Origin of the sequence: Bacteroides intestinalis (assembly GCF_003464595.1) — a bacterium.
GTDB classification, from domain to species: Bacteria; Bacteroidota; Bacteroidia; order Bacteroidales; family Bacteroidaceae; genus Bacteroides; species Bacteroides intestinalis_A.
This window is the reverse complement of sequence record NZ_QRZF01000004.1, coordinates 230,685-288,355: the sequence shown is the minus strand read 5'-3', so window position 1 is coordinate 288,355 and position 57,671 is coordinate 230,685. Positions and strand designations below refer to the sequence as shown.

General features: G+C 42.5%; 49 protein-coding genes, 1 tRNA gene and 1 pseudogene (2 of these 51 cut by a window edge). 23 read left to right on the top strand and 28 right to left on the bottom strand.

The annotated features are described in order from the left end of the window. Window positions 1-419, top strand: partial view of a sensor histidine kinase gene (locus tag DWW10_RS07940; RefSeq protein WP_007660040.1) — the 3' portion only. Its footprint begins 1,123 nt before the window's first position; the window shows 419 of its 1,542 coding nt (coding positions 1,124-1,542); its start codon lies beyond the left edge, outside the window; the stop codon is at window positions 417-419. Between the two features lie 4 nt (window positions 420-423). Continuing rightward, window positions 424-1,125: a response regulator transcription factor RprY gene (rprY, locus tag DWW10_RS07935; protein ID WP_007660039.1), complete on the top strand. Its 702-nt coding sequence runs from the start codon at window positions 424-426 to the stop codon at window positions 1,123-1,125. Between the two features lie 77 nt (window positions 1,126-1,202). Here the strand turns inward: rprY and DWW10_RS26015 are convergent, their stop codons facing one another. Together DWW10_RS26015 and DWW10_RS07930 are read right to left on the bottom strand one after the other, a co-directional pair. Further along, a complete protein-coding gene (locus DWW10_RS26015; RefSeq protein ID WP_007660038.1) occupies window positions 1,203-1,379 on the bottom strand; it encodes a hypothetical protein in 177 nt (58 codons plus the stop codon). 162 nt (window positions 1,380-1,541) lie between these two features. Continuing rightward, a complete protein-coding gene (locus tag DWW10_RS07930; protein WP_022391350.1) occupies window positions 1,542-1,988 on the bottom strand; it encodes a MarR family winged helix-turn-helix transcriptional regulator in 447 nt (148 codons plus the stop codon). A gap of 160 nt (window positions 1,989-2,148) precedes the next feature. Between DWW10_RS07930 and rpsF the strand changes: the two genes are divergently transcribed. The 3 genes from rpsF to rplI are packed head-to-tail and all read left to right on the top strand — an operon-like array spanning window position 2,149 to window position 3,230. Then, a complete protein-coding gene (gene rpsF / locus DWW10_RS07925; RefSeq protein ID WP_118421221.1) occupies window positions 2,149-2,493 on the top strand; it encodes a 30S ribosomal protein S6 in 345 nt (114 codons plus the stop codon). Between the two features lie 2 nt (window positions 2,494-2,495). After that, window positions 2,496-2,765, top strand: coding sequence for a 30S ribosomal protein S18 (rpsR, locus tag DWW10_RS07920; protein WP_007210278.1), 270 nt, complete (start codon window positions 2,496-2,498; stop codon window positions 2,763-2,765). A 15-nt stretch (window positions 2,766-2,780) separates the two neighbouring features. Next, window positions 2,781-3,230, top strand: a complete 450-nt coding sequence (rplI, locus tag DWW10_RS07915) for a 50S ribosomal protein L9 (protein ID WP_007210279.1) — start codon at window positions 2,781-2,783, stop codon at window positions 3,228-3,230. Window positions 3,231-3,305: 75 nt separating this feature from the next. On the opposite strand, the gene DWW10_RS07910 is transcribed toward rplI, so the two are convergent. From DWW10_RS07910 to DWW10_RS07900, 3 genes are all read right to left on the bottom strand, one after another. Then, on the bottom strand, window positions 3,306-4,016 hold the full coding sequence (locus tag DWW10_RS07910; protein ID WP_118421222.1) for a hypothetical protein: 711 nt from the start codon (window positions 4,014-4,016) through the stop codon (window positions 3,306-3,308). 170 nt (window positions 4,017-4,186) lie between these two features. Then, the gene (locus DWW10_RS07905; protein WP_022392222.1) at window positions 4,187-4,402 is read right to left on the bottom strand and encodes a PG1828 family lipoprotein; all 216 of its coding nucleotides are present in this window, start codon (window positions 4,400-4,402) and stop codon (window positions 4,187-4,189) included. Window positions 4,403-4,562: 160 nt separating this feature from the next. Next, window positions 4,563-6,236, bottom strand: a complete 1,674-nt coding sequence (locus DWW10_RS07900) for a long-chain fatty acid--CoA ligase (RefSeq protein ID WP_118221247.1) — start codon at window positions 6,234-6,236, stop codon at window positions 4,563-4,565. 86 nt (window positions 6,237-6,322) lie between these two features. On the opposite strand from DWW10_RS07900, the gene mtaB reads away from it, so the two are divergent. Genes mtaB through DWW10_RS07880 form a run of 4 tightly spaced genes read left to right on the top strand, consistent with a single transcriptional unit; the run spans window position 6,323 to window position 10,134 of the window. Continuing rightward, a complete protein-coding gene (mtaB, locus tag DWW10_RS07895; RefSeq protein WP_118421223.1) occupies window positions 6,323-7,642 on the top strand; it encodes a tRNA (N(6)-L-threonylcarbamoyladenosine(37)-C(2))-methylthiotransferase MtaB in 1,320 nt (439 codons plus the stop codon). 17 nt (window positions 7,643-7,659) lie between these two features. After that, window positions 7,660-8,562, top strand: a complete 903-nt coding sequence (locus DWW10_RS07890) for a lysophospholipid acyltransferase family protein (RefSeq protein ID WP_007660024.1) — start codon at window positions 7,660-7,662, stop codon at window positions 8,560-8,562. After that, the gene (locus DWW10_RS07885) at window positions 8,555-9,571 is read left to right on the top strand and encodes a glycosyltransferase family 2 protein (protein WP_022392218.1); all 1,017 of its coding nucleotides are present in this window, start codon (window positions 8,555-8,557) and stop codon (window positions 9,569-9,571) included. The genes DWW10_RS07890 and DWW10_RS07885 overlap by 8 nt, the downstream gene beginning before the upstream one ends. Before the next feature lie 44 nt (window positions 9,572-9,615). Further along, window positions 9,616-10,134 carry a methylglyoxal synthase gene (locus DWW10_RS07880; RefSeq protein WP_022392217.1) on the top strand — a complete coding sequence of 173 codons (519 nt, stop codon included), beginning with the start codon at window positions 9,616-9,618 and terminating at the stop codon, window positions 10,132-10,134. A 98-nt stretch (window positions 10,135-10,232) separates the two neighbouring features. Here the strand turns inward: DWW10_RS07880 and DWW10_RS07875 are convergent, their stop codons facing one another. From DWW10_RS07875 to folB, 5 genes are all read right to left on the bottom strand, one after another. Next, window positions 10,233-10,931 carry an outer membrane beta-barrel protein gene (locus tag DWW10_RS07875; protein ID WP_118421224.1) on the bottom strand — a complete coding sequence of 233 codons (699 nt, stop codon included), beginning with the start codon at window positions 10,929-10,931 and terminating at the stop codon, window positions 10,233-10,235. Window positions 10,932-10,933: 2 nt separating this feature from the next. Further along, the gene (locus DWW10_RS07870) at window positions 10,934-12,013 is read right to left on the bottom strand and encodes a DUF4848 domain-containing protein (RefSeq protein ID WP_118421225.1); all 1,080 of its coding nucleotides are present in this window, start codon (window positions 12,011-12,013) and stop codon (window positions 10,934-10,936) included. A gap of 36 nt (window positions 12,014-12,049) precedes the next feature. Further along, on the bottom strand, window positions 12,050-12,433 hold the full coding sequence (locus tag DWW10_RS07865) for a hypothetical protein (protein ID WP_118421226.1): 384 nt from the start codon (window positions 12,431-12,433) through the stop codon (window positions 12,050-12,052). Window positions 12,434-12,557: 124 nt separating this feature from the next. After that, window positions 12,558-14,261: a tetratricopeptide repeat protein gene (locus tag DWW10_RS07860; RefSeq protein ID WP_022391758.1), complete on the bottom strand. Its 1,704-nt coding sequence runs from the start codon at window positions 14,259-14,261 to the stop codon at window positions 12,558-12,560. A gap of 314 nt (window positions 14,262-14,575) precedes the next feature. After that, window positions 14,576-14,938, bottom strand: a complete 363-nt coding sequence (gene folB / locus DWW10_RS07855; RefSeq protein ID WP_117692202.1) for a dihydroneopterin aldolase — start codon at window positions 14,936-14,938, stop codon at window positions 14,576-14,578. A gap of 146 nt (window positions 14,939-15,084) precedes the next feature. Between folB and DWW10_RS07850 the strand changes: the two genes are divergently transcribed. Then, window positions 15,085-15,522: a DUF6078 family protein gene (locus DWW10_RS07850; RefSeq protein ID WP_118421227.1), complete on the top strand. Its 438-nt coding sequence runs from the start codon at window positions 15,085-15,087 to the stop codon at window positions 15,520-15,522. A 309-nt stretch (window positions 15,523-15,831) separates the two neighbouring features. On the opposite strand, the gene DWW10_RS07845 is transcribed toward DWW10_RS07850, so the two are convergent. Further along, window positions 15,832-18,531 (bottom strand): 4-alpha-glucanotransferase, encoded by a 2,700-nt coding sequence (locus DWW10_RS07845; protein WP_118421228.1) that lies wholly within the window; start codon window positions 18,529-18,531, stop codon window positions 15,832-15,834. Window positions 18,532-18,666: 135 nt separating this feature from the next. Beyond that, a complete protein-coding gene (locus tag DWW10_RS07840) occupies window positions 18,667-21,204 on the bottom strand; it encodes an adenosylcobalamin-dependent ribonucleoside-diphosphate reductase (RefSeq protein ID WP_118421229.1) in 2,538 nt (845 codons plus the stop codon). Between the two features lie 340 nt (window positions 21,205-21,544). On the opposite strand from DWW10_RS07840, the gene DWW10_RS07835 reads away from it, so the two are divergent. Then, a complete protein-coding gene (locus DWW10_RS07835; protein ID WP_022391636.1) occupies window positions 21,545-22,279 on the top strand; it encodes an NADPH-dependent oxidoreductase in 735 nt (244 codons plus the stop codon). Here the strand turns inward: DWW10_RS07835 and dnaA are convergent. From dnaA to DWW10_RS07820, 3 genes are all read right to left on the bottom strand, one after another. Next, window positions 22,276-23,664 (bottom strand): chromosomal replication initiator protein DnaA, encoded by a 1,389-nt coding sequence (gene dnaA, locus DWW10_RS07830; RefSeq protein WP_022391635.1) that lies wholly within the window; start codon window positions 23,662-23,664, stop codon window positions 22,276-22,278. The genes DWW10_RS07835 and dnaA overlap by 4 nt on opposite strands. A 350-nt stretch (window positions 23,665-24,014) precedes the next feature. Further along, entirely contained in the window at window positions 24,015-24,908 is an 894-nt protein-coding gene (locus DWW10_RS07825) for an MlaD family protein (RefSeq protein WP_118421283.1), read from the bottom strand. Window positions 24,909-24,930: 22 nt separating this feature from the next. Further along, window positions 24,931-26,175 carry an N-acetylmuramoyl-L-alanine amidase family protein gene (locus DWW10_RS07820; protein ID WP_022391633.1) on the bottom strand — a complete coding sequence of 415 codons (1,245 nt, stop codon included), beginning with the start codon at window positions 26,173-26,175 and terminating at the stop codon, window positions 24,931-24,933. A 140-nt stretch (window positions 26,176-26,315) separates the two neighbouring features. On the opposite strand from DWW10_RS07820, the gene DWW10_RS07815 reads away from it, so the two are divergent. After that, the gene (locus tag DWW10_RS07815) at window positions 26,316-27,284 is read left to right on the top strand and encodes a hypothetical protein (RefSeq protein ID WP_022391632.1); all 969 of its coding nucleotides are present in this window, start codon (window positions 26,316-26,318) and stop codon (window positions 27,282-27,284) included. A gap of 512 nt (window positions 27,285-27,796) precedes the next feature. After that, window positions 27,797-28,648, top strand: coding sequence for a helix-turn-helix domain-containing protein (locus tag DWW10_RS07810; protein WP_182021368.1), 852 nt, complete (start codon window positions 27,797-27,799; stop codon window positions 28,646-28,648). Window positions 28,649-28,660: 12 nt separating this feature from the next. Here DWW10_RS07810 and DWW10_RS07805 read toward each other — a convergent pair whose 3' ends face one another. Both DWW10_RS07805 and DWW10_RS07800 read right to left on the bottom strand, forming a co-directional pair. Further along, window positions 28,661-29,614 carry a glycosyltransferase family 2 protein gene (locus DWW10_RS07805; protein ID WP_022391630.1) on the bottom strand — a complete coding sequence of 318 codons (954 nt, stop codon included), beginning with the start codon at window positions 29,612-29,614 and terminating at the stop codon, window positions 28,661-28,663. Between the two features lie 50 nt (window positions 29,615-29,664). Beyond that, window positions 29,665-30,045 carry a GtrA family protein gene (locus DWW10_RS07800; RefSeq protein WP_118216614.1) on the bottom strand — a complete coding sequence of 127 codons (381 nt, stop codon included), beginning with the start codon at window positions 30,043-30,045 and terminating at the stop codon, window positions 29,665-29,667. 86 nt (window positions 30,046-30,131) lie between these two features. Here DWW10_RS07800 and DWW10_RS07795 point away from each other — a divergent pair, with 86 nt between their 5' ends. The 3 genes from DWW10_RS07795 to DWW10_RS07785 all read left to right on the top strand — a co-directional run bounded on the left by DWW10_RS07795 (window position 30,132) and on the right by DWW10_RS07785 (window position 35,243). Then, the gene (locus tag DWW10_RS07795) at window positions 30,132-31,853 is read left to right on the top strand and encodes an ArnT family glycosyltransferase (protein ID WP_022391628.1); all 1,722 of its coding nucleotides are present in this window, start codon (window positions 30,132-30,134) and stop codon (window positions 31,851-31,853) included. After that, the gene (locus DWW10_RS07790) at window positions 31,850-32,386 is read left to right on the top strand and encodes an HD domain-containing protein (protein ID WP_022391627.1); all 537 of its coding nucleotides are present in this window, start codon (window positions 31,850-31,852) and stop codon (window positions 32,384-32,386) included. Before DWW10_RS07795 ends, DWW10_RS07790 begins: the two co-directional genes overlap by 4 nt. Window positions 32,387-32,465: 79 nt before the next feature. Beyond that, entirely contained in the window at window positions 32,466-35,243 is a 2,778-nt protein-coding gene (locus DWW10_RS07785) for a putative LPS assembly protein LptD (RefSeq protein ID WP_118421284.1), read from the top strand. Between the two features lie 19 nt (window positions 35,244-35,262). On the opposite strand, the gene ung is transcribed toward DWW10_RS07785, so the two are convergent. Beyond that, on the bottom strand, window positions 35,263-35,925 hold the full coding sequence (gene ung, locus DWW10_RS07780) for a uracil-DNA glycosylase (RefSeq protein WP_022391625.1): 663 nt from the start codon (window positions 35,923-35,925) through the stop codon (window positions 35,263-35,265). Window positions 35,926-36,061: 136 nt separating this feature from the next. Next, a complete protein-coding gene (asnA, locus tag DWW10_RS07775) occupies window positions 36,062-37,099 on the bottom strand; it encodes an aspartate--ammonia ligase (protein ID WP_007659981.1) in 1,038 nt (345 codons plus the stop codon). 204 nt (window positions 37,100-37,303) lie between these two features. Between asnA and DWW10_RS07770 the strand changes: the two genes are divergently transcribed. Continuing rightward, window positions 37,304-37,376, top strand: a tRNA-Arg gene (locus DWW10_RS07770). Window positions 37,377-37,432: 56 nt separating this feature from the next. Here DWW10_RS07770 and DWW10_RS07765 read toward each other — a convergent pair. Both DWW10_RS07765 and DWW10_RS07760 read right to left on the bottom strand, forming a co-directional pair. Next, window positions 37,433-37,720, bottom strand: coding sequence for a UpxY family transcription antiterminator (locus DWW10_RS07765; protein ID WP_022391624.1), 288 nt, complete (start codon window positions 37,718-37,720; stop codon window positions 37,433-37,435). A gap of 2 nt (window positions 37,721-37,722) precedes the next feature. Then, window positions 37,723-38,316: a hypothetical protein gene (locus tag DWW10_RS07760; RefSeq protein ID WP_022391623.1), complete on the bottom strand. Its 594-nt coding sequence runs from the start codon at window positions 38,314-38,316 to the stop codon at window positions 37,723-37,725. 149 nt (window positions 38,317-38,465) lie between these two features. On the opposite strand from DWW10_RS07760, the gene DWW10_RS07755 reads away from it, so the two are divergent. Beyond that, a complete protein-coding gene (locus DWW10_RS07755; protein ID WP_118421230.1) occupies window positions 38,466-38,810 on the top strand; it encodes a helix-turn-helix domain-containing protein in 345 nt (114 codons plus the stop codon). A 21-nt stretch (window positions 38,811-38,831) separates the two neighbouring features. Here DWW10_RS07755 and DWW10_RS07750 read toward each other — a convergent pair whose 3' ends face one another. The 4 genes from DWW10_RS07750 to lysS all read right to left on the bottom strand — a co-directional run bounded on the left by DWW10_RS07750 (window position 38,832) and on the right by lysS (window position 43,954). After that, window positions 38,832-39,578: an inorganic diphosphatase gene (locus DWW10_RS07750; protein WP_022391621.1), complete on the bottom strand. Its 747-nt coding sequence runs from the start codon at window positions 39,576-39,578 to the stop codon at window positions 38,832-38,834. Window positions 39,579-39,679: 101 nt separating this feature from the next. Then, window positions 39,680-41,017, bottom strand: a complete 1,338-nt coding sequence (locus DWW10_RS07745; RefSeq protein ID WP_022391620.1) for a glucose-6-phosphate isomerase — start codon at window positions 41,015-41,017, stop codon at window positions 39,680-39,682. Window positions 41,018-41,126: 109 nt separating this feature from the next. Further along, entirely contained in the window at window positions 41,127-42,122 is a 996-nt protein-coding gene (locus tag DWW10_RS07740) for an NAD(P)H-dependent glycerol-3-phosphate dehydrogenase (protein WP_007210337.1), read from the bottom strand. A 101-nt stretch (window positions 42,123-42,223) separates the two neighbouring features. Beyond that, window positions 42,224-43,954, bottom strand: a complete 1,731-nt coding sequence (gene lysS, locus DWW10_RS07735) for a lysine--tRNA ligase (protein WP_022391619.1) — start codon at window positions 43,952-43,954, stop codon at window positions 42,224-42,226. Between the two features lie 223 nt (window positions 43,955-44,177). Between lysS and DWW10_RS07730 the strand changes: the two genes are divergently transcribed. Both DWW10_RS07730 and DWW10_RS07725 read left to right on the top strand, forming a co-directional pair. Then, window positions 44,178-45,530 (top strand): MATE family efflux transporter, encoded by a 1,353-nt coding sequence (locus tag DWW10_RS07730; protein ID WP_118421285.1) that lies wholly within the window; start codon window positions 44,178-44,180, stop codon window positions 45,528-45,530. A gap of 125 nt (window positions 45,531-45,655) precedes the next feature. After that, window positions 45,656-46,282 carry a cytidylate kinase-like family protein gene (locus DWW10_RS07725; protein ID WP_022391617.1) on the top strand — a complete coding sequence of 209 codons (627 nt, stop codon included), beginning with the start codon at window positions 45,656-45,658 and terminating at the stop codon, window positions 46,280-46,282. 193 nt (window positions 46,283-46,475) lie between these two features. Here the strand turns inward: DWW10_RS07725 and DWW10_RS07720 are convergent, their stop codons facing one another. Next, window positions 46,476-48,137, bottom strand: coding sequence for a putative transporter (locus DWW10_RS07720; RefSeq protein ID WP_022391616.1), 1,662 nt, complete (start codon window positions 48,135-48,137; stop codon window positions 46,476-46,478). A gap of 353 nt (window positions 48,138-48,490) precedes the next feature. Here DWW10_RS07720 and mutA point away from each other — a divergent pair, with 353 nt between their 5' ends. The 3 genes from mutA (at window position 48,491) to DWW10_RS07705 (ending at window position 56,128) form a co-directional block, all read left to right on the top strand. Continuing rightward, window positions 48,491-50,350: a methylmalonyl-CoA mutase small subunit gene (mutA, locus tag DWW10_RS07715; protein ID WP_022391615.1), complete on the top strand. Its 1,860-nt coding sequence runs from the start codon at window positions 48,491-48,493 to the stop codon at window positions 50,348-50,350. A 78-nt stretch (window positions 50,351-50,428) separates the two neighbouring features. Further along, on the top strand, window positions 50,429-52,576 hold the full coding sequence (gene scpA, locus DWW10_RS07710) for a methylmalonyl-CoA mutase (RefSeq protein WP_118421231.1): 2,148 nt from the start codon (window positions 50,429-50,431) through the stop codon (window positions 52,574-52,576). Window positions 52,577-52,759: 183 nt separating this feature from the next. After that, complete coding sequence (locus DWW10_RS07705; RefSeq protein WP_022393743.1) at window positions 52,760-56,128, top strand: glycosyl hydrolase family 28-related protein; 3,369 nt, start codon at window positions 52,760-52,762, stop codon at window positions 56,126-56,128. 356 nt (window positions 56,129-56,484) lie between these two features. Here DWW10_RS07705 and DWW10_RS26235 read toward each other — a convergent pair. Together DWW10_RS26235 and DWW10_RS07695 are read right to left on the bottom strand one after the other, a co-directional pair. Beyond that, window positions 56,485-56,723, bottom strand: a pseudogene (locus DWW10_RS26235) (DUF6078 family protein); the annotation flags it as partial. A gap of 122 nt (window positions 56,724-56,845) precedes the next feature. Then, window positions 56,846-57,671, bottom strand: the 3' portion of a protein-coding gene (locus DWW10_RS07695) for a DUF4995 domain-containing protein (RefSeq protein ID WP_118421232.1). It continues 437 nt past the right edge of the window; 826 of the gene's 1,263 nt are visible here — the last part of the coding sequence; its start codon lies off the right edge, out of view — the gene reads right to left on this strand; its stop codon occupies window positions 56,846-56,848.

The following is a 57,671-nucleotide window of genomic DNA, read 5'->3' as shown; positions in this document are numbered from 1 at the left end:
CCTTAAAGGTGGAGCGTTATAACGGTAATATAGAGTCGGAACTGAACGCAACAGACCCGGATATATTTGCAGATGAAATGCATCTTACGAATGTGATTTTCAATCTGATGGATAATGCGGTGAAGTATAAGAGACCGGATGCGGATTTGGAATTGAAAGTGAAGACCTGGAATGAACCGGGTAAGCTGATGATTTCTATCCAGGATAACGGTATAGGTATTAAAAAAGAGAATTTGAAAAAGATATTTGAAAAGTTCTACCGCGTGCATACAGGTAATCTGCACGATGTGAAGGGCTTCGGATTAGGACTTTCTTATGTGAAGAAGATCATAACAGATCACAAGGGAACCATCCGGGCAGAGAGTGAACTAAACGTTGGAACTAAATTTATTATTGCATTACCTTTACTTAAAAATTAATGATATGGACGAGAAACTGCGTATTTTATTGTGCGAAGATGATGAAAATCTTGGCATGCTTTTAAGAGAATATTTACAGGCGAAAGGTTATTCTGCCGAGTTATATCCCGACGGCGAAGCTGGATACAAAGCTTTTCTGAAGAATAAATATGACTTGTGTGTGTTTGACGTAATGATGCCAAAGAAAGATGGTTTCACACTGGCTCAGGAAGTACGTGCTGCAAATGCCGAAATTCCTATCATCTTCCTGACTGCAAAGACACTGAAAGAAGATATTCTGGAAGGCTTTAAGATCGGTGCGGATGATTATATCACCAAGCCATTCAGTATGGAAGAGTTGACATTCAGAATTGAAGCTATCCTGAGACGTGTACGTGGAAAGAAGAACAAAGAGAGCAATATCTACAAGATTGGTATGTTCACTTTCGATACACAGAAACAGATTTTGTCTACACCTGAAAAGCAAACGAAGCTGACTACGAAAGAGTCTGAACTATTGGGATTGCTCTGCGCTCATGCTAATGAAATCCTGCAGCGTGACTTTGCTTTGAAGACTATCTGGATTGATGACAACTATTTCAATGCCCGTAGTATGGACGTGTACATCACGAAGTTGCGTAAGCATTTGAAAGAAGATCCTTCTATTGAAATCATCAATATCCACGGAAAAGGATACAAACTGATTACACCGGAGCCGGAAGCTTAATAGCTTCTTGCTCTTCACAAAACAAAAAGGGCGGGTACTTTATAAAAGTAACCGCCCTTTTTATTCTTTTCCGATGATTAGTCTGCCAATTTCTTATTGATAATAATGTATGAAATCAATCCCAGTACCATCAAAACAGCTGAAGTACCTAAAAGGGTATTGTTGTTAACATTACCGGTAAAGGAGCATGAAACCAAAATTACAGCTCCTACCAAGACTAATATCAAGCCCAGATTTTTTAATAAACCTTTCATGTGTGTGTATTTTAATAGATTATTATATTCTTGTCACAAAGAAAAGCATAATTCTTTAACAAGCGAAATTATTTTTGCAAAAAAACTATTATTGAGGGTAAATAGTTGGTTTTGCAGGCTTTCCATAAGCCGTTTATACTAATTCTTTCGCTGTATTTTGCACTAATCTTTCGTATTAAAAAATATTTTTCTTAATACTTCCTGACTTATGCGCAGTTCTTCCACGGTGATGCCATGTAATGCCTCTTTTAGGGTTTGGTTGGCAATCACCCGTGCTTGTTCTTCCAGTTCCTTTCCGTCTTTGGTGAGGTGAATCAGATTGGTGCGGCGATCTTTCTTATCAGAGATACGAACCACTAAATGTTGGCGCTCCATATTATCTATCAGGCGCGTCATACTGGGTTTGTCCTTAAAAGTTGCATTACACAACTCTTGTTGCGTCACTCCATCTTTTTCCCACAAAAAGATAAGGACGGTCCACTGCTCCGGAGTAATCTCCAAACCGTTCTGGCGGAAGTTACGGGACAGTTTTCGGTTGATTGCGGCGGAAACTTTACCATTCAGTATGGCAAAGATAAGCCGGATGTCAAAGTTAAATTGCTCGATCATGAAATTATTGTTTAAACAACTTTGCAAAGGTAAGTCACTTCCATGATAAATCCTATCCTCGCGGCACAAAAAAACATTAAATGTTTGTAGATCAAAATAAAATCCCTACCTTTGCACCGCAAATTTTTAAACGAATTATTAATTCATTAATTAAACAAGTATGAATCAATACGAAACCGTTTTCATTTTAACTCCCGTTTTGTCTGATGTTCAGATGAAGGAAGCGGTAGAAAAATTCAAAGGCATCCTTACTGCTGAAGGTGCTGAGATCGTAAATGAGGAAAACTGGGGACTGAAAAAACTGGCATATCCTATCCAGAAGAAGTCAACTGGTTTCTATCAGCTGATTGAGTTCAATGCAGAACCTACTGTAATTGACAAGTTAGAGCTTAACTTCCGTCGTGATGAGCGCGTTATCCGTTTCTTGACTTTCAGACAAGACAAGTACGCTGCTGAATACGCTGCGAAGAGAAGAAGTGTTAAATCAACTAAAAAGGAGGATTAATCATGGCACAAGTTCAATCAGAAATCAGATATTTAACTCCGCCGTCAGTGGACGTTAAGAAGAAAAAATACTGCCGTTTCAAAAAGAGTGGTATTAAGTATATCGACTATAAGGATCCCGAATTCTTGAAGAAATTCTTGAATGAGCAAGGTAAGATCCTTCCGCGTCGCATCACCGGTACTTCTTTGAAGTTCCAACGTCGTGTAGCTCAAGCTGTAAAGAGAGCCCGTCACTTGGCATTGCTGCCTTATGTAACTGACATGATGAAATAATAGGAGGAGGAAAGTATGGAAATTATATTGAAAGAAGACATTGTAAACTTGGGTTATAAGAACGATATCGTAACTGTTAAGTCTGGTTATGGTCGTAACTACCTCATCCCGACAGGTAAAGCTGTGATTGCTTCTCCTGCTGCAAAGAAAATGTTGGCTGAAGATTTGAAGCAACGTGCTCACAAATTGGAAAAAATCAAGAAGGATGCTGAAGCATTGGCAGCTAAATTGGAAGGCGTATCTTTGAAGATCGCTACTAAAGTTAGCTCAACCGGTACTATCTTCGGTTCTGTTGGTAACATCCAGATTGCAGAAGAATTGGCTAAGTTAGGTCATGAAATTGACCGTAAGATCATCGTTGTAAAAGACGCTGTGAAAGAAGTTGGCCAGTACAAAGCTATCGTTAAGCTGCACAAGGAAGTTTCTGTAGAGATTCCTTTCGAAGTTGTTGCTGAAGAAGCATAATTTAAAAACTTCCTATATAAAAGAAGCCTGGTTTCCGAAAGGAGGCCGGGCTTTTTTATTTATTACTGGTTAGTTCTAATTGTATTCTTTATCAATAAAAGTAATTGTTTTATCAATTAGTTCCATGTAGTGGCTGTATGTGAGATGCGGGTCATCATGTACAAAAGAGATTTGCCGCATGGCAGCAAACCCTTCTGGGAGGTGGATGGTGAATTCCAAGATTTCTCTTAGTGACTTATTCTCATTAGAAATTTTTCTAAATTCTTGCTGACTGACGCATTTCTCTACCGCTGTCTCTTTTGCTTTGGAGAATCCTTCATAAAAAAGATGTGCATTTTTTATTACGGCATAGGCCTGGATGATTTCGACAGCAAGCTCTTTGTTTTTAATATTTTGCATGACAGAAGAAGCTCTGAGCATTTCCATAGCATCGGTGACCGGAAGAAAATCTTTTGATTGGAATGGGAAATAGCCGTAGTAATTCAGAGAGTCGGAGGATGCTTCATTCATTTTGTCTTTGTATTGAAGCAGGTAGCATGCACCTTCTTTGTTGAATATTTCCATTTTCATCATCTCTTCTATTGTTTCCCGGTTGATAAGTAATTCACTTTTGACCAACTGCAGGGCCTGTGCCACCTCTTTTTTCTTATTGTGCTCCTGAATCATATCACTTCCCACGAAAGTGATTGCAATACCCAGTACGACTGCGATGAAATTGCAGATGAAATCACCTAATCTTCCTTTGATAGCTGATCGCTTAATTTTTTCTATCAGTTTCTTTTTCATAATATTAGTATAATATGGAGATTAGCAAAGATAAGGATTTTCTGAAATAATCAAATAAGAAATGTGGTGAATCACTGAGTATCTTTAGAGTGGTGCAAATGGGCATAAAAAAAGTCTGTTCGTGCTTTCGCACGTCAGACTTTCAATTCTCTCAGTGTGTTGTTCTGAAATTATTCAGCTACAACTGCTGCGCTATCTACTGCTACAGTATCTGCTGCTGCGGCTGCTGCCTCAGCTGCTGCTGCAGCTGCTTCTTCTACTGCTGCGATTGAGTCAGCAATACGGATAGAATCTGCTGTTGCTTTTTCAGCGTCAGCTTGTTTGTTACCACAAGATGCGAAAGATACTGCTACGATAGCTACAGCCATCAAAACTAATTTTTTCATTTTCTTTGCTTTTTAAAAAACGTAATACAATCAATTGCTTTATTAAAACGTTGCAAAGGTATGTACTTTTTTGATAGGTTGTTCTCCAAATCCCAACTTTTTTTATGTTTTTTTTGGAGGTTAGCCTCTTTTGACGACTTTTTGTATGTTTAATAACATACTAATCTTCTGCAATACTGTTATATAAGTAGCGCTTGATACTCCTTTTGGGAGTTTTCTCAAATTCGTTAGGATATAGCTGTATCTGGCTTACTTTTTCGTAACTGGCCACACTGTTATTCAGGTTTTTCAGATTCTCATCCATAATGGTTTTGATATTTTCCGTTTGGTTCAGACCAAGGGAATCCAGCGCTTCATAATCTGCATAAACCAAAGCGACCAGCTTCTTATTACGCTCGATGATCAGACTTTCCAGAACGAATGGCAGATTGTTGAGACGTGCTTCGATTTCCTCGGGGAAAATATTCTGTCCGCTGGAACTGAGAATCATGGTCTTGCTGCGGCCACGGATATAGAGATTATTATTTTCGTCCAGCTTTCCCAGATCGCCGGTACGCAACCAGCCGTCTTCGGTGAAAACTTCCTTCGTTGCTTCCGGATTTTTATAGTACCCCGCCATTACATTTTCGCCTCGCACTTGTATTTCACCAATTTCAGCTTCCGGATTTTCTTTATAAATCCGGGCTTCCATGATGTCGAGTACACGACCGGAAGAAGTCGGGACGAATTCGTTCCAGGGAGCGTAGCTGATCAATGGTGCACATTCTGTCATACCGTAACCGATAGTGAATGGAAACTTGATGCGGTGGAAAAACTCTTCCACTTCCGGGTTCATGGCAGCCCCGCCGATAATGATTTCTTTGAAGCGTCCGCCCAGGGCATCTACCAGTTTTTTACGGATTTGCCCGTAGATTTGTCCGTCGAGCAAAGGAATGCTGAGCGCCCACCTCATAGTTCTCTTATTGATGGCGGGTTGGATAACATTTTTGTAGATTTTCTCGATAACAAGCGGTACGGTAATGATAAGATTGGGTTTTACCTCCTCGAAAGCTTTCATCAGGATCTTGGGGGAGGGGACTTTTCCCAGAAGTGTGACATGGGTTCCCACAGCGGTGGCCGTGAGGAAGTCGAAGGCACAACCGTAGGCATGGGCTAAAGGTAAGAAAGATAATACTTTATCTCCTTTCTTTAATAGCTCGGTGCGTATACCGAAAGTGACATTTCCTGCCAGATTGTTTCCTGTCAGCATAACACCTTTGCTGAAACCGGTGGTGCCCGAAGTATAGTTCAGCAGCATCACCTTATCATTAGAGAGGGTTGTATATTGCACGTCTTCCCGGCGGAAACCTTTCGGATAAGTTTCATGCATTTCGTCGTCCAGATGTTTGAGGAAACGGTTGATTGTTTCACCGTCACGCTGGTGGAGGCAGCGGAAATCAGAAAGGGAGAACACGGCACGCAGTCCGGTCAGGCGTTCTTCTTCCAGATGATCCCAAATGGAATCGCTGGTAAAGAGAAAAACAGATTCGGAGTGGGTGACGATATGATGTACATCGTTCGGATTAAAATCTTGAAGGATGGGCACAACGATGGCTCCATAAGTGATGGTTGCCATATAAGCAATGCACCAACGGGAATTGTTTTTGCCGATAACAGCTATTTTATCGCCCCGGCGCAGGCTGCAATGTTTGAATAGCAAGTGCAATTTAGCTATCTCTTGTGCTACTTGTCCATAGGAATAACTCTCGTCTTCACCATAATCGGTGTAGCAAGGAAGGTCCCAGTTCTCACGGAAACTCTGCTCGTAGAGTTTGATAAAGTTCTCTTGTATCATTGCACGAAAATTGATGATTTGTGCAAAAGTAGGAAAATTCTAAGAATTATATGTAACTTTGTGGCAGAAATGTGTTTAGAATAGATATGATTGATACCAATATATTTCAAAATAAGACAGCGGTTTACTATACGTTAGGGTGTAAGTTGAACTTTTCGGAAACCTCTACTATCGGTAAGATTTTGCGGGAAGCAGGCGTGCGTACGGCACGTAAGGGAGAGAAAGCAGACATCTGTGTAGTGAACACTTGCTCGGTGACGGAGGTGGCAGATAAGAAATGCCGCCAGGCTATTCATCGTTTGGTGAAGCAACATCCGGGCGCTTTCGTGGTTGTGACCGGATGTTATGCCCAGTTGAAGCCTGAAACCGTTGCAAAGATTGAAGGCGTGGATGTAGTGCTTGGTGCCGAACAGAAAAAGGACTTACTTCAATATCTTGGCGATTTACAGAAAAATGAGTCGGGAGAGGCGTATGCTTCAGCGTTGAAAGATATCCATTCGTTTGCGCCGTCCTGCTCACGGGGAGATCGTACCCGCTATTTTCTGAAAGTACAGGATGGTTGCGATTATTATTGTTCCTATTGCACCATTCCTTTTGCTCGCGGACGGAGCCGCAACGGAACGATTGCCTCTATGGTAGAACAGGCGCGTCAGGCTGCAGCCGAAGGGGGAAAGGAGATTGTGTTGACCGGCGTTAACATTGGCGATTTCGGCAAGAGTACCGGAGAGACTTTTTTCGACTTGGTGAAGGCACTGGATGAGGTAGAAGGTATTGAACGTTATCGCATCTCTTCCATAGAACCTAATTTGCTGACTGATGAGATCATAGAGTTTGTTTCGCATTCTCGCAGTTTTATGCCTCACTTCCATATTCCATTGCAGTCTGGCAGTGATGACGTTTTAAAACTGATGCGTCGTCGGTATGATACGGAACTCTTCGCTTCTAAAGTGCAGAGAGTGAAAGAAGTGATGCCCGACGCTTTTATTGGTGTGGATGTCATAGTGGGTACGCGGGGTGAAACGGATGAATACTTTGAGCAGGCTTATGAATTTATTAAGAGTCTGGATGTGACCCAACTTCACGTGTTCAGCTATTCCGAACGGCCGGGTACACAGGCTTTGAAGATAGACCATGTGGTAACTCCGGAGGAAAAGCACCGTCGCAGTCAGCGCCTTTTGGAACTTTCGGATGAAAAGACGCATGCATTCTATGCCCGCCATATCGGACAAACTATGCCGGTATTGCTGGAACGCTCCAAGCCGGGTGCACCGATGCATGGCTTTACGGCTAACTATATCCGGGTAGAGGTTCCCCATAATGATACACTGGACAATCAAGTGGTATCTGTACGCTTGGGCGATTTCAATGAAGATGGGACAGCGTTGCAGGGAACTTTACTATTATAATAAGGTATAAGAAAAGTATGAAATCGAAACTTATCTACTGGCTGACTTACGCAGGTATGTGGCTGCTGGCTTTGCTTCCTTTCCGGGCACTCTATATATTGTCCGACGGACTCTATCTCCTGATGCGCCATGTGGTGCATTACCGTCGCGGAGTGGTCCGTAAAAACCTAAAGAATTCTTTTCCGGAAAAGTCTCAGGCCGAACTTCGTGAGATTGAGCGTGAGTTTTATCACTACATCTGCGATTATATGCTGGAAGAAATCAAGATGATGCGTATGTCATTCGAAGACCTTTCCCGGCGTATGGAGTATGGTAACACAGAAGAATATCTTGCCATGCTCGAAAAACATGGAGGCATTGTTGTGCTCATTCCCCATTATGCCAACTTTGAGTGGTTGACAGCAATGGGAGCTTTCATGAAGCCGGAAGATGTGCCGCTACAGGTGTATAAACCCTTGCGAAATAAGTATGTGGACGAAATGTTTAAGCTTATCCGTGCCCGGCATGGTGGTTATAATGTGCCGAAGCACTCTACTGCCCGCGAAGTGATCCGGTTGCGCCGTGAAGGGAAGCATGTAGTGGTTGGTTTGATTACCGATCAATCGCCTAATCGTAACGAAGCTCACCACTGGACTACTTTCCTGAACCAGGAAACCGTATTTATGGATGGAGGTGAACGTATTGCCAGGATGATGAATTACCCTGTATTTTATTGTGAATTGGAGAGGCAGGGCAGAGGACATTGCAAAGCCTACTTCGATTTGTTAACCGAAACCCCTAAACAGACTGCTGAAGGGGAGATAACCGAACTTTTCGTACGCCGTCTGGAACAAACGATTCGTCGTGCTCCTGCCTATTGGTTCTGGTCTCATAAGCGTTGGAAACTGAAACGTGAAGAACTGGAGAAGCAAAATGGATAAGATAGCAGTTGTAATATTAAACTGGAACGGGTGTGAAATGCTCCGCTCATTTCTTCCCTCCGTGGTACGCTTTTCCGAAGCAGACGGTGCTGTGGTGTATGTTGCTGATAATGGTTCAACGGATGCATCTGTTGAGATGCTTTGCCGGGAGTTTCCTACTGTCCGATTGATACTGCTGGAAGAAAACCAGGGTTTTGCCGATGGTTATAACATGGCTTTGCAGGAAGTGGATGCTGAGTATGTGGTACTTCTCAATTCGGATGTGGAAGTGACGGAGCATTGGCTTCAGCCATTGGCTGATTATATGGAGGCACATCCTGAGGCAGCAGCTTGCCAGCCGAAGATACGGAGTTGGCGGCAGAAGGAGAAGTTTGAGTATGCAGGTGCGGCAGGTGGCTTTCTCGATCGTTACGGCTATCCGTTCTGTCGTGGGCGGATTATGGGCGTGGTAGAGGAGGACAAAGGGCAATACGATACCATTATTCCTGTATTTTGGGCGACGGGTGCAGCCTTGTTTATCCGCCTGAAAGATTATCGTGAGGCCGGAGGGCTGGACGGACGATTCTTTGCCCACATGGAAGAGATTGACTTGTGCTGGAGACTTCGTGCACGTGGCAGGCAGATTGTATGTGTGCCGCAAAGTGTGGTTTATCATGTAGGCGGTGCTACTTTAAAGAAAGAAAATCCCCGAAAGACTTATCTCAACTTTCGTAATAATCTTGTCATGCTTTACAAGAACCTGCCTTCGGAAGATTTGTCTTCGGTGATGCGTATCCGTGCTGTCCTCGACTATGTGGCTGCATTTAACTTTGCCCTTAAACTTCAGTTCCCCAATGCATTGGCTGTACTTCGTGCACGCCGTGAATATAGTTGGTTACGTCCTTCTTTCACTGCTGCACGCGAAGAAAACCTGAAAAAAACTTCCCTTTCTGTGATACCGGAATGGACAAAAAGCAGTATCTTGGCGCAGTATTATTTACGTGGAAAGAAATTTTTCTCGCAATTATAGCTTTTTCTTTTTACCGATTGTTTATTTTAAAACGGTATTGACTTATGAAAAAATTAGTTAGAAAGATTGGACTGGTGGCGCACGATGCCATGAAGAAAGATCTTATTGAGTGGGTTCTCTGGAACTCCGAATTGCTTATGGGGCACAAGTTCTACTGTACAGGTACTACAGGAACTCTTATCCTTGAGGCTCTTAAGGAAAAGCATCCCGATGTTGAGTGGGACTTTACCATTCTGAAATCCGGTCCTTTGGGCGGTGACCAGCAAATGGGTTCCCGCATTGTGGACGGTGAAATTGATTACCTTTTCTTCTTCACTGATCCGATGACGTTGCAGCCGCATGATACGGATGTAAAAGCATTGACTCGTTTGGCCGGTGTGGAGAATATCGTTTTCTGCTGCAACCGTAGTACGGCAGATCATATTATTTCAAGTCCGTTGTTTGTAGATCCTATGTACGAACGTACAGTTCCGGATTATACCGGATACACCAAGCGCTTTGAAAACAAACCGGTGGTTGCCGAGGCAGTGGAATCTGCGAAAAAGCGGAAGAAAAAGAAATGAAAGAGGCAATAACTCTGATATGAATAAAAAAGGTGTGGAAGACTTCCGGACGGAAGATTTCCACACCTTTTCTTTATATAAGGATTATGTGTTTTGATTTAGAATATATATCCTACAGAAAGCTGATAGCCATAATCTCTTATACTACACTGACCCTGTATTTGTTTAATGGCTTCATTGTATTGGAAAGAGACTGTATAATGTTTGCTGATAATGGCTTTTAGCCCTGCAATTCCTCCATAAGTCCAATGACGGAGAGCATCAAGGTCTACAAAAGAATAGTAGCCAGGTGAATTGCCGATAGGGAATTTAGCAGAATATCCTTCCATAGGATTCCACTTCTCATGTATCATCTTGCCATCAGTTGGAGAATGTATTTCCAATGGACATTTGCCGGCACTAAAGTTATACGACCCATATACTCCGATTGAAGGAATCAAACTTAATTTCTTATTTATTTGAATATTGTATCCCACCTTTAACGGGATAACAATATGGTTCAGTTTAATCTTAGCATCCGGGAAACGGGGAAGCATACCATATGACATTTCCATTTTGCTTTGGGTCTGCATGAATGAGGCTCCTGACATCAGCATCCAATGTCTTTTAAACTCATAATCCACAGTTCCTCCAATTTGGAATCCTGCCCCCATGCCACCTACTTTTTGAGCCTTGTGATTGCTGCTACTTTTGAAGTGTGTCAGGTTCATCCCTGCATCTACACCAAATCTTACTTGTGCGGAGACTTGTAGTGATAGGTATAGTGCTAATAGTAGAAATAATGTAAATCTTTTCATAATTATCTTATAAATGCTAGTGTGAAATCTCCTCCGTATGAACCACCCTCTAATTTGGGTAGCGTATAGGTCCCATAAGTACCATACTTACCTACATATCTTGCAAATACATTTGTGTATGATACTTGTTCTGATGTATTGGCAGTTATGTCTGTCCATACAGATATTTTCCCTGATAAAGAAGTAGCTCCGGGCTTCAAGCCACCTACACTCCAGTCAATATCTCCATCATTTTGGAATGCATGGAAACGTACGAAGTCAAGATTATAAGGATCTCCTGCGGCATTAGGTAAAGTAAAGTACATTGGAGATGCAGATAATTGAAAATACACATCTCTGTGATTATCTCTTTTCCAACCATGCCACGTTTTCTTTTGGCAGCCTACATGGACAATTATTTCACTTGAACTATTTAGTTCCACTCTACCTGTTGTTTTTTTCTTGTCTTCAATGAAATTTTGAAAATTGAAGTGATTTGTCTCGCCGGGAACTGGGAGATAAGCGTATACAGCTTTGTCTGATTCACTCATATCATCGGAAAGAGAAATTTTCTTAATTTCATGTCCGATAACTACTTTACGATTACTGTTTACAAGGTAAGTAGAAACATTATCACCGTCGGGTACATAAAGTGATAAATCTTCATTATCATACTTGTTAGTAACCAATAATCCCTTATATTTCTCTACATATTGTGAGTATTTGGTTGTAAAATCAGATTCGCTGGTTGCCGTGTTTGCAATTTCTTCTAATTCCTCATCTGCTTTCACGGCAAGTTCCTGCAGTGAAATGAAATCGTTGGCGTCTACATAAGCTAATCTGTTACAGGATTGCATGTCGTTGATTTCTTTTAAAGACAATTGATAATCAGCTTCTGAGGCAAATTGTAAAGCGGTTTCTCCTTGTATAGAACTTCTTGTCTTACTATTATCCGTTGGGATAATTTCTCCTTGGTCAGTAATCTGTACTACTTGAAATTTTTGGGGTTGTGAAGAAGAATTGTCAATTGGTAAGCTGTTTTCTTCATCTTGGCATGAAATGGCGGCTAATGCAATAGCCGTTAGAAATAATAATTTCTTCATAATTTTAAATTGTTTTGATGTTAATAAAATAGTTAGTTAAATCTCGTTTAGTGTGATTTCTGCTGTTACGTCTATGATAGGAGAGGTTATCTCTATAGTATAGATATCCGATTCTGGAGCATAGATGTTTACTGTTTTTCCTTCATAAATGGAGGAATTTAATTCAGAAGCGATTATGTTCCCATTCTTATCAGTTACAGTGATATCAGTTTCTTCTAAGACAGATTGGAAAGTAATAGTTAGGTTGTCGTCTACTTCATCGGCAGTCAGGTTAAAAAATAAGGGGCTGCGGGTATTCACTTTATAATTTGAACTAATAATTTTAGCATTTACTTTGTGTCGATGCCTTTTGTGGGGGATTGCATTTACTGGTATAATGAATAATACCGATAATAGAATAAATAATACTCTTGTTTTCATTTCTATATTTATTTAATTGTTTACGGTTGCAAAGTTAGGGCAAACAATTATCATGAATGCATTTTCGCAGTCATACTATAGAAATGTAATGTGTTGATAAATAGATGGGTAACAAATGTGTTAGTCACACTTTGCTTTCTTCTCTACTCATTCTCTCTTTCATTTTGTATTTTTTCTGATTGAGAGGGTGCGTATCGGTATAGCCAAAACAAATTGCAATGGCTAATGGGCTAAGTGAAGTTTCCTGTAGGCAAAGGAGCAATTGATCATCTTCCGTTAGCCTGGGATATTCAATGTGGAGGAAAGATATATAACTTTGGTATATTCCGAATATTGTTTTTTTTAGTTGTTCCTGTTCCGTAGTGGTTAAAGCTTTCATTTGTTTTTTATTCGAACTGGTTTGTTTGGATAGAGTAATCACTCTTTGGTAAATGTTGCTTTGGGCAAATAGCCAATTGAGTAACTGCTGTTTCTCTTCTTTTAAACGAGCTATGGTTTGCTCCCTTTCTTCTATTTGCTGTTCTTTGTTTTCATGTTCTTGCTTTAAATTGTTCTGTTCCTGCTTTAATAAGGTAATCATTAGCTGATTGTTTTCAATGGTAGTTTCTAAAGATGATAACTTATTCTGTGTTTGCTCTAACGATTGTTTGTATTGGAGTTGAATACGTTTTTTCCGGTTTATATAGTTTTGGTAAGCAAGTATAATGAGAAAGCAAATCGAAACAAATCCTACAATAGTGCGGTGTATGGTGCGCTTTCCTTTTAGTTGTTCCTCTCTTACCCTCATTTTAGTATTATATTCATAAATCAGTTGCTGTATTTCAGTTGACTGTTCCATGTAAAATAATGAGTCTATGATAGCAGAATGTTCTTCTAAATAGGTATTTGCTGTCTTGTAATCTCCGTTTTCTTTTTCAAGATTATATAAACTTTTAAGGCATGAAGCTTTACTTTCAATGGATACGTCATCTAAAGCTTTGGTTAAATAGTAAAGAGCAGAGTCTTTATTTTTACCTGTTTTTAAAAGTAAATCTCCGAGATTGAAGTAAGAGTTTCCATGATTTTCCTTCTGAGGCAGTTCTTTGAGGGCCATTTTTTCGTAATATAAGGCGGAATCAAGTTCGTCAAAACTATCAAATTCCAGACTTAAATTGTGTTTAGACATTGCAATCTGTAGAGAATCTCCCGAAGCGATAGCATAATTTAGTGCTTCGCGCTGTAACATTAAGGTAGAGTCTTTGTCCTCTATTAAGCAATAATATGTACTGATATTGTTCAATGCTATTGATTTTTCCAGATCTGTAGTACAACATTCATACATAGTTTGGTATATTTCCATGGATTTATCATAATATCCGGCATCAAAATAGATATTTCCCAATGAACTGAGAAGTAAATTCTTTGTCTTAAGTTCTTTCGGGAAATCTTGTATGATGGTTAATCCCTTTTGGAAACAAGTGGTTGCTTCTTCTGCTTCTTCCATCTCAACAGCCAGTCTGCCTTTATAGAGCAACGCTACCGCTTTTTCTTTCTCGTCATCGTCATAATAATCTAATGCTACGTTCAGCAGTGAGTCGCAAGGTAGCAAAGAGAGCTTGCACTTGTCCGTGGCACGTGCAAGGAGCAATGCATAGCGTGCGCATTCTTTGTCGGAAAGTCCTTCTATTTCTTCCGGTGATAAGTCCAATGACCGGAGTGCACTGTCGGGATATTCTTCTATGAGTGTATCGGCATATGAGAGTAATGTTTCTGTTTCGCTTTTGTGTGAACAAGAAAATAGTAGTAGTAAAACAGTAAATAATGCTGTTGTAATCTTTAAGTTTACCATTGGGTCGGTTATTTTGTTGACAGCAAAGGTATAAATAATTATTTATTAAATAGACCTTTGGCTCATTCTAAAATCTGTATCTATTTTACTTTTCTTTCTGTATCCCTCATCAGTAGGGCGATACAGGGCAGAGGTATATAAAGTCGGGAAGGGGAATAGAAGAGATTGTAAAAATAGAGGTGAATACCGGGGGATAAGTCGGAGGGTAAAGTTGAAGAACCCTTTCAGTTCTCTGCAAACACTACTGAGTAGAGTGTTTGTTGAGGACTGAAAGAATAGAAAAAGGAATAATTTAGAAATTCAGTAGAAGGGGGTTAAACTCTTTCGCATTGTACTTCCACCCCTGCCGCATCCAAATCGGCTCCCATGGGCGGATTGCGTTTAGCGAGTTTCAGTTCAATAGCTTTTACGGTGGGGAAAGTGCGAAACAGGCGCTTTACGATACGTCCGCAAACATGTTCCAGCAATTTAGAAGGTATCTCCATCTCAGCTTTCACATTTTCGTATACATCGGCATAGCTGACGGTATGTGTCACATCGTCAGTCTCGGCTGCACGCGCAATATCGACTTTCAATTTCAGGTTAATGACAAATTCATTACCTACTTCCCGCTCTTGCTGACCTACACCGTGGTAGGCAAAGAAACGGACGTTATCAAGGAATATATAACTGTTCATATCAATGGAATATTAGGTTAATGACAAAAATAAGAATAACTGCCCAGTAAACAAAGAAAACAGGTATATTTGTATCTGAAGAAAATCGTACCAGTCTGTAATATATGTTGTACCTTTGCCCTTCAATCATTAATCTTATAAATATAATGGAAAAAGAAACATTTGATTATTCAAAAGTGCCCCATAACTTTGGTCTGTGCGCAGCAGCAGATTGTTCTCATGCCGACACTTGTTTACGCCGGATTGCATACTCTCATGCTCCGGCAAACATTACTTTTCTGCCTACGCTGAATCCGAAAACGATTGAGGCTATGGCGGGGAAATGTGAGTATTACCGTTCCAACAAGAAAGTGAACTATGCCAAAGGTTTCGTGTGTACTACGGAAGCTCTGGCAGTCAGCGTATCAGGAACCTTCCGCTACGGGCTGATTGGTCGATGGGGAATCAGAAAATATTATCAGAAGCGGAAAGGAGAAACGCTGCTGTCGCCTGCAGAACAACAAGAAGTAATTGCCTTGGCCAAGAAACTGGGCCTGCAAAAAGGGGAGTATTTCGATAGTTATGTAGAGGAATATAACTGGTAACTAAGTTTCTGTGTCCTGTCATCCTGCGAACAGGTAATCACATCTTACGAACAAACAGCCGTGCCCTCGGCAGGTGAATGTATTTCACCTTACGAGGACACGGCTGTTTCCTTTCATTGTTATCTTGTTTACCTCAAATGGTAACTCCATTTACATGCCGAGGTAAAAGCGTTTACAATAGGAGGTAAAGAGCGTTACAATAAGCGGTAAAGGTCGTTACATCCAGCGGTAAATGCTTTTACATCATGGCGTAAATGAAATGTAAATGCAATGCGCTGATAATTAAAGCACTGAGGTGTTGCCTGAATATTATCCTTTTCGTCCGGTCTGTTCTATCAGTCCTTTGATCTTCTCGTTCAGGCTATCCGCTTTCATCAGTTGTTCCAGCGTCAGGTGCATACGGTAGCGCCAGTAATGTCTGGGGTTGGCAGGCACGTTGATGCGCTCTTCCTGTACATTGGGGTTGCGCCATTTTCCGTCCATAGCCATCCAGTCCTGCAAGGAGAGGATGCACAGGATAGAGTTGCTGTAAAGGTGGTTGCGTACCACTTGTTCGCAAAGTTCCGGAGTGGCAACGGCAGGTGCGGCGCCGTAGTGTCCCAGCATGGTGTTGTAGTACCGTTGCGTTTGTTGGAAATCTTCTTCCCACCAGCCGCGCAGCGTAGACATATCATGCGTAGAGATGGTGCAAACCGAGCGGTACGGATACCAGTCCGGATGTCCGAATTCCTGTGAAGGATCTTTCGGCATGCGTTGTATCTCCAGACTAAGGATGCGCAGGTCGTTCATCACCCAAGCCACACAGTCGGGGATCATACCGAGGTCTTCACCGCATACCAGCATACGGGTGGATTGCGTCAGTTGCGGCAACTTCTTCATGGCTTGTTCGCGCCAGAACTCGTTGTGGCGATGATAGTAATACTGATCGTACAAACGATTGAATGCCGCCTTCTCCCAATCATTCAGAGCACGGTAGATGTAATCGTGTTGTACGCCGATGCGCGGATGGAATTTGTTCGGGTCTTCACGGTCGGGCACAAACAGTACGTCACTGATTAATGCGTACAGGCCATCGCGTATCCAGATGCTGTCTTCGTCCGTCTTTCCGGCAAAGTAAGCCTCTACTTTGCGCTGTGTGTCGAACTCGGGACGCATGCGATATATTTCCCATGTTTCCGTAGGCTCTATGAAGGTCTGCTTTACATAATCAGTATGCGGGCCGAACATTTGTCCGAGGAAGTATTCATGGATATAGGGTTTCGTGAAGAAATCTTCGCGGAATGCCATTCCGTAGCCCTCTATTTCTTCGCGCGTCATCGGCAGGGCGGGAACAAACTGGCCCAGCAGTCCATGTACGGCATGCATCGGGATTTCCCAAATGCGGAAGAAGCCCAGGATGTGGTCGATACGGTAGGCGTCGAAGTATTCCGACATCTTGCGGAAACGCTTCATCCACCAGGAATAACCGTCTTTCTCCATTACGTCCCAGTTGTAAGTAGGGAAGCCCCAGTTCTGACCGTTCACGGAGAAGTCATCGGGTGGTGCACCCGCTTGTCCGTTCAGGTTGAAGTAGTAGGGTTCTGTCCACGCTTCAACGCTGTTGCGGCTGATACCGATAGGAATGTCACCTTTCAGTACTACACCATTGGCTCGTGCGTGTTCCGTTGCAGCCAGCAGTTGCAGGTGCAGGTGGAACTGGATGAAGAAGTAGATGGCGATATGCGGATAGTCGGCAGATTCCGGCTGGCATAACTTTTCTATTTCTTCTGCTTTGTATTCTGTGAATTTCGGCCATTCGCGGAAGTTGGGTGTCTTGTAGGCATCGCGCAGATAGCTGAACACAGCGTATGGCTGTAACCATTCTTTGTTGTTCTCGAAGAACTTCCGGAAGGCATCGGATGCCAGAACTTGTTCACCTTCCTGTTTGTATATCAGGCGGAAGAACTCCCATTTTGTCTGGTTTACTGCTTCATAGTCTACGGTAGGCAAAGCATTCAGCTCTTTCTGCCGTTTATTGAATTCTGCCATTGCCTTTTTGTCCTTCAACGTACCCATCTGTTTCAGATCGGCATACATGGGGTGGAACGCATAAATGGATATGCTGTTGTACGGATAAGAATCCGTCCATGTATGTGTCATGGTGGTGTCGTTGATAGGTAATATCTGTACGGCTTTCTGGCGGGTAAGTACAGCCCAGTCTATCATTTGTTTCAGGTCGCCAAAGTCACCTACGCCGAAGCTCTTTTCGGAGCGCAGCGAGAAGATGGGCACGGCTACTCCGGCTCCTTTCCAGTCGGGTAGGGCGAAGTAAACGTAACGGTCACCGATCACCAGTGTTTCGTTAGCACCTATCTGCGGATCGGCCATGTAGCGGTTGGGGTTGTTTTCCCATGCCACGGCACGACGCTCTTTCTTATTATAAAGGATGAATTTATACTCCAGCGGGAAGCTGATTTTCGAGGCGTCTACTTCAACCTGCCATTCCGGGAAGTTGGCGTCGCTCATCAGAACGGCTTTATCCGCATCCCAATCTCCCAGAACTTTCTGGTTGCCGCAAATGCCCAGACAGTGATCATTGTCGATGCATGGAGCATACGCCTTGATCAATAATCCTTTCTTGTGGCTCTTTGGAGCGGCGTTACGTTCGGGATGTGCAAGCAGGGACTCCGTGAAAGCAGACGTGTAGAAGTATTGCTGTTCTGGCAGATTCTTCCAGCAGTCTTGCAGGCGGTAGACTTTCTTCTTGTCAGCCGATACATAGAGCGTGCGAGGAAGGCTGTTCCACTCCGTACGTGTATCTTTGCCGTCGCGATAAATGTGATAACTGTATTGTACGATGCCGTTTTCAGGCGCTTGAATGTCCGCATCTAAAGTCCAGTGAATGCCATCCACTGTTTGTAAAGGTATGGCTTTACCAGGCTGATTGTTACCCAGTTCAAGAATAGATCCTAAGACTCTGACCTCTTCACCCCAACTTGTGCGGTACTCGATATGAAAAGATAGTATCATATAATATTAGATTTAGTAATAGCTGCATTGACTATGCAAGTATAGACATTATTCCGCATAATCAAGCAGCTACCGCTATCTAAGTTTTTTAAATTCCTATGCAAACGTTTGTGCTTGCATTTCGCAGATCTGTTTTTATCCGCAACGTGAAGCTCCGCAAGTGGTACAAATGAGGCAACCTTCCTGATATACAAGTGTTTCGTTGCCGCAGTTCGGACATTTCTTGCCTTTGGCTTCTGTGCCGTCCGTTATGTATTTCTTCAATGCGCGTTCCACACCGTTCTTCCAGGTATTGATGCTTTCGCTGTCCAGTTGCAAAGAGCCGACCAGCTTGATAACCTGTTCGATAGGCATACGATAACGCAATACTCCGGAGATTAGTTTGGCGTAGTTCCAGTATTCCTTGTTGAACTTTTCGGACAGACCTTCAATGGTGACTTTATATCCGCGTTTGTTCTGGAACTGGAAGTCGTAACGCTTGCTACCGTCCTTGTCCACCTTCTTAATAATGTGTCCGGAAGTAACGTTCTTCGGCAGAATAATGCCTTCATCGTCATCCTGAAGACCGGTGAAGATTTCGTAAGGATGTCCGTCCAGCAGACCGACGAATGCCACCCACTTTTCTTTATTATTCTGGAAACGTACGATGTCGGCATCCAGAACTGACGGGCGGGTTTCTACTACCGTAGGCGGTTTGCAAGGAGGCATTTCTTCTTTCTTATCGCTCTTGGCAGAAATGAGTACGCCCGAACGTGAACCGTCACGATAAACCGTACAACCTTTACAACCGGATTTCCATGCCTCTACATACAGGCGGTTTACCAGGTCTTCATCCACATCGTTCGGCAGGTTGATGGTCACACTGATGGAGTGGTCTACCCATTTCTGGATACGTCCCTGCATCTTGACTTTCATCAGCCAGTCTACGTCGTTTGAGGTTGCTTTATAATAAGGTGATTGCTCAACCAATACGTCGATCTCTTCTTGTGTGTAACGTTTAGAAGGATTGTGTCCTTGCGCTTCCATCCATGTAACAAACTTGGGGTGGAAGACAATATATTCTTCAAAAGCATCTCCGGTTTCATCCACGAAGTCTACGTGTACATTAGTATCGTTCGGATTTACTTTACGACGACGTTTGTATACGGGCAAGAATACAGGCTCAATACCTGAGGTAGTCTGAGTCATCAGACTGGTGGTTCCCGTCGGTGCAATGGTGAGGCAGGCAATATTGCGGCGGCCGTATTTCTTCATATCCTCATACAACTGGGGATCTGCTTCGCGCAAACGATTGATGAACGGATTATTCTTTTCACGTTCGGTATCGTAAATTTCGAATGCGCCACGTTCTTTTGCCATTTCTACCGATGAACGGTAAGCACTCAGGGCAACGGTCTTGTGTACTTTTTCAGAGAATTCGGTAGCTTCTTCCGTACCGTAACGCAATCCCAGTGCAGCAAGCATATCACCTTCGGCAGTAATACCTACACCGGTACGGCGTCCTTGTCCGCTCTTCTTATAAATCTTGTCCCACAATACACGTTCTGTATGTCTCACATCTTCGCTTTCGGGGTCAGCATCAATCTTTTCCATGATGCGTTCTATCTTCTCCAATTCCAGATCGATGATATCGTCCATAATGCGTTGAGCCAACGCTACATGTTTCTGGAACAATTCAAAGTCAAAGTATGCATCCGGTTTGAAAGGATTTACTACATAAGAATAAAGATTGATAGCCAGCAAACGGCAGGAATCATACGGGCACAAAGGGATTTCACCGCATGGATTGGTGGAAACTGTGCGATATCCCAAATCTGCATAGCAATCGGGTACGGATTCTTTTATTATGGTATCCCAGAACAATACACCCGGTTCTGCCGATTTCCATGCATTGTGAACGATCTTCTTCCACAAATTGGTTGCATTGATTTCCTTTTGTACTGTTGGTTCAGCAGCATTGACTGGATATTGTTGAATATATGGAGTACCTGTGATAGCAGCGGTCATAAATGCATCGTCCAGTTTCACAGATACATTGGCACCTGTAACTTTACCTTCCGTCATTTTAGCATCGATGAATGCCTCTGAATCGGGATGTTTGATAGATACACTCAGCATCAGTGCGCCACGTCGTCCGTCCTGAGCAACTTCACGCGTAGAATTGGAGTAACGCTCCATGAATGGCACCAGGCCGGTAGAGGTTAAGGCCGAATTTTTCACCGGAGAACCTTTCGGGCGGATGTGCGACAAATCGTGTCCTACACCACCACGGCGCTTCATGAGTTGTACTTGTTCTTCGTCTATTTTGAAGATGGCACCATAAGAATCCGCCTCTCCATCTACTCCGATCACGAAGCAGTTAGACAAAGAAGCTACCTGATAGTTGTTACCAATTCCGGTCATCGGGCTTCCCTGCGGAACGATGTACTTGAAGTGGTCGAGCAGATCGAATAGTTCCTCTGCACTTAATGGATTAGAGTATTTAGCCTCGATACGGGCTACTTCATTGGCTATTCTCCAATGCATGTCTTTCGGAGACTTCTCGTAAATATTTCCGAAAGAGTCCTTTACTGCGTACTTGTTTACCCAAACACGCGCAGCTAACTCGTCGCCCTGAAAATATCGTAAAGATTCTTCATAGGCTTCCTCGTAAGAATAAGTTTGTTTTTCCACGATGCTTTTTTCCTTAGATTTATTTTTTAATAAGTAAGAGTGTAGAAGTAATACCTATCATTAACAAATGTGATTGCAAAGCTAAGAATGTTTTTTATTATAGCAAAATAAAAATAGAATAAATTATGAACAGGCTGTGAGATTTCCATTTCTGAATAATAGTTTGCTGATTTATAAAATATTAGCATTATTGTATGAACAAAAAGTTTCCAAAAAAGAAAATTGTTTTTATGCTTTGGTTGAGTAGGCTAATCGATTTTAGAAAACATGGATAAACATTAAACTCGTTCTTTGACAACAATCTGCTATTCTTTTTCTATATTTGCAAAAAAATAAAAGAATGGAAATCCTAAAACAGAGAAGAACAATCCGCAAATATCAGCAGAAAGATATTTCTTCTGATTTGTTAAATGATTTGCTTGAGTCTGCGTTCCGGGCCTCTACAGTCGGGAATATGCAGGTGTATAGTGTAATTGTAACGCGTGATGCAGAGAGGAAAGCTAAGCTGGCACCGGCTCATTTCAATCAGCCGATGGTGAAAACTGCGCCTGTGGTTTTGACATTTTGTATAGACCTGCGCCGTTTCACTAAATGGTGCGAGCAGCGAAAAGCAACTCCCGGGTATAATAACTTAGAGTGGTTCGTAACCGGTTCTGTAGATGCCCTGCTGGCAGCACAGACTTTTTGTGTGGCTGCGGAAGAAAAAGGATTAGGCATATGCTATCTGGGTACGACGACTTACAATCCTCAAATGATAATCGAAGCCCTGGAGTTACCAGAATTGGTATTTCCTATTACAACAGTGACGGTGGGCTGGCCTGCCGAGGAACCTGCACAGGTAGATCGATTGCCATTGGAAGCTATTGTACATGAGGAGACGTATCATGATTATACCCCTGAAGATATAGATCGTCTGTATGCTTATAAGGAGTCTTTGCCTGAAAATAAGCAGTTTATTCTTGAAAACAACAAAGAAACTTTGGCGCAAGTCTTTACGGATGTACGTTATAAGAAAGAAGATAACGAAGTAATGTCGGAGAATCTTTGGAAAGTAATAAAAAAGCAGGGTTTTTAACCCTGCTTTTTTAATGATGCTTGAATATCATCTATTTCTGCGCGGAAAGCTTTGTCCACTTCCCGTAATTCTTTAATGGTTTTGCAGGCATGCAACACGGTTGCGTGATCTTTGTGCCCTATCAATGTACCTATCTTGGCCGTAGAGAAATCCGTGTAGGACTTGGCAAGGAACATAGCTATCTGGCGTGCCTGTACAACTTCGCGTTTCCGTGATTTGGTATGGATTGTAGCAGTGTCCAGTGAGAAATGCTTGCATACCACATTGATGATGTCATCAATGGTAACCGCTTTACTTTCACTTTTCACTACCTTCCGTACAATGCGTTGTGCCAGTTCCAGGTCAATTTCCTTATTATATATAGTAGAATGTGCCATGATGGAAATGACGATACCTTCCAGGTCACGCACACTGTCGCCTACATTTTCTGCGATATAATCAATTACTTCCGGAGGGAATTGTAATCCGTCACGGTGTATCTTATTACGAAGGATGTTCTTGCGCAATTCTACAGTCGGTCTTTCCAGTTCAGCTACCATACCCCATTTGAAACGGGTGATGAGTCGTTCTTCCATACCTTGTAGCAATACGGGAGCACGGTCCGAAGTCAGGATAAGCTGTTTGCCGTTTTGATGTAAGTGATTAAAGATGTGGAAGAATGTATTCTGTGTTTTGGTAACACCGGCAAATTCTTGAATATCATCAATAATCAATATATCGATTGATTGGTAGAAGTTGATGAAGTCGTTTGTTGTATTGTTACGTACAGAGTCAGTATATTGTACCTGGAACAAATGTGCCGATACATATAATACTCTCTTATCCGGATAAAGTTCCTTAATTTTTGTGCCGATAGCATTTGCAAGGTGAGTCTTTCCTACACCTGACGCTCCATAGAAAAACAGCGGATTGAAAATTGTTTTTGCCGGATTCTGAGCGACAGCTTCTGCTACGCTGCGTGAAAGTTTGTTGCTATAGCCTTCAATAAATGTTTCGAAGTTGTATTCAGGATTCAGATGCGGATCTAAATCTGCAATAGGCGCTTGCGGTATTTCTTTGCCGATTACCTTTTTCTGTGGAATAATGGTGCGGGGAGTAGATTCGAGATTAACGGTAGTACGTGAACTCTTATCCACCATTACATTATACAATAACTTGGTACCATCACCAATAACTTTATATAGAGTTTTACGCAACAAGTCAACAAACTTGTCCTCCAAAAACTCATAAAAGAACTGGCTGGGTACCTGTACAACCAGCGTCTTGTCCTCATATTTTAAAGGTATGATGGGGAGAAACCATGTTTTGTATGTCTGCTCCGGAACATTGTCTCTGATGATTTCAAGGCAGCGGTTCCATAGCCCGACATGATTTAATTCACTCATAACGGCTTTAAATACATTTATTAATTAAGCAAAACTTCTACGCTTGCAAAATTCGCAATCTTATTTGAGAAAAACAAATGTGTTTTTTCTTGTTTTTCTGTTAAAAGTAATAAGCTCTTTACTTTCAATCACTTATCTATTTACATGTAAATAGCCCCTTTTGAGGGCTATTGCATTTTTATAAGTATCTGTATTATAGAATAATATGCAAGTAAATAACAGGTTTTTAAACTTCCTGAAGGATTGTATGGAAGGGAATCTTTTAGTTTCTACACGGACTTACCGCGGCTTTTCCTCTCAAATCAGCTTGCTCTTGTTATTTAGACTTATTCTATTTAATAAGTTTTTCCCTACTTATCTTTTTTGCCGAACAAGGAGAAATGAACGTACCTTTTGGGGTGTGATTTCAAGTCTTCAAGAAGGCTGGCTGCATTGGCTGTTGTAGCATTCAGATTGTTGTAGAGTGAGGGGTCGTTTAATAATAAACCAATCGTATTGTCTTTTCGGCCTAACTGGTCTGTAATCATTTTTACATTAGCTAGTGTAGAGTCTATGCTGGCAAACGCAGCGGCATAATCTATTTCTTTCAGATTATTGCTGACAATGATAAAGTTATCGCCGATGGTATTCAATTTTTGAGTAAGTTGAGGAATATCTTTACTCATGATAGCTTGTAATTGTCGGCTGGTAACTTCCATGTTCGCCATTGTGTTTTGCAGACTATGTAGTGTACCCGGAATTGCCGGATCTCCAAGTATTGTATTTAGTGAAGCAAGAATTGAGTCCAGTTTGGGAAGCATTTTCTCCACTTGTGGCATGATTGTAGCGACCTGATCCATGACGCCGTTGTTGACGCTGCCTTGTAAGGTATCGCCTGTCTGGTACTTTTCGCGAGGATTATTTGCCAGCAATAGGTTCATTTTTACGCCTCCCATGAGTTCGGCAGTCAGTTCGGCAGTGCTACCTTTCGGTATGCGCAATTCCGGATCTACATCGATTTCTGCTATGACTTTTCCGGATTGTGCGTAGTCATAATAAAGATCGCGTACAATACCTACACGGAAGCCGTCGGCGAAGACCGGGCTTGATTTGGTTAATCCATTAATATTCTGGAATTTGACATAGAAATAGTTGGTAGGCTTAAACATGTGGATACCTTTCAGGTAATTAATACCGTATACTAATATGCAGAGGGCAACAATACCCGCTATTCCTATTCTAACTTCTTTCGTAAGATACTTCATCATGATGTTATAGTCTTATTATTTATTTCTTTTTCTTTTTGAACTCCTCGATAGCCGTTTGAACGTTTATCTTCTTACCATTCTTAAAAGCGATGATAAAAGCGTCCTTAAATTTGGGCGTTATTTCACGTTTGGTACGTACTACCTTGTTATAGTCTGTTGATGAACCGTATGTATATTTATAAAGTCCACCTTCCTGGAAATGTTCCACACCTTTCAAGCCTTTCAGTCTTTTATCATTGGCTGCGATAGGACGTGAAGAGGTGAGTATTTGTATTTTAAACACTGGACTGCCGGAATCGGTTTGCGATTCGGTAACTTTTCCTGCATTTTGTTTCGTTCTGGTAGTATTGGGGGTGGCTGCCGCTGGTTTTTGGGGGATTTCGGGAGATTCCTCAGTCTTTTCGTTGGTAGTATCTGATTCCTCTACATTGCCGGCATCTGTTTCTTCCGGTAATATGGTACGGCTACTTCCTGTCATACGTATTTCGTGCTCACGTTTATAGGACAGGAAAGCGCGGAAGATTCCGTTTGCCAATGTAGTACTTCCGGCTTCCGAGTTTAGATAACGTTCCTCTTCCGGGTTGGATATAAAACCGAGTTCTACCAGGATACTGGGCATGGCACTGGCTTTGAGGACCAGAAAACCAGCCTGGTGCACACCACGGTCTGCACGTTTACAGGTATGGCGGAATTCCTTTTGTACCAGTGAAGCCAGATGCACACTTTGAGACATGTATTTGTCTTGCATGAATTCAAAGATGATGTACGATTCTGCAGAATTCGGATTAAATCCTGCATAACGTGTTTTGTAATCACTTTCGTATAAAATCACGGAGTTCTCTCGCTTGGCTACTTCCAAGTTGGCGTCCGACTTGGCTAAACCAAGTGTCCATGTAGAGGCACCTTTGGCAGTTTTGCTGCCTGCCACAGAATTGGTATGAATGGAAATGAACAGGTCCGCTTTAGCGTTATTGGCAATATCCGCACGTCGACCAAGAGGAATAAAGACATCCCGTTCGCGAGTATATACCACTTTTACGTCCGGACAGTTCCTCTTTATTTGTTTTCCCAATTTGAGGGCAACGTTTAGATTGATGGTCTTTTCTTTGGAGAACTTTCCTAAAGCACCAGGATCATGCCCGCCGTGTCCGGCGTCAATAACGACAACGAAATCTTTTGCTTCGATGCTGATGCTACAAAAAGGAGAGATGAACAGCCCGAAGCAAATACTTATATATAATATGTATCGTTTATAGAGTTCCATACTAAAAGCCGTTGCAAATGTAGTGGAAATTTATAGAAAACTGATGCATTGTGTGAAGTTTTGTCACTTTTCTCCCGGATTTGTGATAGATTTCTTTAAAAGGGACTAACTTTGCACCCGCAAATTAAATAGAAAAAGGTATGTTAGTTCGTTTTCTTAAGAACTGGACGTTGCCGATGGCAATGCTTTCAGGTACTTTGGGGTACTTCATCCTTGCGAATGTCCCTTTCTTGGCGCCTACCAAACCATATATCAGTGATTTGATTGCGTACATAACGCCTCTGCTGATATTTGCCCAGCTACTACTGACCTTTTGTAAGGTGGAGAATCTGAAAGAATTGAAACCTAAAGCATGGCATGGCTGGTTGCTGTTAATTCAAACATTGTCTTGCCTGGCACTTGCTGCTTTGCTGGTATGTTGTCCAATGCCGGAAGTTTACAAGGAAGTGTTTGAAGGAGCTATGGTTTGTCTCATTTGTCCAACGGCTACGGCGGCGGCTGTTATTACCGGGAAGTTGGGAGGCAGTGCGTCTACATTGACTACCTATACGCTATTATCTAATTTGTTGGCAGCAGTGGCAGTCCCATTAGTCTTTCCATTGGTGGAACCTCATGCTGATATGACTTTCTTTGCAGCCTTTTTGAAGATTCTTAGTAAAGTCTTTCCTTTATTGCTTTTCCCTTTTTTCCTGGCATGGTTCCTACGACTATTTATGCCGCGTGTACATCATTTCTTGTTAGGTTTCCATGATCTTGCTTTTTATCTGTGGGGTGTGGCGCTTGCCATCGTATCTGGACAGACAATCCGTTCATTGGTAAATAGCGATGCACCGGTTTCTGTTGAAATCCTGATCGCTCTTGCAGGACTGATTACTTGCTGTCTGCAATTCTTTTTGGGTAAAAGAATCGGTGGACATTATAATGATCGGATCAGTGGTGGGCAGGCTTTGGGACAGAAGAATACCGTTCTTGCCATTTGGATGGCTTATACATATTTGAATCCTTTATCTTCTGTAGGACCGGGATCTTATGTTCTCTGGCAAAATTTGATTAATAGCTGGCAACTATGGAAGAAAAGAAAAAACAATCTGTGCCCTAAAAACGTTTAGCATTCTCAAAGGGGGAGATTACCTTGGATATCCCCCTACCGTTTCAGATAATATACCTTTAACCGGTAGGGGGGTGTCCTTATCAAGCAATCTTGAGGTTGTTGTGTAATTCTTACCTCGCTCTCTATGTTGATGCGTTGTGCTGTTGCGATATCTTAAGTGCTTTTTATTAGATATCGCAGGGCCAGAAAATCTTTGTGTTTGCTCCTTTTAAAAGAAAAGTAGGAATATATAAGATCGATGCTACTGACCAAATGACGTTCCCTTTTCTTTACTTGTATTAAGATAATATAAATCTTAATATCCCATAACTTGATTAATGCTACAAAGTTCTTTCTTAATTCGACCAAAACCAAAAAAGGTGAGCAAAAAAGGAATACGGATATTCGCGAAAATGTTCAATTGTTGATATGTTGACAAACTTTAACTCTAAAGGGGTTATTGAAAGAATGGAGTGAATGTGCATTTGCCCGGATTAAATGTACTTTTGTGGAAATTTACTAGAAAAAATTATGATGGAAGAAAGTAGACTTCTTTTTGAAATATCGGAAGATATTGTAGCTAGGGAAAATGTTTCGGCAGATGATTTGCAGGAGTATTTGGAGAATCCTTATCATGTAAAGGGAACTATCTTTGTGGTATGTATGAAAGGAAGTATGGAGGTTACATTAAATTATGGAAAATATATTGTTCGCGAGAATGATTACATCACTTTGCTGGATAACTCTTTTCTACAGATTCATAACGTTTCACCAGATCTTTGTTTTTCATATGCTGGCTTTTCTCCGAAGATAATGCATGAGGTGGAGTTTTTTAAAAAAGCATTTGATTATCTGTTTATTATCTTTGAGGAGCCTGTTAAACGTATATCTGAGAATTTGGAACTTTATATGCTACGCTCCATATCGTTATGGAAAATGATACGCGAAGTTCCGGAAATCTATAATAATAAAGAGGTATTGAGAAGTATGTTGGGTGCTTGTATTCATACGAGTATTGCAATGTATTATCAGGATAATTTGGAAGAGAGATGGGCTAAATCCCCAAAAAATGTCAGGATGAGCCGTCAATTTCTTAAATTGGTTGCGATACATTATAGAACAGAACGAGGAATCTCATTCTATGCAAAAGAATTAGGGACTTCGAAGGAGAATTTGTGCCGTAATATTAAGAGTTGTACCAATATGACTGCTTTGGATGTGATAGACTACCTTATTATTATAGATGCAAAAACGCAGCTGAAATCTACCAGTGCTACCATAAAAGAGATAGGTATATCATTAGGTTTTGATAATCTGGCTACTTTTTGCCGTTTCTTCCGTAGGCATACAGGAGTCTCTCCATTGAAGTACAGAGACAAATAATCCTTTTCTCTTTTAGCGTAATAATAATTCCTCCTCGTTGTAGCGTGGACGATCTTTTACTTCAATGTAGATCTTTCCGATGTACTCGCCTACAATTCCCAGGGATACGAGTATAGTACCACCTACTAACCAAAGGGAAATCATCAGGGATGACCAGCCGGGTACAGTATCGTGAAGAAAATATGCACGTAGGGTCCAGATAGTGACGCAGAGAGCTATTAAAAGGAAAATACACCCCAGCCAGAATATCATGCGTACAGGCTTGACTGAAAAAGACGTAATTCCGTCAATGGCAAAATTCAGCATCTTTTTAAAAGGATATTTCGACTCTCCAGCGAAACGTTTGTCACGATTATAATAAACGCAGGCAGTTTGATAACCAATGAGAGGCACCAAGCCGCGAAGGTAAAGGTTACGTTCGCGGAAGCGACAGAGTTGCTGGATGGCACGGCTACTCATTAACCGATAATCTGCATGATTGTAGACCGATTTAGCCCCCATCGTTTTCATCAGTCGATAGAAAGCGAGGGCGGTGGTGCGTTTGAAGAAAGTATCAGTCTTGCGTTCACGTCGTACACCATAAACAATATCATTGCCTTCCATATAGCGTTCCACCATCTCGGGGATGACATTGACGTCATCCTGCAAGTCGGCATCAATGGAAATAGCTGCATCGCAACGTTCCTTTACAGCATTCAGTCCGGCCATAAGTGCGTTTTGATGCCCCACATTTCCAGCCAGGTTCAGCCCGCAGGCATACGACGTGTTTTTATAGAACTCCTTGATGATTTCCCAGGTACGGTCTGTACTGCCATCGTTTACGTACAGTATATAGCTTCTGGGAGATATACGCCCTTCAGTTGTCAGCCGATCGAGCAACTGGCTGAGCCGTTTATGTGTTTCGTGTAAAACAGCTTCTTCCTTATAACAAGGTACTACGATAGCAAGTACTGGAGCTTCTTTCATAATCAATAGTTCTTTTTGCAATATTCGTAAGAAATCGGGAGAAAAGCAAATTATTTTCCTTTGTATTTGAAAACGAATCTAACCAGCAAGAAGTTTACCGGAATACCGATGGCGAATACCGGTATAGGTGCAAATGGCTTCGATATTCCGAGCCAGAGGAATAGATTCAATAAACTCATATGTAGAAGATAATTGATCAGATGTGCTCCGCCAAACCCAAAAGCCTTTTTCCAGGAAGGCTTTTTTCTGAAAGTGAAAAAGGCTGTCAGGTAAAAATTGGCAATGAAACTGAGTACGTAACCTATGCTGTAGGCTATGTTGACATTGATGATTTGCTGGAGTATAATATATATTCCATAGTGCAAGGCGGTAGCAAAGATGCCTACCATAATGAAACGTACAAATGCTGGTAGTTGTTTCAGTCTCTTCATATTCATTGAATTGAGATGGCAAAGTTAGGGATTGTTGCAGAATAATTTGTACTTTTGCGCCCAGAAATCATTAAAAACAGAAATATATGTCAGATGATAGGAAGAAAGCATTCTGGTTTATAGCACTGCTCAGTGTGCTTGTGATACTCCCTTTTCTGGGAGAAACTATATTTTATTCTAAAGGAGAACCGCGTGAGGCTATCGTCGCATTCTCTATGCTGGAGAGCGGCAATTGGATACTTCCGGTAAATTATGGAACTGATATAGCTTATAAACCTCCTTTCTTTTATTGGGCAATTGCTACTGTGTCATCGCTTCTGGGGGGAGTGACGGAATATTCGTCCCGTCTACCGTCTGCTCTTGCATTTCTGGCTATGCAGCTGGTGTTTTTTTCTTTTATAGCAAAGCGTAAGGGTGTGAAGACGGCTTTTCTTGCTTCTATCCTTCTTCTCTCATCTTTTGAAGTACACCGGGCAGCGGTAGCTTGCCGTGTAGATATGGTGCAGGTATCACTTATTGTCATCTCATTATGTCTGTTGTTCCGCTGGGATGAGAAAGAATGTCGCGGAATTCCATGGCTGGCTATTTTATTGATGGGCTGCGCTACGTTGACCAAGGGGCCGGTAGGTTCCATTTTCCCTTGTGTCAGTATCGGTCTCTACCAATTATTGCGCAGACGTCCTTTCTGGAAAACATTTTTCCGGTTATTTGTGATAGGAATACTTTCCCTGATTCCATATGCTGCTTGGATTAGTGTGGCTTATGTACAGGGAGGCCAATCTTTTATAGATTTAATGCTGGAAGAAAATACAGGTCGTTTCATGGGTAAGATGTCTTATGATTCGCATGAAAATCCGCTATGGTATAATTTCCTGACCATTATTTGGGGATGGATACCTTGGACTTTAGTACTGTTGATTTCTCTCTTTGGTTTGAAATGGAAAAATATGAGCTTATTGCCTGAAGGTTCATCTTTCGGTGAACGTATAAAGAAAGCCTGGAATAAATTCCGTTCACAATCGCCTTTGCAATTATTCACATGGGTAGTTATACTCTTTATCTTTGTGTTCTATTGTATTCCTAAGAGTAAAAGAAGTGTTTATCTGCTTCCTATCTACCCCTTTATGGCGGTGTTGATAGCCGAGTATCTGCTGGCTTTGGTACAGCGGGGAGCGAAAGTCTTTAAAATTTCGGCTTATATCTTTGCTTCGCTGGCTTTGTTGCTCACGATAACGTTTGCTGTGGTGCGTCTCGGACTGATTCCTGATAGTGTTTGGGGAACGGGAAAGCATGCCATGGAAAACGTAGGATTCATGAATGCATTGGAAAATGTGGATTTGTCATTCTCTAAATGGCTGCTTGTGGCTTTGCCGCCAATTGCAGGTGTCTGTATGTTGATTGCATTGGCAAAAAAGGCGGATTCCCGTTCATTATTATATAGTATAGCCGGTTGTATCTTGTGCCTGTTTGTTTCCTTAGACGGTGTTTATCAGCCTACGGTACTGTCTACGAAATCAGACAAGCGTCTGGCAGAAGAAGTAAATACTTATGTGCAGGACGGGGTCATGTATTCGTACACTACACGGCTGATTCGTTTTTATTGCACTAATTACTATCTGAATGATCGGATGAGGAATTTTACTTCCGGTCTTTCCGGAACGGGATATGTGATGCTTTCCGAACGAACTAAGGAGGACTTCCTGAAAGAGTATTCAGATAAATATCGGTTGGAGGAAATCTATCTTACTCCTTATCGCAGCTGTGATTTACGCGATAAGGTATTGATTTATAAATTCAGTGAAAAATGAATCCGATAGAATTGATTGATGCATATTATCCGGAAGATAATGAGCGGAAGCATATCTTATTGGTGCATAGCCGTCTGGTAGCTGAAAAGGCTCTCTGCATTGCAGACGGTCATCCGGAACTTAACTTGGATAAAGACTTTTTATATGAAGCGGGTATGCTTCATGATATTGGCATTTTTCTGACTGATGCTCCGGGTATCTTCTGTTTTGGTAATCAGCCTTATATCTGTCATGGTTATCTGGGAGCTGATTTGATGCGCCGGGAAGGGTATCCCCGTCATGCGCTGGTATGTGAAAGACATACGGGTGCAGGACTCTCTCTGGACGATATTGTTGCACAAAACTTGCCTGTACCTCATCGGGATATGCTTCCGGTGAGTATGGAAGAGCAAGTAATTTGCTTTGCCGATAAGTTTTATTCCAAAACCCATCTGGAACGGGAAAAAACGGTAGAGAAGGCTCGGAAAAGTATCTCTAATTTCGGTAATGCAGGTCTGGAACGTTTTGACCATTGGTGCGAACAGTTCTTGTAGCATTCTAAATTTCTTTAAAAAGGGAGATTATCCGTATAATTTACGTACTTTTGCCCCTTCAAGCGGAAACTATTAGTTGATTACGCCATTGAAAGCAAATACATTCATATCATTCATACTACTACTAGTCTTACTCCTGCTCCCTGACGAGGCCTTTTCGCAACGTCGGCGTGGAAGGACTGTTCCTACAGGAATCGAGCGGACTGATACCTTTAATATAGGAGGTGTGCAAGAGGGAGATACCCTGTTGAGAGGAGATACGCTGCAAAACGATACGATTCAGTTGCAGCCTGCCAAGAAGAAGCAACCGCTGGATGCTCCGGTTATTTATGAAGCTAATGACTCCATTGTGTTTACACAAGGTGGTGTGGCCAACTTGTATGGCGATGGCAAAGTGAATTACCAAAATATAGAGCTGGCCGCTGAAGTGATAACCATGAATATGGACAGTAGTACGGTCTTTGCTCATGGTGTGGAAGATTCGTTAAAGGTGATAAAGGGAAGACCCGTCTTCAAAGATGGAGATACACCTTATGAAACAAATACGATACGGTATAATTTTAAAAGTAAGAAAGGGCTTATTAGTAATGTAGTCAGCCAGCAGGGTGAGGGATATGTTACCGGTAATAATGCCAAGAAAGGTATGAATGATGAGTTGTACATGAAAAGCGGTCGTTATACCACTTGTGACAACCATGATCATCCTCACTTCTATATGCAGATGACTTATGCCAAGGTGCGTCCCAAGAAAAATGTTGTGACGGGACCTGCATATCTGGTAATTGAAGATGTCCCGTTGCCTCTTGCCGTTCCTTTTTTCTTCTTTCCTTTCTCCAGCAGCTATTCGTCCGGTTTCATAATGCCGAGCTATATGGATGACTCCACTCGTGGCTTTGGTCTGACGGATGGTGGTTACTACTTTGCCATTAGCGATAAGATGGACTTAAAGTTAAGGGGGGATATTTTCACGAAAGGTTCATGGGCGCTGAATGCAGAAACTAATTACAATGTCCGTTATAAATTCTCAGGTCTGTTTCAGGCCAGTTATCAGGTGACTAAGACGGGTGACAAGGGCTTGGAAGACTATATGGTGGCAAAAGATTTTAAAGTTGTATGGTCGCACCGCCAGGATCCGAAGGCTAATCCTAACTCTTCATTCTCGGCCAGTGTGAACTTTTCTTCCAGTAGTTACGAGCGTACCAATATCGGTAATATGTATAACTCGCAGGCTATGACACAAAATACTAAAACATCCAGTGTCAGCTACTCGCGTAACTTTCCCGATCAGAAGCTTTCTATAGCAGCTACCGGTAACATTGCACAGAATATGAAAGACTCATCTATTGCCGTGACTTTACCGGACCTGAACATTACCCTGAGCACCATTTTCCCTTTTAAACGGAAGAATGCAGTAGGAAATGAGAAGTGGTATGAGAAGATCTCTGTTCGTTATAGCGGACGCCTTTCTAACAGTATTACTACAAAAGATAACCTTCTGTTCAAGTCTAATCTGATCAAGGACTGGAAGAATGGTATGAAACATGAGATACCTGTCAGTGCAACATTTACGTTATTCAAATACTTTAATGTAACCCCGTCTGTTAGCTATACGGAGCGTTGGTACACCCGTAAGGTGATGAAGGACTGGGATCCGAATTCAGGTACCAGTGGGCAGGTTGTGAATACTGATACAGTCTACGGTTTTCACCGGGTATATAATTACAGTGCGAGCCTGGGTGTCAATACAAAGATTTATGGTATGTATAAGCCTTTGTTCATGAAGAAGAAAGAGATACAGATTCGTCATGTCATCACTCCTTCTATCAGTATCAGTGCATCGCCGGACTTTGGTTCTTCCCGTTATGGTTACTATGATACTTATCTTAAACCCAATGCTGACGGAACACAGGATACCGTTGTTTACTCTCCATATGCCGATCAGATGTTTGGTGTGCCGGGACAAGGTAGGTCGGGAAATATTTCATTCCAGATTTCCAATAACCTGGAAATGAAATATAGGGATAAGAACGACTCTATACGTAAGGTGAGTTTGATTGATGAATTGGGTGCCAGCATCTCATACAATACGGCTGCTCAGGTACGCCCATGGAGTAATCTTACCCTGAATCTGCGTTTGAAATTGAGTAAGAGCTATACCTTCAGTATGAGTTCAGTCTTTGCTACCTATGCTTACGACTTTGATAAGAATGGTAATGTAATAACGAGTAATCGTACAGAGTGGTCTTATGGGCGTTTCGGACGTTTTCAGGGATACGGAACTTCTTTCAGTTACACGCTTAATAATGACACGTGGAAGAAATGGAAAGCGTTCTTTACCGGAGAGAAGGCGGATGATGATGGCAAGGGAAATGGACAGACTGATACAGATAGTGAAGATGACGAAACTGATGATTCTGAGTCGGGTACTCCTACAAAGCGGAAGAAAGAGAAAGCTGCTGTAGATAGTGATGGCTATCAAGAGTTTAAGATGCCTTGGTCTATAAATCTGAGTACAGGTTTTAATATTACGGAAGATAACTCCAAACCCATCAATAGAGAGAGTATGCGCTATCCGTATAAATTTAGCTTGAATGCCCTCAATATCAATGGTAATGTTAAAATCTCTAATAAATGGGCTGTCAGCTTCAACTCCGGTTATGACTTTAATGTTAAGAAGATTGTGCAGACCTCTTTCAATATAACGCGTGACCTGCACTGTTTCAGTATGTCTGCAAGCCTTTCTCCTTTTGGCACATGGAAGTATTATAGTTTTGTGATTCGCGCGAATGCGAGCATTTTACAAGACTTGAAATATGACAAAAAGAGTCAGACTCAGACGAATATCAAATGGTACTAAGAGAGTTTAAGATCCTTTCTTACCAAGCAATTTCCTGTTCCCCATGTTCCTTTAAGTAAGCATTCGCTCTGCTGAAATGCTTGTTTCCAAAGAAACCATTATAGGCTGATAGAGGGGAGGGGTGCGCAGATGTCAGTACCATGTGCTTGCTACGATCAATAAATGCGCCTTTACGTTGCGCATATGATCCCCAGAGAATAAAAACAAGGTGCTCCCGTTGTTCGGCAAGAACACGTATGGCTGCATCAGTAAATGTTTCCCAACCGCGGTTTTGGTGAGAACCTGCCTGATGGGCACGAACGGTCAGTGTAGCATTCAGGAGCAGAACTCCCTGCTCGGCCCAGCGGGTCAGATTGCCTGTGTTGGGCGCATCAGTGCCGATATCATCCTTAATTTCTTTGAATATATTAATTAGTGAAGGGGGAAAACGAACCCCATCGTTGACGGAAAAACATAGTCCATGAGCCTGTCCGGGACCATGATAAGGATCCTGACCGATAATGACTACTTTCACTTTGTCGAATGGGCAAAGATTGAAAGCATTGAATATCAACTTTCCCGGAGGATATATCGGATACTGGCTATATTCTTCCCGTACAAAATTAGTTAGTGTGCGGAAATAGTCCTTTTCGAATTCCGGTTCCAAACGTGCTTTCCAGCTTTCTTCTATTTGAACGTTCATAATTTTGTGTGTTAAAAGTTTCGGACGCTAAGATACTATTTTTATCCGGTTCCGGTGGCAGGACACTGTTTTTATTTCGATAAACAAAAAGGCAGAAATCAAAAGATCTCTGCCTTTTCCTGTTATTCAGGGGATGTTAAATCAGATATATATTATGTTCCTTACATTCCTGACGCATATCTTCCGGCCAGATACTGGCTTGAATTTCACCGATATGTGCTTTGCGAAGATAGAACATACAAAGGCGTGATTGCCCTATACCGCCACCTATGGACAGAGGCAATGTATCACTCATCAAACGCTTGTGAAAGTAAAGTTCCAGACGTTTCTCTTCCCCTTCCTGTTTTAATTGGCGTTGCAAGGCTTCCTTGTCTACACGGATACCCATGGATGAGAGCTCGATACTGCGTTGGAGTACATCATCCCATAGCAAAAGGTCACCGTTCAGTCCGGGGAGGCCATTCAGACCTTCTGAAGTATAGTCATCGTAGTCAGGGGCACGTCCATCGTGCTTCTCTCCGTCACTTAACTTACAACCGATACCGATAATGAATACTGCACCATACTTTTTGGTAATAGCATGTTCGCGGCATTTGGGTTCCAGGTCCGGATAGAGTTGGCGCAATTCTTCAGCGTGAATGAAGTGTAGCTTTTGAGGCAGGCAAGGCTTGATTTCCGGATACATCTCATACACCATATATTCTGTGCGGATCATGGCGGCATAAATGCGGGTTACTATTTCTTTTAGGAAATCCACATTCCGGTTCTCAGCAGTGATAACACGTTCCCAGTCCCATTGGTCTACATAGAGTGAATGTAAGTTTCCCAATTCTTCATCTGAGCGTATGGCATTCATATCCGTATAGATGCCATATCCGGGTTCTATATTATAGTCTGCCAATGTCAGTCGTTTCCATTTGGCAAGTGAATGTACAACTTCAGCTTGTGCGTCTCCCAAATCTTTGATAGGGAATGATACGGCACGTTCCACTCCGTTCAGGTCATCATTGATACCCATTCCTTTTAATACAAAAAGCGGGGCGGTGACGCGACGCAAACGTAATTCCGATGAAAGGTTCAACTGAAAGAACTCTTTAATCTGTTTGATTCCTAATTCTGTTTGTTTTAAGTCCAATAAGGGTTTGTACCCTTCTGGTTTTATTAGATAACTCATAAGTGTATACTATGTTTTTGTCCGGCAAATATAGGTATAATATTTATATTTGCATCGGTTTTGGGCGAATTTGTTATCAAATTGTTTCTTATTAACTACTTGTTGCTCTCAAAATAACATTCTTATTTTGAAGTCTTTGCAGTAAAAAAAGATAAATCATTAGGAATATGCCCGGATTTTTTATACTTTTGCCCCCGCATTTGAGGCCTGGTAGCTTAGTGAATAGAGCGTCAGATTCCGGTTCTGAAGGTCGTGGGTTTGAGTCCCACCCGGGTCACTATATAAGAAAGAGGGGATACTATTTAAAGTATCCCCTCTTTCTTATATAACATGTTAATCTGCCATTTTTATCATTTCCAATGGAAGTATTGAGTATGCCACTTTCAGTGTCTTTACTTCCGAATCAGTGGCATAAATGAATATGCACCTGTTGATAGTTGGAATCTGTATTTTTCTTATCTTTTCCTTCCATTTATATTGTACATAAGTGGTAGGGAGATAGGTTATGATATCTTTATTATTCAAACTCTCCCTTATTTTTCTTTCTTTCCGGGGTGATGTTAGTACGATGTACCAGTTCCGCGTTTCGTTGAGATGTTCTTTTATGTCTTGAAGTGTCATGATTAGTAGGTTTGCTTAATTATGAAATCGAAGGTTGTGAAGAATTGAGGTTTGTTAGCAATGGCTATAGGAAGAATTATGCTGACCGTTATCTTATTACCTTTTCGAATGTCTTTTGGGTTATATATCTTTTTACTTTTTGTACCTTCTATCAGAATACTTGCCGTACAGGTTTCACTAATTTCACTATTACCGTTTATTATCTCTTTTGCGGGAGAAGATTCTGATACCGGGTAAAGTAGCAGTCCAGAGGCACGTCCGTTGATGATGAATTGTGCATTATTCCAATTGACTTGTGCAGTTTCAGATGAATTATTCCGGATAACTATTTTCCAGAAACTTTCATTAGGGATGAACTCATAGGTGAGATTTCCGTTTATACATTCCAGTTTACCTTGTTGGTTTTCATGCCATTTAAAGCTTATGCAACAGTCTTTGTCTACATATTGGGCTTGCATAGTGGCTGGTAAAGTCCAAAAAAGCAAAAATAGGAAACTGTGCCGTTTTTTGTATTTGCGATAGTCATTGTATATCCATAATAAAATTATCAAAATACAGATAGGAATGGCTATAAGTATAAGGATCAATAACGTCATGGCTGTTAAATGTTTATATGATTTTGTGACAAAAGTATCAAAATATATCTGATTAAACAAACAATTTATGAATAAAATAGAATCTGTAAACAGATGAAATATTGTTTTTCGTCCTTTAGGTCTAAATTATAAATCGTACCTTCATTAAAATGGAAAAGCCCAATATATACATAGGTGAAATTATAAAAAATGTCATGGTTGAAAAGCAAGTGACGAAGGCGGAACTTGCAAGAAGACTGCAAGTTAAGCCTCAAAGTGTTGATTATATGTTGACACGAAAAAGCATTGATACAGATACTCTCTATAACGTGTCAAAGGCTTTGGATTATGATTTTGCTCTATTATATTCTATTAGTAAGGAACAGATAAATTATGATAAAAAAGACGAAGCCTACAAAGTGTCGACTGCTAAGGTCCTGATAGAGCTGGAGTTAAAGCCGGAAGAAATCATAAAATTAAACTTGAAGAAAAAAATTGCAGAGCTACTGAAATGATTTTCTTCTTTTCTCAAAATATCAAAGTGTCCGGTTTATTTGTCCGAATGCTTCACGTAATTTCTCCCAATTATCACAAAATGCCTGCATAGACGGGAATAGTATATTTGCTCCCGCATCTAATAATACTTGCCCATCAATAGGACCTGTGTTGACGGCTACAGTGAATATACCTGCGGCTACACCAGCTTGTACGCCCATAGGTGCATTTTCCACCACGATAGCCTCATTGGGTTTTACTCCTCCTTTCTGCAGAGCCATCAGATAGGGTTCCGGATGCGGCTTGCCGTATTTTACATCAAAGGCGGTTACCATCAATTCACGGTGAAACATGCCGGGGAAGTTGTGTGACAACCGATCTAACAATGAATGTTGTCCGGAACCGGTAACTACCATAGGAACCAGTCCGTCTGCTTCTATTTTTTGCAGTACTTCCCATGCGCCGGGCATACGCTCCGGTTCGGGATTACTGTTGAACTCAGCGCTCTTTTCTGCATATATACTCTTTATCATTTCAGGGGTGGCATCTTTACCGTATTGCCGCTGATAAACGATATTTATGGTAGCAGCTCCGGTTCTCCCCTCATGCAGATAAGCTTCTTCACGGCTCAGATGGAGGCCATGGCGTTCCATAACCTTATGCCAGGCATCGGCATGGTAAGGCATAGAGTTGAACAATACACCGTCCATATCAAAAAGGACAGATTTCAATTGAATTTGTAAATGCCCGCTGGATTGAAGATAACGGGCGATAGCTTCTTGAAACATAATACCTATTGTTTTGTGGCTGCAAAGATACAATAAAAAAACGAGGTGCGAATGAGTTTAATCATTCACACCCCGTCTATCTGTGTTTAGCTTACTCCTTTTTAGAGTTTTGCCTGGATAGCTTTTGACTCTTCTTCGTATCCCGGTTTGTTCAGCAGCGCGAACATATTCTTCTTGTATGCTTCTACACCCGGTTGGTTAAATGGATTAACGCCCAGCAGATAACCGCTGATACCACAACCGATTTCAAAGAAATAAAGCAACTGACCGATGTTATATTCGTCCAGTTTCTCGATAATGATACGCATATTAGGCACACCACCGTCTACGTGAGCCAACTGAGTACCCAGTTCGGCCATCTTGTTTACTTCGTCCACACGCTTACCTGCCAGGAAGTTCAGGCCGTCCAGGTTTGCTTCATCAGAAGGTACTTCCAATTTGTGGTCTACTTTCTCTACAGAGATTACAGTTTCAAAGATAGTGCGTTCGCCTTCCTGAATCCATTGTCCCATGGAGTGCAGGTCAGTAGAGAAGTCTACAGCAGCCGGGAAAATACCTTTATTTTCCTTACCTTCCGATTCTCCGTAAAGTTGTTTCCACCATTCGCTTACATAATGTAGTTTCGGACAGAAGTTCACAAGAATTTCAATCTTCTTGCCATTCTTGTACAACTCGTTACGAGTAGCAGCATATTGTGCAGCCAAGTTTTCTGCAAACGGAACATTTACTCCGCAAGCCTTTTCCATATCCGCAGCACCAGCGACCAATTTTTCGATGTCGAAGCCAGCTATTGCAATCGGCAACAAACCTACCGGAGTCAGTACGGAGAAACGTCCTCCTACGTTATCGGGGATGATGAATGATTTGTAACCTTCTTTATCGGCTGTAATGCGAGCAGCGCCTTTCTTTGCATCCGTGATGGCAACGATTACTTTCTTTGCCATATCCTTACCGCGTTGGTCTTCGCATTGCTTTTTCAGCAGGCGGAAAGCAAGAGCTGTTTCGGTAGTAGTTCCTGATTTGGAGATATTGATGACACCGAATTTCTTGTCTTTCAGGAATTCAGTCAGTTCATATAAATAATCTTCGCTGATATTGTGTCCTGCATAGATCATGACAGGCGCAGTTTTCTTTTCCTGTAACCAGGTGAAACTGTTTGATAAAGCCTCGATAACTGCACGTGCGCCGAGGTAGCTTCCGCCGATACCGGCAACGATTACTACATCGCAATTGTCGCGCATAACCTGTGCAGTAGCTTTCAGGTCGGCCAGATGCTCTTGACTGATAGATGAAGGGAGGTGCAACCAGCCCAGGAAGTCATTTCCTTTTCCGGTACCGTTTTCCAATGCTTCCTGCGCAGCCTTTACCTGAGCTTCGTAAGCAGCAACAGATGCTTTGGAGATAAATCCAAAAGTCTTTTCGATGTTCAAACTAATCATATTATTCTAGGTTTTAAAAGCCTCTCCTCTCATCCCTTTCTCATGGGAAAGGGGGAATTGAGTTACTTTTGGTTTAAAAGATGTTTATTGTATGTTGTTTATTATACTTCTATCTGAGCGAGTCAGTCAGCAACTTGATCTCTATCATCGGTGAAATACGTTCGTACAAGATGTTATAGACAGCATCCAGTATCGGCATATTGACATGGTGATGTTTGTTGATTTCCTTGATACACTTTGTACCGTAGTATCCTTCGGCAATCATCTCCATTTCTATCTGCGCACTTTTCACAGAGTATCCCTTACCGATCATTGTACCAAATGTACGGTTACGGCTGAAATTAGAATATCCTGTCACCAGCAAGTCACCTAAATAAACAGAATCATTCACGTTTCTGTTTAACGGATGTACAGTTTGCAGAAAACGATTCATTTCCTGTACGGCATTGGATATCAATACTGCCTGGAAGTTATCACCATATTTCAGACCACTGCAAATACCTGCGGCAATGGCGTACACGTTTTTCAGTACAGAACTGTATTCTATACCGGCTACGTCATTGCTGACAGATGTTTTAATGAATGAACTGGCCAGACGACGGGCGATGGTACATGCTTTATCTGTGTCAGGGCAAGCAATGGTGAGATAAGAGAGACGTTCCAGGGCTACTTCTTCCGCATGGCAGGGACCTGCCAATACAGCAATATTTTCAGGTGGAACGCCATATTCTTTTGTGAAGTACTCCGATACGATCAGATTGTCATCGGGTACGATTCCTTTAATAGCAGTGATGATGAATTTATCCCGTATCCGCGTTTTCAGTTTCTTTAAGTGAGCTTTGAGATAAGGGGAAGGGGTGACAAATATCAGCGTATCAGACTCTTTCACTACATCGTTGATGTTAGAGGAAAAATTGATACGCTTCATGTCAAATTTGACGCCCGTCAGGTAGGCAGGGTTATGGCCCAGTCGTTTAAAATCAGTAATACGATCATCTCGTCGCATATACCAGTTAATCGACTCAGCCTGAGCAAGTACCATTTTTGCAATGGCTGTAGCCCAGCTTCCTCCGCCCATTATGGCTATCTTTCCGGGTAGTTTCATATCGAAATTAATAATTAATAATTAAAAATTAAAAGGGGAAAAGGAAAGAAGTTCCTTTCCCCCGTTCGATCTTTAATCTCACTTATTTAATTTTTAATTCTTTAATTTTTAATTTTGCTGATCCAATCAGCAACGTCATTTACAGACGGGTTGGTCAGTTCCAATTTGTATTTCTTGTTGATACCGCAAATGTCCTGATGCAACTTTTGCGGATTTACACCTTTCATGTCTTCTATTGTGTTGTAGCCGGCTTTCTGGATAACGGGTACCCAGTCTTCGGCAATGCCCAGTTCCATATATTTGGCAGGAGCATCTTTTGGGATAACCTTCTCGGGACGCATTTGCGGGAAGAACAGCACTTCCTGAATGTATGATTTACCTGTCATCAGCATAGTAAGACGGTCGATACCTATACCGATACCAGATGTAGGAGGCATACCGAACTGCAGGGCACGCAGGAAATCCTGGTCGATGAACATTGCTTCATCGTCACCCTTTTCGCTCAGGCGTAACTGATCTTTGAAACGTTCTTCCTGATCGATGGGATCATTCAACTCACTGTAAGCATTGGCAAGTTCCTTACCATTCACCATCAACTCAAAACGTTCAGTCAGACCCGGTTTGCTACGGTGCATCTTGGTCAACGGACTCATTTCAACAGGATAGTCAGTGATGAATGTCGGTTGGATGAAGGTTCCTTCACAGAATTCACCGAATATTTCATCTATCAGCTTACCCTTGCCCATGGTGTCATCAATCTCCATCTTCAGCTCTTTACAGATCTGGCGGATTTCTTCTTCACTCTTGCCATTGAGGTCGTAACCGGTTTTCTCCTTGATAGCATCCAGGATAGGCAAGCGGCGGTATGGTGCCTTGAAACTGATAGTCTTACCGTCGATGGTAGTCTCTTCGCTGCCATTTACAGCAATGCAGATACGTTCCAGCAATTTTTCGGTAAAATTCATCATCCAATTGTAATCCTTATATTGTACGTAAAGCTCCATACAGGTGAACTCCGGATTATGGTTCTTGTCCATACCTTCGTTACGGAAGTTCTTGCCGATTTCATAAACACCCTCAAAACCACCTACAATCAGACGTTTCAGGTAAAGCTCGGTAGCGATACGCAGATACAGGTCGATATTCAGTGAGTTGTGGTGGGTAATGAACGGGCGGGCACTTGCTCCACCTGCTATAGATTGCAGAATGGGAGTTTCCACTTCGGTATAGCCGGCTTCATCCAGTACGGCACGCATGGTCTTAATGACAGTGGCACGTTTTAAGAATGTATCTTTTACGCCGTCGTTTACAATAAGGTCGACGTAACGTTGGCGATAACGCAGTTCTGGATCTTCAAAAGAGTCATAAGCTATACCGTCTTTGTATTTTACGATAGGCAGTGGCTTGATGGATTTTGCCAGTACGGTCAACTTCTGGGCGTGGATACTGATTTCGCCCATCTGAGTACGGAAAACAAAACCTTCGATTCCAATGAAGTCGCCTAAGTCGAGCAGGCGTTTAAATACAGTATTGTAGAGTTCCTTGTCTTCTCCCGGACAGATATCGTCGCGAGTGATATACACCTGAATGCGACCTTTGGAGTCCTGCAATTCAACGAACGAAGCCTTACCCATTACCCGGCGCGTCATCATACGTCCGGCTACGGATACCTTGCGAGGTTCTGCGTCATCTTTAAATTCCGCTTTTATATCTGTAGAGAAAGCATTGGTTACATACTCTGCAGCGGGATAGGGTTCGATGCCCATCGCGCGAAGTTCATTCATACTATTACGTCGAATGATTTCCTGTTCACTTAGTTCTAATACATTCATTTCGTTGTACATTAACACAATTTGGGAGCAAAAATACGAAACATTTTTCATATAATGGCATGAAGAAGGGGAGAATTAGGAAAAGTTTAAAGTCAACGTGTACATTCTCAATGGAGTGAATGAATTTCTCTTTGAAGTAGCGATAATCTCTTTGTTCTCCTTTTCTTGTTTGCTTATGGGAAAATCAGTACCTTTGCACCCCAAAATAAAGGAAATAGGTATTATGACAGGACAAAAGGCACCCACAGCGTTGGGAACAGAAAAGATTGGAAAGCTACTGATGCAATATGCCGTACCGGCGATTATCGCCATGACGGCATCTTCTTTATATAATATGGTGGATAGCATTTTTATCGGTCACGGAGTAGGCACAATGGCTATTTCGGGATTGGCGCTTACTTTTCCCCTGATGAATCTTGCTGCTGCATTCGGTTCGTTGGTAGGAGTGGGAGCTTCCACATTGGTATCGGTTAAACTGGGACAAAAAGATTACGATACAGCCCAACGGATCTTGGGTAATGTACTGGTGCTGAATATCGTGCTGGGATTGACATTTACGGTCGTAACGATGATATTCCTCGATCCTATCCTTTACTTCTTTGGCGGTAGCGATGAAACGGTGAAGTACGCCCGTGAATACATGCAGATTATTTTGCTGGGCAATGTTGTCACCCATCTTTATCTTGGCTTAAATGCTGTCCTACGTTCTTCCGGACATCCGCAAAAGGCAATGTACGCCACTATCGCTACAGTAGTCATCAATACGATACTTGACCCTTTATTTATTTACGGTTTCGGCTGGGGTATCCGTGGAGCTGCTATTGCCACCATCATTGCGCAGGTTATTTCGCTGCTGTGGCAATTCAAGATATTCAGCAACAAAGACGAACTGCTCCATTTCCATCGCGGCATATTCCGCCTGCGCCGTAAGATTGTGATGGATTCGCTTACTATCGGTATGTCTCCTTTCCTGATGAATCTGGCAGCGTGCTTTATTGTAATTGTCATTAATCAGGGGCTGAAGCGTTACGGTGGAGACTTGTCTATCGGTGCATTCGGCATTGTTAACCGCTTGGTGTTTATATTCGTAATGATCGTGATGGGATTGAATCAGGGCATGCAGCCTATTGCCGGATATAACTTTGGTGCGCAGCAATATGCTCGTGTCTCGCGGGTGTTGAAACTGACTATAATTTTTGCTACGGTTGTCACCACATCCGGTTTCCTGATGGGGATGATTATACCCGATTTGGTGGTTTCCATATTTACTTCTGACGAAGAATTGATAGCTATTTCGGCACGTGGACTGCGTGTGGTAGTGATGTTCTTCCCGATAATCGGTTTCCAGATGGTGACGTCGAATTTCTTTCAGAGTATCGGGATGGCGAGTAAAGCTATCTTTTTGTCTCTTACCCGTCAGATGCTTTTCTTGCTTCCGGCGCTGATAATCCTGCCTCATTTTTTCGGTGCGGCCGGTGTTTGGTATAGTATGCCGGTTTCCGATTTACTTGCCAGCTTGGTGGCAATGGTGATGCTGGTTGGGCAGTTCCGTAAATTTAAAAGAGGCGAAGGATAGAGTGAAAAACATGCGGTTCGTGATAAAGTTAGTTATAGCCGGAAAATTAGTATAGATTATTTTTTTGTTTCTTTCCTATAAATCCTTACTTTTGCTATTAGTAAACCAATATTTAGATTGAAGCTATGAATAAGAAATTCGTTGTGAACATCGGTCGCCAATTGGGAAGTGGCGGAAAGGAGATAGGGGAGAAGTTGGCAGCCCGTCTGGGTATCGATTTCTATGACAAGGAGTTAATAACTCTGGCTTCCAAGGAAAGCGGTCTGTGTCGTGAGTTCTTTGAGAAGGCCGATGAACGCGCCTCGCAAGGGATTATCGGCGGACTCTTTGGTATGCGTTTCCCTTTTGTGGGAGATGGTGCTTTACCAACTCAGAATTGCCTCAGTAACGATGCACTTTTCAAGGTGCAGAGCGATGTAATCCGCCAGTTAGCCGCAGAGAAATCCTGTCTTTTTGTAGGCCGTTGTGCCGATTATATCCTGCGTGATCATCCCCGTTGTGCCAATATCTTTATTTCCGCTTCGCATGAAGCACGCGTTGCCCGTCTGTGCGCTTCACATCATGTTACAGAAGAAGAAGCAGAAAATATGATGAATAAGGCTGATAAAAAACGTTCGGAATATTATAACTATTATAGCTACAAGACGTGGGGAGCTGCGGCAACCTATCATCTGTGCATTGACTCTTCTGTGCTGGGGATTGAAAAGACTATCGATTTTATAGAAGATTTTGTGAAACTTAAAATAAAGTGAAACGGAACAATTTATAACCCGGGCCATACCCTCTCCGTATCTGGTCCATACCAACTCCATACCAAGTCCAAGTGTATAGACACGGAGCAAGTACGGAGAAGATACGGTTTTGGTAATATGAAGGGGAAAAACAGAACAAAAAAAAGAGAGATTACAACTGCGTAGTCCCTCTTTTCTTTTATATCATCTGACATTACATCATTGTCAACAATATCATCTGGCCTGCCAGAATACGCAGGAACATTGTCAACGGATAAACAGTAGAGTAACCTACTGCCGGAGCATCATTGCCGGATGCCTGGTTAGCATAAGCTAATGCAGGAGGGTCTGTGTTGCTACCGGCAATCAATCCCATCAGGGTAAAGTAATTCACTTTGCAGTAGAAGCGGGCAATCATACCGATAATCAGCAAAGGAATAACAGTGATCAGGAAACCATAGCCTACATAAAGCAAACCGGAACCTTCTACCACTGTTTCTACGAAGTGAGCACCGGCTTCGATGCCTACGCTGGCAAGGAAGAGTACGATACCGATTTCACGCAGCATCAGGTTGGCACTCATGGTTGTATAAGTCACCAGTTTCAGCTTATGGCCGAAGCGGCCGATAAGAATAGCCACTACCAGCGGACCACCTGCCAGACCGAGTTTGACCGGAGTCGGTATACCCGGGAAAGCGATAGGAAGACTACCCAACAGGATACCCAGGAAGATACCCACGAAGATAGTCACAATATTAGGCGTATCCAGACGTTTCAGTTGATTACCCAGTACTCCAGCAACACGCTCTACGGCATCTTGCTGGCCAACGACCATTACACGGTCACCTACCTGTAGTATCAGGTTCGGATCAGCAAACAAGTCCATACCGGAACGGTTGATACGGGTTACGTTTACTCCGTACATACTACGGAAATGGAGGCTACCTAATTTTTTACCATTGATTTCGGATTTTGTCACCAATATACGGCGTGAAACCATCGGCATGTCTTGTTTTTCCCAGTCCACCTGAATTTCTTTACCGATGAAAGCGGTTACTGCTTCAGCATCTTCTTCGGAACATACAATAAATACCTGGTCGCCGATATGAAATTCCGTATCTTGGTTGGGGATGCTGACATGTCCCTCGTGACGGATACGTGAGCATACAAAAGGACGTCCCATAAACTCTTTGATCTGGATGAGTTTTTTTCCGTCAATAGATTCGTTGCGGACTTCCAGGTGCAACATGTGGGGCATGTGCTTCATATCAGAAGTCTGAACGGCCAGTTCATCTTCTTCTTTTTTCAGGTTCACCCGGCAGATGTAGCGGATGGCAATGATGGAACCAATGATACCGACAACACCAAGCGGGTAAGCGCAGGCATATCCCAGTGCGATAGGATCGCCCGTGTAGTTCAACTGATTCAAGGCTTCCTGTGCGGCACCCAAACCCGGAGTATTGGTAACAGCACCGTAGAGAATACCTACCATCATGGGAAGATCGATTCCCCCGTCGATGAAATAAATACCCAGAGCTACTGCAATATTCAGTACCACAATACCTACTGCAAGCATGTTCAGTGTCATTCCACCTTTCTTAAAAGAGGAGAAGAACGACGGCCCTACTTGTAGACCGATACAGAATACAAATAAAATTAATCCGAATTCGCGGATGAAGTGCAAAATGTGTGTCTCACCCGTAAAACCGAAATGTCCCATCAGAATACCAGTGAAGAGTACAAATGTGACACCCAATGATATCCCGAAAAATTTAATCTTACCCAAAAGCACGCCGACAGATATTACGAATGCATACAAGCATACGATATGGGCGACGGAGGCAGGGTCCCATAACAAACTCTCTAACCAATCCATAGTTACTTTTGTCTAACTTTTTTATTTACTTATTGAATTTTCGCGCAAAGGTAGGCATTAAAAGGGATGTGGCAAAGGGTTTGCTGGAGTTTTTCTTTTGGGGTATAGGTAGAGGTGTTAGAAGATAATTAGGTAGTATGCAGGAATATTAGTTTATACTCTAAAATGTAAGGTGTACTTTGCAATCATGCATACACATACGAAAATCATACTTGCAGAATGTCATTTCTCCATGCGAATTTTACTTAAAAAACCTTGTGTTATTAAGTTATTGAGTATATTTGCAAGTCCTATTTTATACAAATAGGTAAATGAAGAGATTACTAATTATCTTTTTAATTATAAAATAAACTATGGCAGACAGTAAAGAAAAACTCTTCTCGGACTTTGCTCCCACCACAACCGAACAGTGGATGGAGAAAGTAGTAGCTGACCTGAAAGGTGCTGATTTTGAGAAGAAACTCGTTTGGAAAACAAACGAAGGATTCAAGGTAAAACCTTTCTATCGCATGGAAGACCTCGAGGAACTGAAAACGATGGATGCACTTCCCGGTGAATTCCCCTATCTCAGAGGTACCAAGAAAGACAACAACGAGTGGCTTGTTCGCCAGGAAATTAAAGTGGAATGCCCCAAGGAAGCCAATGCAAAAGCGCTGGATATCCTGAATAAAGGTATCGATTCACTGGCTTTCCGTGTAAAGGCAAAAGAACTCAATGCCGAATACATCGAGACTTTGCTCGAAGGAATCTGCGCTGAGTGTGTAGAGCTGAATTTCTATACTTGTCAGGGACATGTGGTAGGACTTGCAGAACTTTTGGTGGCTTACTTCCAGAAGAAAGGTTATGACCTGGCGAAGTTGCAGGGTTCCATCGGTTATGATTTCTTCGACAAGATGCTGGCAAAAGGCAAAGAAAAGGGTGATATGGTGCAAACAGCCAAAGCTCTGATTGAAGCAACTACTGCTCTGCCGAACTACCGTGTACTGAATGTGACAGCTTTGACGCTGAACAATGCCGGAGCATACATTTCCCAGGAATTGGGTTATGCTCTAGCTTGGGGTAATGAATATATGAATCAGCTGACAGAAGCGGGAGTTCCTGCTGCTCTTGTTGCCAAGAAGATTAAATTCAACTTTGGTATCAGCTCTAATTACTTCCTTGAGATTGCTAAGTTCCGTGCTGCCCGTATGTTGTGGGCAAACATCGTAGCTTCTTATGATGCCGATGCTCAATGTGCTGCCAAAATGCGCATACATGCTGAGACTTCTACGTTCAATCTTACTTTATTTGATGCTCATGTAAACCTGTTGCGTACGCAGACAGAGGCTATGAGTGCTGCACTGGCAGGTGTGGATTCAATGACAGTAACTCCGTTCGATAAGACTTATGATGCTCCGAATGAATTTTCGGAACGTATGGCCCGCAACCAGCAATTGCTGCTGAAAGAGGAGTCTCACTTCGATAAGGTGATTGACCCTGCTGCCGGTTCTTACTATATTGAAAATCTGACTGTATCCATTGCAAAACAAGCTTGGGAACTTTTCCTGGCTGTTGAAGAGGAAGGTGGTTTCTATGCTGCTGTAAAAGCTGGTACGGTACAGGCTGCTGTGAACGAAAGTAACAAGACTCGTCATAAAGCTGTTGCTCAACGTCGCGAAGTGTTGCTGGGTACGAATCAGTTCCCGAACTTTAATGAGAAGGCAGGTGAGAAGAAACCGCTGGAAGCTACTTGTTGCTGCGGTGGTCATGATACTTGTGAAAAAGATGTGGCTACACTCAACTTTGACCGTGCTGCCAGTGAATTCGAAGCATTGCGCCTCGAAACAGAAGCTTCAGGCAAGCGTCCGAAAGCTTTTATGCTGACTATCGGTAATCTGGCTATGCGTCAGGCACGTGCTCAGTACTCTTGTAACTTCCTGGCTTGTGCCGGATATGAGGTTGTTGATAACCTGGGCTTCCCGACTGTAGAAGCAGGTGTGGAAGCTGCGATGGCTGCTAAAGCTGATATCGTGGTGCTTTGTTCCAGTGATGATGAATATGCAGAATACGCTGTTCCGGCTTTCAAGGCTCTGAATGGTCGTGCTATGTTTATCGTAGCCGGTGCTCCTGCCAATATGGACGAGCTGAAAGCTGCCGGTATCGAGAATTTCATCCATGTTCGTGTCAACGTACTGGAAACATTAAAGGAATACAACGCTAAATTATTGAGTTAACAAGGGGACAAGGGAACAAAGGGACAAAGGGAAGCCTTGTCAACTTGTCACCTAAATCCTCGTCAACTAAAAAAGAAGATGAGAAAAGATTTTAAAAACTTAGATATATATGCCGCATTCAAGCCCGCTAACGGTGCTGAGTGGCAAAAGGCTAACGGCATCCATGCTGATTGGAAAACGCCGGAACACATTGAAGTGAAGCCTGTTTATACAAAAGAAGACCTGGAAGGCATGGAACATTTGGGCTATGCTGCCGGTCTGCCTCCTTATCTGCGTGGCCCGTACTCAGTGATGTACACACTACGCCCCTGGACAATCCGTCAGTATGCCGGATTCTCTACAGCTGAAGAATCAAATGCATTCTACCGTCGTAATCTGGCTTCCGGACAGAAAGGTTTGTCTGTAGCCTTCGACTTGGCTACACACCGTGGCTACGACCCTGACCATGAACGTGTGGTAGGTGATGTAGGTAAGGCCGGTGTATCTATCTGCTCACTGGAGAATATGAAGGTTCTTTTCGATGGTATTCCTTTGAACAAGATGTCTGTGTCCATGACTATGAATGGTGCTGTTCTTCCAATTCTGGCATTCTATATCAATGCCGGTCTGGAACAAGGTGCTAAATTGGAAGAAATGGCAGGTACTATCCAGAATGACATCCTGAAAGAATTCATGGTGCGTAATACCTATATTTATCCGCCTGCATTCTCTATGAAGATTATATCCGATATCTTCGAATATACTTCTCAGAAAATGCCGAAGTTTAACTCTATTTCTATCTCCGGTTACCATATGCAGGAAGCCGGTGCTACGGCAGACATTGAGTTGGCTTATACGCTGGCTGACGGTTTGGAATATCTTCGTGCCGGAACAGCAGCAGGTATTGACATCGATGCTTTTGCTCCGCGTTTGTCTTTCTTCTGGGCTATCGGTACCAACCACTTTATGGAAATTGCCAAAATGCGTGCGGCTCGTATGCTTTGGGCAAAGATCGTGAAACAGTTCAATCCGAAGAATCCGAAATCACTGGCTTTGCGTACGCACTCCCAGACTTCCGGCTGGTCGTTGACTGAACAGGATCCGTTCAATAATGTAGGCCGTACTTGTATCGAGGCTATGGCTGCAGCTTTGGGACATACCCAGTCTCTGCATACCAACGCTCTTGATGAGGCTATCGCATTGCCGACAGACTTCTCTGCCCGTATCGCACGTAATACTCAGATTTATATTCAGGAAGAAACTTATATCTGTAAGAACGTTGACCCATGGGGAGGTTCTTATTATGTAGAGTCTCTGACAAATGACTTGGCTCACAAGGCTTGGGAGCTTATTCAGGAAGTAGAAAAACTGGGTGGTATGGCAAAGGCTATCGAAACCGGTATTCCTAAGATGCGCATCGAAGAAGCTGCTGCACGTACACAGGCTCGTATCGACTCCGGTTCTCAGACTATTGTTGGTGTGAATAAATATCGTCTGGAGAAAGAAGCTCCGATTGATATCCTCGAAATCGACAATACGGCTGTTCGTCTGGAACAGATTGAGAACCTGAAGCGCTTGAAAGAAGGAAGAAATGAGGCTGAAGTGCAGAAAGCATTGGAAGCTATTACCAAATGCGTGGAAACCAAGGAAGGCAATTTGCTGGAGCTGGCAGTAGAAGCTGCCCGTGTTCGCGCTACGTTGGGAGAAATCTCTTATGCTTGCGAAAAGATTGTAGGACGTTATAAGGCAATAATCAGAACTATATCAGGCGTGTATTCATCAGAAAGTAAGAATGACAGCGACTTCAAGCGTGCTTGCGAATTGGCCGAGAAGTTTGCGAAGAAAGAGGGACGTCAGCCCCGTATTATGGTTGCCAAAATGGGTCAGGACGGTCACGACCGTGGCGCCAAAGTAGTTGCGACCGGATATGCCGACTGTGGTTTCGACGTGGATATGGGACCGTTGTTCCAGACGCCTGCCGAAGCTGCCCGCGAAGCTGTTGAAAATGACGTTCACGTAGTGGGCGTATCTTCATTGGCTGCCGGACACAAGACACTGGTTCCGCAGATCATTGAAGAACTGAAGAAGCTGGGTCGTGAGGATATCATCGTAATTGCAGGTGGTGTAATTCCTGCACAGGACTATGATTTCTTGTATAAAGCCGGTGTAGCTGCTATTTTTGGTCCCGGTACTCCGGTTGCCAAAGCTGCTTGTCAGATTCTGGAAATCTTGATGGACGAAGAATAAATCTTTCATTCATATAATTTTAGAGAGGCAGGGTATTATATTAATATCCTGCCTCTCGTATTTTAAGTATATAGAGATAAAATTAGTTGGTTTTTAATGTCATATTAATCTTTTCTTTAACCACTCCGGTGGATATTTGCGGCATCATTTCTTTGATATCCGTAATCTAATAATTGATATTGCATGAAAAAATTATTACTTCTTTTTATCTCAGCTTTATTAGCTGTAAGTGTACAGGCACAATCAAATGATAAGCCTGGTGAATGGAAATTAATCGCATCGGATGATTATCCGGCAGATGACATCGGTGTGGCAACGTATGACGTTGTAGCTGACTTTGGGGCAGATCCTACCGGAATGAAAGACTCGTGGAGTATTTTCCAAACAGCACTTAATAAACTGGGTGAGAACAGGCGTGGCGGTGTGCTTTTTGCTCCTGCCGGCCGTTACCGTATTACCGGAAAACTTTATATTCCTACAGGTGTGACGCTGCGTGGCGAATGGAAACGGCCGACCAAAGGAGTAGCCATACAGGGAACCATTCTGATGGTAGACAATGCCGGGGGAGATGAACTTGAGTCGAAATCTTTCATTACCATGGAGCCTTCCACTGCCTTGACCTACCTCTCCATTTGGTATCCACACCAAGATCCGGATCATATAAAGCCTTATCCGCCGACAGTGCTTTACGGACGTGATGGTGTATGGGGTAATGAATATTGTAATGTCCGTCATGTAACATTGGTAAATTCTTACAGCGGCATTATCCTTTCCAGAAAGAACGGTGGCGGTTGCCCTAATATCTATGATGTATATGGAACCCCACTGAGCCGTGGTATTGAGATTGATAACATAGCTGACGTCGGTCGTTTTGAGCAGATATACTTTTCTCCTGATTATTGGGCAGGTTCAGGGCTTGAAGGGGCACCGAAAGCAGGTTCCGCCTTCACTGATTGGATCTACCAAAATGGGGTAGGTATAACAATGCGTCGTAATGACTGGTCTTACACCTGTTTCGTCGATGTCGAAGGATATAATTGTGGTTTTAAGACCGGAAATAGCATGTCCGGTGACGGCAATCCGAACGGTCATAATTACAGCTTTCATCTGAAAGACTGCCAGACCGGTATTCATGTTGATGGTAGTTCTTCCTCCGGCATTATGTTTACTCGCGTAGAGATGGAGAATTGTGAAAATGGTATCGTTGTATCTTCTGCCGACGGACCTGTTCAGTTTTACGGATGTGAAATATCCGCTCGTGAGAATGCTGTACTTATGGAATCCGGTTCTTCTTCTCGTTTGATGATGGAGCAATGTACTGTGAAAGGGGGAGCGGTGAATAGTATGTCAGGTGATTTTGTCGCTTCGGATTGCGACTTCAATAATAGTACCCCGCAAGTTTTCATAGGATCGGATGCACGCTGCATTCTTAAGGGTAACCGTTTTGCAAAGAAAGCAGATGTTCTAAATAATTCGCTGTTTGAATGTCATATAGATCACACTGCTCTGACGGAGAGGAACAAACTGCCGGAATTTCCTGACTTGCGTGTACCTGAAACAAAACCTGCCCGTGTGGCGCTTTATAATGTCCTTGATTTCGGCATTGAACCTTTCGTTGTGCCTTTCAATGCTTCTACGAATACGCAGAGTATCCAAAATGCGATCCGTAATGGCCTTAACAGTGCGAAAGATGCTACTGCAGCTATACAAAGTGCCCTGGATAAAGCCAAAGCTGATGGGGGTGGTATTGTCTATCTTCCCGGCGGGCGGTATAAGATGCTCGGGACTCTTACTGTGCCTACCGGGGTAGAACTGCGTGGTGCAGCCGATTTCGGGAGCATTCCTCGTGGGCACGGAACCATTTTTGAAGTATATGCCGGTAAAGGACAGCCTTCTGGAGAATCATTCTTGAAACTTGAAGCCGGTAGTGGTGTTCGTGGAATATCCATTAATTATCCTGAACAACTCTCTTCCATGTTGCCTGCGATGGCACAGTATCCGTACACCATTCAGGGGAAGGGGAAAGATATCTATATTGTCAACGTCGGCATACGTGCAGCCTGGAACGGACTGGATTTGTTCAGTAATAAGTGCGATAACCATTATGTGGACTATCTGGCAGGGCATGCTTTCAAGAATGTGATTCGTATAGGCGGAGGTTCGCAAGGCGGTATGGTTAATAACATGCAGTTCAACACCATTGTATATGCTTGTGGTGCTGAAACAAAATTTGGATCTTGGTCTAATAATGCCGATGCTGATAATGGTAAGGCATACGATCAGAATATGAAGGAACTTCGTTTTATTACAGTGGAAGATTGTACAGATGAGATTCTTTACAATGATTTTCATTACGGAGGATACGAGGGTATTGTGTTCGATAAGTCCGGTGCAGGCAGGGCTGCTTCTGGAAAGGTACTTGGGCTTGGTATAGATGGTTCGATGAATGCTGCCATGTTCAATGCGCTGGGCAGTGCAGGTTTTCCGCTGGTGAACACGCAGTTGGTTGCTCTTGAAGCAAAGAGTACCGCTTTCCCTGATACCCGTTACATTACTTTGGGTGAAACATTTACAGGAAATGCTGAGTTTTATGGCATAGATCTTTGGGGAGGACCTAAACATTCGACTGTTATTAATAATGGGAACTTGGTATTGAATCTGGTCAATTTTTCGACTACCGGTAACGTTTATCATTTCTATTTGCCTAAATCAACTGGAAAGGCCAAGATGCACAATGCGGTAGTAAATATGAAGTCTGACGCTAGTATTGCTAACTCAAGTCATGAGAAGCAGGCATTCGTTGGTGCCAGTGTCCTCGACATAGAATCGTGGAGGATTAAGTTGATGGGTGAGTGGGATTGCAATCTCACGCTTACACCTGTTTTTGAGGCTACCGATGCCTTGTTGAGCCGCACTAAATGGAGCATCACTGCCAATGTGAACAATGGGAATGCCCGTAATGCCATTGACAATAATGTATCCACCCGATGGGATACAGGACAGTCACAAAAAGCCGGTCAGATGGTTACTGTGAATATGAATGCAGCTAATAAGTTGAACAGAATAATCCTGGATTCTTCAAAAAGTCCCGGTGACGGTCCTGCCGGTTATGAACTGTATGTGAAGAATGGCGCTAACGCTGACTGGAAACTTGTAGCTGAAGGGAAAAACGGTACTTCTGTACTGATTATCGGTTTTCCGGAAGAGACGGCAACACACTTCAAAATTACCCAGACCGGGACGAAGGGTGGATATTGGTCTATCCACGAACTCTATGCGGCACTAGTGAATGATACCCCTACAAGTATATCACTGGAGGTTGCCGAATCAGCCGGAGAGATTTATTATTATGACGGTCAGTTGGCTTGGAGTGGATTGAAAAGCGATGTAGACAATCAGGTTGAAATCATTGATTTGTCGGGACGACGCGTATTATCACAGCAAGTGAATACTAATTCCTTGCAATTATCCGGTATGCAAGGCGGGTTCTATATTGTGGTGGTCAGTGATGGTACGAATGTGTTGCGGAAGAAACTGTTCTTTAAAGAATAAAAGCCTTGACCGGAGTGTGATTTCACGTTTGGTTGATGAGAATTATAAATTGTTTGTTTTTAGTCTTTATATTGATTATCAATGTGTTGTATTTACCAAATGTTTTTTTGGTAATGTAAAAGCATTTACCGCAGGATGTAACGACATTTACCGCTTATTGTAACGCTCTTTACCTCGGTATGTAACGACTTTTACCTCGGCGTGTAAATGAAGTTACCGTGTGGGGTGAGGGTTGTTACCATGAAATGAAACAGCCGTGTCCTCGTAAGGTGAAATTCATTCACCTGCCGGGGAACGGCTGTTTGTTTGTGAGATATAGCTGGCGGTCCGTTGTATGATAGATAGCAGAAACCTTGTTACCAGTTATATTCTTCTACATAGCTATCGAAATGTTCTTTTTGTTGCAAGCCCAATTTCCTGGCCAGTGCCATCACTTTTTGTTGTTCGGCAGGCGAGAGTAAAGTTTCTCCTTTCCGTTTCTGATAATATCGTCTGATTCCCCAACTGCCTATCAGCCCATAGCGGAATGTTCCTGACGCACTGATAGTGCTTCCGTGGTGCGGACAAAAACTTTGGCATAGTGCATTTTCTGTGATATTATGACTTGTTTTTATAAAGTATGTTTGACTGATATATCAGGATTATCTTTTATAAATAAAAAATCCGTTACTTCCATATCATACATCAGTAACGGATTTACCCTGTCAAACAATCTGATTACTTCGTTAGATTCTTATATCTCTGTAAAGCTTCCAGATAATAGTAGTCTGCATAGTTCAGCGGCACATCTATTTCCGAGCCATGAGGAAGTGAACCGGTGGAGTGCATCAGTACAAATCCTTGGTTGCTGTCTTTCACTGCCAAATATTTATCACTGGAAAGATTCTTCAGAATGGTTTCGGCATAGTCGAAGTATTTCTTTCCTTCCGGAGCCAAGGTGCTGAGTTCAAGTAATGCTGAGGCTGTGATGGCTGCTGCCGAGGCATCTCTCGGAGTGCTTTTACCTACCGGTGCGTCATAGTCCCAATATGGAATGCAGTCGTCGGTAGTTACTCTTTTCATAATCATATCCGCTATGTTTGTAGCTTCTTGAAGGAAAGCAGTATCTTTTGTTTCGCGATAACATGAAGTGTAGCCATATACTGCCCAAGCTTGTCCGCGCGACCAGGCAGAACCATCGTTTTTACCTTGATAAGTACCTTTACTTTCCACTGTGCCATCACTGTTGTAACTGATGACATGATAAGAGGTATAATCCGGACGGAAATGATGTTTCATAGTGGTCTGGGCATGTTTAACAGCTGTTTTGTAATAAATACTGTCACCAGTCAGCCGGGTTGCATTAAACAATAAATCTAAGTTCATCATGTTATCAATGATAACCGGAAAATTCCAGTGTCCGAAGTCCCACGAGCGGATACAGCCAATTTCTGGATTGAAACGTGCGCGGAGATTATCTGCTGTTTCCACGATTATGCTTCTGATGCTGTCATTAGGAGCCAGACGGAGAGCATTGCCGAAACTGCAATTGATCATGAAACCT

Coding starts and splice junctions, on each gene's coding strand:
- DWW10_RS07755 (WP_118421230.1), top strand. CDS start 38,466: ATGGAAAAGCCCAATATATACATAGGTGAAATTATAAAAAATGTCATG.
- DWW10_RS07900 (WP_118221247.1), bottom strand. CDS start 6,236: ATGATACAAGAGAACTTTATCAAACTCTACGAGCAGAGTTTCCGTGAG.
- DWW10_RS07705 (WP_022393743.1), top strand. CDS start 52,760: ATGAAAAAATTATTACTTCTTTTTATCTCAGCTTTATTAGCTGTAAGT.
- DWW10_RS07795 (WP_022391628.1), top strand. CDS start 30,132: ATGTCAGATGATAGGAAGAAAGCATTCTGGTTTATAGCACTGCTCAGT.
- rpsF (WP_118421221.1), top strand. CDS start 2,149: ATGAATCAATACGAAACCGTTTTCATTTTAACTCCCGTTTTGTCTGAT.
- DWW10_RS07885 (WP_022392218.1), top strand. CDS start 8,555: ATGGATAAGATAGCAGTTGTAATATTAAACTGGAACGGGTGTGAAATG.
- DWW10_RS07880 (WP_022392217.1), top strand. CDS start 9,616: ATGAAAAAATTAGTTAGAAAGATTGGACTGGTGGCGCACGATGCCATG.
- DWW10_RS07930 (WP_022391350.1), bottom strand. CDS start 1,988: ATGATCGAGCAATTTAACTTTGACATCCGGCTTATCTTTGCCATACTG.
- rprY (WP_007660039.1), top strand. CDS start 424: ATGGACGAGAAACTGCGTATTTTATTGTGCGAAGATGATGAAAATCTT.
- DWW10_RS07745 (WP_022391620.1), bottom strand. CDS start 41,017: ATGATTAGTTTGAACATCGAAAAGACTTTTGGATTTATCTCCAAAGCA.
- DWW10_RS07805 (WP_022391630.1), bottom strand. CDS start 29,614: ATGAAAGAAGCTCCAGTACTTGCTATCGTAGTACCTTGTTATAAGGAA.
- DWW10_RS07730 (WP_118421285.1), top strand. CDS start 44,178: ATGACAGGACAAAAGGCACCCACAGCGTTGGGAACAGAAAAGATTGGA.
- DWW10_RS07835 (WP_022391636.1), top strand. CDS start 21,545: ATGGAAATCCTAAAACAGAGAAGAACAATCCGCAAATATCAGCAGAAA.
- asnA (WP_007659981.1), bottom strand. CDS start 37,099: ATGAGTTATCTAATAAAACCAGAAGGGTACAAACCCTTATTGGACTTA.
- DWW10_RS07850 (WP_118421227.1), top strand. CDS start 15,085: ATGGAAAAAGAAACATTTGATTATTCAAAAGTGCCCCATAACTTTGGT.
- ung (WP_022391625.1), bottom strand. CDS start 35,925: ATGAACGTTCAAATAGAAGAAAGCTGGAAAGCACGTTTGGAACCGGAA.
- DWW10_RS07910 (WP_118421222.1), bottom strand. CDS start 4,016: ATGAAAAAGAAACTGATAGAAAAAATTAAGCGATCAGCTATCAAAGGA.
- DWW10_RS07765 (WP_022391624.1), bottom strand. CDS start 37,720: ATGACACTTCAAGACATAAAAGAACATCTCAACGAAACGCGGAACTGG.
- DWW10_RS07875 (WP_118421224.1), bottom strand. CDS start 10,931: ATGAAAAGATTTACATTATTTCTACTATTAGCACTATACCTATCACTA.
- DWW10_RS07845 (WP_118421228.1), bottom strand. CDS start 18,531: ATGATACTATCTTTTCATATCGAGTACCGCACAAGTTGGGGTGAAGAG.
- DWW10_RS07890 (WP_007660024.1), top strand. CDS start 7,660: ATGAAATCGAAACTTATCTACTGGCTGACTTACGCAGGTATGTGGCTG.
- DWW10_RS07750 (WP_022391621.1), bottom strand. CDS start 39,578: ATGTTTCAAGAAGCTATCGCCCGTTATCTTCAATCCAGCGGGCATTTA.
- DWW10_RS07905 (WP_022392222.1), bottom strand. CDS start 4,402: ATGAAAAAATTAGTTTTGATGGCTGTAGCTATCGTAGCAGTATCTTTC.
- DWW10_RS07860 (WP_022391758.1), bottom strand. CDS start 14,261: ATGGTAAACTTAAAGATTACAACAGCATTATTTACTGTTTTACTACTA.
- DWW10_RS07760 (WP_022391623.1), bottom strand. CDS start 38,316: ATGACGTTATTGATCCTTATACTTATAGCCATTCCTATCTGTATTTTG.
- DWW10_RS07865 (WP_118421226.1), bottom strand. CDS start 12,433: ATGAAAACAAGAGTATTATTTATTCTATTATCGGTATTATTCATTATA.
- scpA (WP_118421231.1), top strand. CDS start 50,429: ATGAGAAAAGATTTTAAAAACTTAGATATATATGCCGCATTCAAGCCC.
- DWW10_RS07800 (WP_118216614.1), bottom strand. CDS start 30,045: ATGAAGAGACTGAAACAACTACCAGCATTTGTACGTTTCATTATGGTA.
- DWW10_RS07790 (WP_022391627.1), top strand. CDS start 31,850: ATGAATCCGATAGAATTGATTGATGCATATTATCCGGAAGATAATGAG.
- DWW10_RS07725 (WP_022391617.1), top strand. CDS start 45,656: ATGAATAAGAAATTCGTTGTGAACATCGGTCGCCAATTGGGAAGTGGC.
- mutA (WP_022391615.1), top strand. CDS start 48,491: ATGGCAGACAGTAAAGAAAAACTCTTCTCGGACTTTGCTCCCACCACA.
- DWW10_RS07810 (WP_182021368.1), top strand. CDS start 27,797: ATGATGGAAGAAAGTAGACTTCTTTTTGAAATATCGGAAGATATTGTA.
- rpsR (WP_007210278.1), top strand. CDS start 2,496: ATGGCACAAGTTCAATCAGAAATCAGATATTTAACTCCGCCGTCAGTG.
- DWW10_RS07740 (WP_007210337.1), bottom strand. CDS start 42,122: ATGAAACTACCCGGAAAGATAGCCATAATGGGCGGAGGAAGCTGGGCT.
- DWW10_RS07820 (WP_022391633.1), bottom strand. CDS start 26,175: ATGGAACTCTATAAACGATACATATTATATATAAGTATTTGCTTCGGG.
- DWW10_RS07815 (WP_022391632.1), top strand. CDS start 26,316: ATGTTAGTTCGTTTTCTTAAGAACTGGACGTTGCCGATGGCAATGCTT.
- lysS (WP_022391619.1), bottom strand. CDS start 43,954: ATGAATGTATTAGAACTAAGTGAACAGGAAATCATTCGACGTAATAGT.
- dnaA (WP_022391635.1), bottom strand. CDS start 23,664: ATGAGTGAATTAAATCATGTCGGGCTATGGAACCGCTGCCTTGAAATC.
- mtaB (WP_118421223.1), top strand. CDS start 6,323: ATGATTGATACCAATATATTTCAAAATAAGACAGCGGTTTACTATACG.
- DWW10_RS07825 (WP_118421283.1), bottom strand. CDS start 24,908: ATGAAGTATCTTACGAAAGAAGTTAGAATAGGAATAGCGGGTATTGTT.
- DWW10_RS26015 (WP_007660038.1), bottom strand. CDS start 1,379: ATGAAAGGTTTATTAAAAAATCTGGGCTTGATATTAGTCTTGGTAGGA.
- DWW10_RS07720 (WP_022391616.1), bottom strand. CDS start 48,137: ATGGATTGGTTAGAGAGTTTGTTATGGGACCCTGCCTCCGTCGCCCAT.
- folB (WP_117692202.1), bottom strand. CDS start 14,938: ATGAACAGTTATATATTCCTTGATAACGTCCGTTTCTTTGCCTACCAC.
- rplI (WP_007210279.1), top strand. CDS start 2,781: ATGGAAATTATATTGAAAGAAGACATTGTAAACTTGGGTTATAAGAAC.
- DWW10_RS07870 (WP_118421225.1), bottom strand. CDS start 12,013: ATGAAGAAATTATTATTTCTAACGGCTATTGCATTAGCCGCCATTTCA.